Source organism: Pseudooceanicola sediminis (genome assembly GCF_003575965.1).
Classification (GTDB): Bacteria; Pseudomonadota; Alphaproteobacteria; order Rhodobacterales; family Rhodobacteraceae; genus Pseudooceanicola; species Pseudooceanicola sediminis.
In genome coordinates this window covers 1-57,305 of the sequence record NZ_QWJJ01000014.1, presented here as the reverse complement: position 1 = coordinate 57,305, position 57,305 = coordinate 1, and the positions used below count along the sequence as shown (strand labels likewise).

Below are 57,305 nucleotides of genomic sequence, written 5' to 3'. Positions count from 1 at the left end.
GGATCGCGACGATGTGGCAGGGCTCGATCGAGTTCAAGACACCGATGCTCTGGGCCTTCGGCTTCCTGTTCCTGTTCACCGTGGGCGGCGTCACCGGCCTCGTGCTCAGCCAGGCCCCCGTCGACCGCGCCTATCACGACACCTACTACGTCGTGGCACACTTCCACTACGTGATGTCGCTGGGGGCGGTGTTCGCCATCTTCGCCGGTATCTACTTCTACTTCGGCAAGATGACCGGACGGCAATACCCCGAATGGGCAGGCAAGCTGCACTTCTGGGCCATGTTCATCGGCGCCAACCTGACCTTCTTCCCGCAGCACTTCCTCGGGCGTCAGGGCATGCCGCGCCGTTACATCGACTATCCCGAAGGCTTCGCCGTCTGGAACTTCTGGTCGTCGATGGGCGCCTTCCTGTCCTTCGCGTCCTTCGTGTTCTTCTTCGGCGTGATGTTCTATTCGCTGTTCCGCGGTGCCAGGATCACCGAAAACAACTACTGGAACGAATACGCCGACACGCTGGAATGGACCCTGCCGTGCCCGCCGCCCGAACATACGTTCGAGCAGCTGCCCAAGCGCGAAGACTGGGACAAGAGCCACGCGCACTGATCGGTGCCACAACATGACCAGGGGGCGCCGCAAGGCGCCCCCTTCGCGTTTCAACGCCCCTCATTCCCCCGGCGCGCGATACGGTCCCGCGGGCTGGCGCAACCACCCGGACCGCCCGCCTGCCCCGGCCATCTCGGCCTGCAAACGGTACGATAACGGAGCCGCCCTTGCCCTATCACTGGCAGGATGATCACCACCAACTCGACCTGACGCCGCACAGGTCGCTGCCGCCCGGCGGGTTCGCCGTGGTGATCGGCCTGTTCTTCATCCTGGCGATGGTGCCTTTGTTCACCATGCTCGGCTCGCCGGTGCTCTGGGGCCTGCTGCCCTTTGCGCTGATCGCCCTCGCCGCGCTGTGGTGGGCGCTGCGCCGGTCCTATCGCGATGGCATGATCCTCGAACGCCTCAGCATCACCGGCGACGATTGCACGCTGCTGCGTGACGGTCCGCGCAACCAGCATCATGAATGGCGATGCAACCGCTACTGGGTACGGCTCCAAGTGCATGAAACAGGTGGCCGTGTGCCGCACTACATCACCCTGTCCGGCAATGGACGAGAGGTCGAGATCGGTGCCTTTCTCTCCGAAGACGAACGCAAGGCGCTCTATCCCGAACTGCGCGCCGTCCTGTCCCGCCCGATCTGAGCCATCTCGATCTAAATCGTGTCGATCTAAATCTTGTCGTGGGACGCGACTGCGGGCGGGGCGATATCGGCGACGCAGACAAGCGCCGTACATCCGCCTGCCCTATCCCCGTCTGCCCTATCCCCGTCTGCCCCATTGCAAACCGCGACACCGCGAAGCCCGGTGTCGCAAACCGTATCCCCCCGCCGCGTCCTCCGTTCGCACGCTCCGCGCCTGCGTGCCCGCCCCCCGTCCGTCACACCCCAAGGCAACCCAAGGCAACCCCCATGGCCGCGCGACTTGGGCATCGCCCACGCCCGCCTCATTGGCCGCTGAAACAAGGCCCCGAAGGATCAAGTGCAAGCGCGCGGCGTTCGCAAATCGTCGCGTTCCAGATGCAGTCACCAAAGGGCGCAAGGCCACCTGCAAGCGGCCATTCCCGACCACCATCACCAGCCCCGCCAGGAACCCCGACGCGGCCACCGAAACGGCGCGCCGTACCGTTCCCGCTCACAGGCATGTCTCACGGGCATATCGCTCGCGACCGGCTCACCCCGCAGCATGGCAAGGCGCAAACATTTGCAACCCTCGCGCTGCGCCTGTCAGCCCGCCGCAAGACTGATGATCGAGGCCGGTTTCGGATCACCCTGCCCGTTCCGTGTCAATCCGCCTCGTCCGGCAGATTCTTGAGCGAGGTCGATGCCATCTCTTCCAACTCAGCCTCGCTCATGCTGTCGTACATGTCCTTTGATGCACCCTGCAAATCACCGACTTTGGTCTCGCCCCGTTTGGCGGAAAGAGCCGCCCCGGCGGCCCGCTGCTGTGCCTTGGATCGCGCTTTCATCTGCATGTCTCCTGTCTCTGTCCATCAGTCCCGCCGTGGGGGCCAAGCCACGTCCGACAGCCACATAGTCAAGTCTCACACCCCTGGCCCGTCTGCTCTGGCCCGTCTGGTCTGAACCGTCTGCTCTGGCAGATGTGGTCTGGCCCGTCTGGTCTGGTCTGGCCGAATGTTCCGCTGCGGGAATGTAGCAAGGTGAAAACTTGTCAGCCCGGGCACGGGTTCCCATTCACAGGGTCCAATTCCGAACCTCTCCGCCGAGAGCCGCAAAGCCTTTTGCATCCCGGCCGCTTCGCCCCCGCCGGTGGCGGCGCACGGCCCCCGTCGACACCGAATCACCCGGCATCCTCCCCCCACCTTCGGCCCACGCCCCCCGCCTCGGCATCCTTGCCTTTCCGCGACGCACCCGCGCGCCGCTCCTCCCTGCGCCAGCCCCAACCGCGACGCCGCGCCGCGTCAGACGAAGACGCAGACAGAACCGACCGAGTTTCCACCGCCCGGATACCGCCCAGATACCGACGCAGGCACCGACGTTCCGTTTCGGGCAGTTTGGCCCCCCTCGCCCTGCGCCGCTCCCGGCAGGCCGCAGGACGAAAAAAAGCCCCCGCCGATCTCCCGGCAGGGGCCCTTTGAAACTGTCGCTACGCCTAAGCTTATGTAGTCAGGCGTTTTTTCACCATCGGCCCAACGGCGCCAAAGTCCATCTGGCCGGTGTATTTCGCCTTCAGATGGCCAATGACCTTGCCCATGTCCCGGATCGAATTCGCCTCGGTGGTGGCAATGGCTTCCTCGATCGCCGCATCCACTTCCTTGTCGCGCAGCTGCCGCGGCAGGAACTCTTCGATCACCTTGATTTCTTCCAGTTCCTGCTCCGCCAGGTCGATGCGCCCACCTTCTTCGTAGGCGCGGGCGCTTTCCTGTCTTTGCTTGGTCATTTTCCCCAAGATAGCAAGCACTTCGGCCTCGCAGACGCCTTCGTCCTTGCCGTCGCCGCGGACGGCAATATCGCGGTCCTTGATGGCTGCATTGATCAGCCGCAGGGTGCAGAGCCGTTCCTTGGCGCGATCTTTCATCGCGGCCTTCATGGCTGTGTTGACCTGGTCTCTCAGTTGCATCTCACGTCTACCCCGGAGTTGGTTGCAAGTGCCGACATATAGCGAAACGCACAGCCATCGACAAGCGTTCCACCGCGCATTCGCCGCGGCGCGGAACGGTTTTGAGCCCACCTGTTAAGGTTTCGCCGCGTCAACGCCCCTGTGGGGCCTGAAACCTGCCGCGATGCAGCAACCGCATTCGCACCTCGTTGGGCGACTCTCTCCTCGTCGCTCGCTTGCGAGTGTCCCGCACAACGAAGCCAAAGCCCGGCACACGCCTCTCCGCCCCTTGACCCGCCTGCCCTGCCCTTCTAGGTATGCTCCGATTTGCCATTCCCAGAAGAGTTGTTGCCATGCCCCTTATCCAAGGACAGAAACCGACTGCCTGCCTCGCGCTTGCCGATGGGACGATCTTCTACGGCAAGGGGTTTGGCGCCACCGGCGTGACCGAGGCTGAACTCTGCTTCAACACGGCGATGACCGGCTACCAGGAGATCATGACTGATCCATCCTATGCCGGACAGATTATCACCTTTACCTTCCCCCATATCGGCAACGTCGGCGTGAATACCGAAGACGATGAAACCGCCAATCCTGTCGCGGCGGGGATGGTGGTCAAATGGGACCCGACCGAAGCGTCGAACTATCGTGCTGCCGGGGAGCTGGGTGATTGGCTGGCCGCGCGTGGGCGCATTGCGATTGGCGGTATCGATACCCGCAGGCTGACACGCGCGATCCGCGCCCGGGGGGCGCCGCATGCCGCACTGGCACATGATCCCGATGGCAACTTTGATGTCGAGGCCCTGGTCGCCCGTGCCCGCGGCTTTGCCGGGCTCGAAGGCATGGACCTTGCCCGTGATGTCACCTGCGCCCAAAGCTATCGCTGGGATGAAATGCGGTGGGCCTGGCCCGACGGATTTACCCGCCAGACCGAGGCCCGCCACAAGGTGGTCGCCATCGACTATGGCGCAAAGCGCAACATCCTGCGTTGTCTGGCCTCGGCCGGGTGCGACGTTACGGTTTTGCCTGCAAGCGCGACGGCCGAAGAGGTGCTGGCCCACAATCCCGACGGATTGTTCCTGTCGAATGGCCCTGGCGACCCTGCGGCAACCGGAAAGTATGCCGTGCCGATGATTCAGCAGGTCATGAAAGCCTCTGACATGCCGGTTTTCGGTATCTGCCTGGGGCACCAGATCCTGGCGCTGGCGCTTGGGGCGCAGACCGTCAAGATGAACCACGGGCACCATGGGGCAAACCATCCGGTCAAGGACCTGGAAACGGGCAAGGTCGAGATCACGTCGATGAACCACGGCTTTGCGGTCGATAGCCAGTCGCTGCCCAGCGGTGTCAAGGAAACGCATGTTTCGCTTTTCGATGGTTCCAACTGTGGCATACGCATGGCGGACCGGCCGGTCTTTTCGGTCCAGTACCACCCCGAGGCCAGCCCCGGCCCGCAAGACAGCTTTTATCTGTTTGAACGCTTTGCCGCCTCGATGGACAAGGTTGCAAGCGACGCCTGAAGGGATGTCGGATCGTGAATTCAGGGGGCCCATTCCGGCCCCCTTTTTCATGCGCAACCGCAATTCACCCCCCTGTCGGTGTCTGGCGAACCAGTCAAAATGGATGATCGTGCGCCGCACCATCGTGCATCGCCCGCGGTGCAGCGGCGCAAGGGCGCCCTTGGATCGTCAGTGAGCCAGGGCAATCACCACAAAATACACCTATGCGCTGAATCCGCCTTCCAAAATGCACCCATTAACCCTGTGGAAAGGATTTGCTAACGCCCGATTAACCTTCGCTTGCGAAACAGTTCTGCAGCAGGAGGAAAGGGGCTTACATTCATGGTGTCGAACCTGCGCAAGCTGGACACGCAGCCATCGACACATGCCGGCCCGCTCCGTTCGGGGGGGCTGGATCCGGTGCAGGCCGGCATGTTTCAAGAACGCGCCACGGAATTCCTGCTTGCGACCGATCGCATGTTGGACCGTCCCGACAACGCCGATCGCCTTCGCCGTGCCTGGGCCGAGGGAGAGGTCAGTGAACGACATCTTCTCGACCTGCTGAGCCTGAGCCTGGGGTTCAGCCGGGTGGATTTCACGACAGACGCGCCCGACAAGCACCTTCTCGATCTATTCGACCCCAGCTTTTGCCTGAAGCATCAACTTGTCCCATGGAAGTTAAGCCAAGGTTGCCTGATCGTTGCCTGCGCGCGGCCGGAACACTTTTCGGCCCTGCTCGACACGCTGGAACGCAACCTGGCAGAACCGCTGCTGATCGATGCGCGCCCCGTCGTCGCCACCCACGGTGAAATCCAGACCTACCTGGCAGAGGCGCATCACGACGCCCTTGTTGCAAAGATGTCGAACCGCGTTCCAACTGGCGAAAGTTGCCGCACCTGGTCGCGCGCTTCGCACCGCGTGCAGATATCCTTTGCAATCATCATCTGCGTTCTGGCGGCGCTGGCATTCTATCCCAAGGTGATATTTCTGGCCGGGGTAACCTGGGCCACCCTGACGCTGGCGCTTGCCATGCTGATGAAAGGCGGCGCGACGCTGACCCATCTGCTGAAAGCGACGGCGCCGGAGCAGGTGCCGAAAGATAGCAGGAAGCGCCTGCCCGAAATCTCTGTCCTGGTGCCATTGTACAAGGAGAGACGCATCGCCGAGCTGCTGATCAAGCGGTTGGAGAAGTTGAACTATCCCCGTGATCGACTGGATGTCATCCTGGCGCTGGAGGAACATGACCACGTGACCCGTGGCGCGATTTCAACGTTGGACCTGCCGCGCTGGATGCGCGTGGTCACGGTGCCAGATGGCGTGCCGCGCACAAAACCACGCGCCATGAACTATGCCTTGGATTTTTGCCGGGGCGAGATCATCGGGATCTATGATGCCGAAGACGCCCCCGAGCCTGATCAGTTGCTGAAGGTGGCCGAGCGTTTCGCTGCCTCGCCCCGCCGCGTCGCCTGCCTTCAGGGCGCGCTGGATTACTACAATGCCGATCAGAACTGGATCGCGCGTTGCTTTACGGTTGAATACAACAGCTGGTTCCGGCTGGTCCTGCCCGGGATGTCGCAGATGGGGCTGGCGGTCCCGCTGGGCGGCACCACCGTTTTCGTGCGCCGCGACGTGCTGGAGGAGCTGGGTGGCTGGGACGCCCACAATGTCACCGAGGATGCCGATCTGGGGTTTCGCCTGGCGCGCCATGGCTACGATACGCAAATCCTGTCCTCGACCACATCGGAAGAGGCGAATTGCCACGCGCGCCCCTGGGTCACGCAGCGGTCGCGCTGGCTAAAGGGTTACGTGGTGACGTACCTTGTTCATCTGCGAAATCCACGCCTTGTGCTGCGCCAGCTGGGACCATGGCGTTTCATCGGGTTTCATGCGCATTTCATCACGGCAGTATCGCAATTCATGTTGGCGCCGCTGCTGTGGTCGTTCTGGCTGATCCTGCTGGGTCTGCCGCATCCGCTGCGCGAAATCATCCCGCCGCCGCTGTTGACCACCTGTGCCATCCTGTTCTTTACCGCCGAAATCCAGAACATCACGCTGGGCCTTGTCGCCACGCGCAAGGCGGGGCACCGGCACCTGTGGAAATGGGTGCCGACGCTGCACCTGTATTATCCCCTGGGATGTCTTGCCGCTTATATGGCGCTGTACGAGCTGATCTTTTGCCCATTCCACTGGCACAAGACACAACATGGCCATTCGATCTCGTCCGCCGGCGAAACCGCCGATACTCAGGGACCAGAAGCCTAGATGTGATCTTCGTCGCGGGCTGCGTCGAGCTTGAGCCGGGTGATGAACGCCTTGGAAATATGGGTGCGCAGGGCGTCGCCTGCCTTTGCCTCGTCCCGCGTGGCGATGGCCCGGACGATGGCATCATGTTCGGCGAGGGCATCTTCGTCACGCCCTTCGGCGGCCAGGGAGGTTGTTGCCAGCAAGGCCATGGAACGGTGTACGAGGTCGAGTTGCTGAACAAGAAAGCGGTTGTGCGACGCCAGGTGAATCTGGTGGTGAAAACGCCGGTTTGCGCGGCTCAGCGCCTGCGGATCCCCCAGATGCTTGCGATCATCTGCGATCATGTCCTGAAGCACGCGCACCTCTTCGGGATTGGCGTGACGCGCGGCAAGGCGCGCAGCCAGGGCTTCAAGCTCGGCCCGCACGATGTAGAGTTCTGCGAGCTGATTGTGATCCAGCGATGCCACGATCAGGGAGCGGCCATCACGGGTCAGCAGCGCCTGGGTTTCAAGCCGTTGCAATGCCTCGCGAATTGGGGTGCGCGAAACGCCAAACCGTTCTGCCAGTTCGCTTTCGACCAGACGGTCGCCAGGGCGGTAGACGCCCACGTCGATCGCTTCGAGAATGAGCGAATATGCATCCCCTTGCGCAGGTTTGATCGCCATGCCGAGCGGCTCCTTTGAAATTCGGCTCACAGTAGTCCTGCCGGGCGGCGCATGGCAAGCAATCGGTCAGCGCGATGGCTTGCGCAGCGCCCCGCGCGGCGCTAGCGTCCGGCCATGCCAAACGCCTCATTCAGCCATGTGACCACTTGGGTCTTCGACCTCGACAATACGCTTTATCACCCCTCGGCGCGCCTGTTCGATCAGATCAAGGTTCGAATGCGCGACTGGGTCATGGATTTGCTGAAGGTCGATGCGGAAGAGGCCGACCGGCTGCGCGGGCATTATTGGCGCACCCATGGCACGACATTGTCGGGGTTGATGCGCGAACATGGGATCGACCCCCTGCCGTTTCAGCAACATGTCCATGACATCGACCTGACGCATCTGCAGGCCGATCCCCTTTTGGCCAGCCACATTCGCGCCCTGCCCGGGCGCAAGATCATCTTCACCAACGGATCGGCCCCCTATGCCGAACGCGTCAGTGCGGCGCGTGGTCTGGAAGGTCTGTTCGATGCCATCTATGGCGTTGAACATGCGGGCTTTCTGCCAAAGCCTGAGCGTGCGGCCTTTGATGCCGTTTTTGCCGCTGACGGGTTCGACCCGACCCGTGCCGCGATGTTCGAGGACGATCCGCGCAATCTGGCCGAGCCATTTGCAATGGGGCTGCGCTGCGTTCATGTCGCCGAGGCGCCCTTCGCCGCCGAGCATATCCATTTCCATACAGATGACCTGTCGGGGTTTCTGGGCAAACTGCTGTGACGGGCGCGGCGCTTTGGCGCTTTTCCCTCGGTCGGCTGCGCTCTAGATAGCTGAGCAGGAGGTTCGCCATGGACAAGCGTTTCGATATTGTGATCTCGGGCGGTGGAGTTGCAGGGCTGACCGCGGCTTGCGCCTTTGGCGTGGCAGGGTTTTCGGTGCTGTGCCTCGACCCCGCCGCGCCCGTGGTGGCGCGGGAGGCCGAGGGCGCGGATTTGCGCACGACAGCTTTTCTGCAACCGGCGCGGAACCTGCTGGAGGATATCGGGCTTTGGGATGCCCTGGGGCCGCACGCAGCGCCATTGAACATCATGCGGATCGTGGATGCGGGCGGACCGGCCCCCGAGGCGCGCGTGATCCGCGATTTCAATTCGGCCGAGATTTCCGATCATCCGTTCGGATGGAACCTGCCGAACTGGCTGCTGCGCCGCGAGATGGTCGCGCGCATCGAAGCGCTGGACACGGTTGAATTTCGACCGGGCACAGCCAGCAAGAGCCTGTTCACCCGCGAGACCGAGGCCTTTGTCGGATTGTCCGACGGAACGCGCGTGCGTGCCCGCCTGGTGATCGCCGCCGATGGCCGCCTGTCCCCGATGCGCGAGGCGGCAGGCATCGGCGTCACCACCCGCCGTTACGGCCAGAAAGCCCTCGCCTTTGCGGTGACCCATCCGGTGCCGCATGAGAACGTGTCGACCGAGATCCATCGCAGTGGCGGTCCCTTCACGCTGGTACCGCTGCCTGATCTGGACGGGCGGCCGTCATCGGCCGTGGTCTGGATGGAGGACGGGCCGCGCGTTCAGGAGCTGGCGGCCTTGGACGTGGCCGCGTTCGAGGCCGAGATGCTGCGGCGCAGTTGCGGCATCCTCGGGCCGCTGAGGCTGGAGACGCGCAGGTCGGTCTGGCCGATCATCACCCAGGTGGCGGAGCGGATGAGCGGGCAACGCCTGGCCCTCATGGCCGAGGCTGCGCATGTCCTGCCGCCGATCGGTGCGCAGGGTCTGAACATGTCGCTGGGGGATTTGCGGTGTCTGCGCGATCTGGCCATCGCCGCCCCCGAGCAGCTGGGCGACGCGCAGATGATGGACGCCTATCACGACGGTCGTCACCGCGACGTGCAGATCCGCGCCGCCGGTATCGACGCGCTGAACAGGGCGTCACAGATATCGGCGCAGCCCCTGCGGGATCTGCGGGCGGCAGGACTGAATGCGCTGTATTCGGCCGCACCGGTGCGCAAGGTATTGATGCAGATGGGTTTGGGCGTGAGGTAGTACTGTTTGGGGGCGTCTGAAGAGGGGCGCTGCCCCCGGTGCTGCGCACCTCCCCCGGGATATTTCCAACAGGGAAACGGAATTGGCGGTGCAGCGATCAGCCGAGCGGACCCGAGAGGCGTTCCTCCGAGAGCAGCACGTTGGCATCGACATTGCCGATCCCCGGCAGGGTCATGATGCGACGCCGCAGGACGCGTTCGAAATCGGGAATGTCGCGGGCGGTGACGCGCAAACGGTAATCATAGGCGCCGAGGATGTGTTCGACGGTCTGGACCTCGGGGATTGCCGAGACGGCGCGTTCGAAATCCTCGAGACTGAGGCGGCCCTTGGCGGCGAGCTTGACGCCGAGAAAGACGGTGACGCCGAAGCCGAGGCGTGCGAGATCGAGGTCGACCCGTCTGCCCCGGAGGGCGCCGGCGTCCTCCAGCCGTCGAATGCGGCGCCAGGTGGCCGGTTGCGACAGGCCCAGCTTGCGCCCCATCGCGCCGGAGCTTTGCGTCGCGTCTTCGGACAGGGCCCGCAGGATCTGACGGTCGATATCATCGAGGTCGATCATAGGGGCACGGATTCGTCATGCTTGATCCGTGCGATGTGCATCAGCGCATCGAGATCGGTGATGTGGGGCAAAGGCAGGATGCGCGTGCGATAGATCTGCTGGTAGTGGGTCATGTCGCGGGCGACCAGCCCAAGACGCGCATCCACCTGTCCAAGGAACGTCTGTATTTCAAGGACTTCCGGGATCTTCCTGGCCTCTGCCGCGAAATCCTCGAACGCGCGGGGCTGCGTCTTGTCGAGAGTCACGCGCAGGGAGACTTCGACCTCGTATCCAAGGGCGCGCCAGTCGATCACTGCCCGGGTGCCGCGAATGATGCCCTGCGCCTGCATCCGTTCGATGCGGCGCCAGCAGGTGGCCTGCGTCAGGCCGGCACGTTCGGCCAGTTGCGCGGCGGAGGCGGTGGGATCTGCCTGGAATTGCCGCAGGATACGTCTGTCGGTGTCATCAAGCATTGATCTTACCTATAATCCAATTTTTGCGAATTGATTTTTTCATAAATGTCGAATTCATGCAGATATTGCAACGCATTTTCCGGGACGGTGCGTATTCTGCCCCCATAACCTGGAAGGAAAAGACGATGCGTGTTTATTATGATCGCGATTGCGACATCAACCTGATCAAGGACATGAAAGTGGCCATCCTGGGCTATGGCTCGCAAGGTCATGCCCATGCGCTGAACCTGCGGGATTCCGGCGCGAAGAACCTGGTCGTCGCGCTGCGCGAAGGCTCAGCCTCGGCGAAGAAGGCCGAAGCCGAGGGCCTGACCGTGATGGGGATCGCAGAGGCGGCGGCCTGGTGTGACCTGATCATGTTTACCATGCCCGATGAACTTCAGGCGGAAACCTACAAGAAATATGTTCATGACAACCTGAAGGACGGTGCGGCGATCGCATTTGCCCATGGTCTGAACGTGCATTTCGGTCTGATCGAGCCGAAACCCGGTGTCGATGTCATCATGATGGCGCCGAAGGGCCCCGGCCATACCGTGCGGGGCGAGTACACCAAGGGCGGCGGCGTGCCCTGCCTGGTGGCGGTCGATAACGATGCCTCGGGTCGTGCGCTGGAAATCGGTCTGAGCTATTGCTCGGCCATCGGTGGCGGCCGGTCGGGCATCATCGAGACCAACTTCCGCGAAGAATGCGAAACCGATCTGTTCGGCGAGCAGGCGGTGCTGTGCGGTGGCCTGGTCGAGCTGATCCGCATGGGGTTCGAAACCCTGGTCGAAGCGGGCTATGCGCCTGAAATGGCTTACTTTGAGTGCCTGCACGAAGTGAAGCTGATCGTCGATCTGATCTATGAAGGCGGCATCGCCAACATGAACTATTCGATCAGCAACACCGCCGAATACGGCGAGTATGTTTCGGGTCCGCGCATCCTGCCCTATGACGAGACCAAGGCGAAGATGAAGGCGGTTCTGCGCGACATCCAGACCGGCAAGTTCGTGCGTGATTTCATGCAGGAAAACGCGGCAGGTCAGCCCTTCTTCAAGGGCACGCGTCGTCTGAACGACGAGCATCAGATCGAGCAGGTCGGTGAAAAGCTGCGCGGCATGATGCCGTGGATTTCCGCCGGCAAGATGGTCGACAAAGCCAAGAACTGATCGCGTTCGAGAGCGATTACGTTTGCGAAGGCCCTGCCGGTTGGCGGGGCCTTTTTTGCATGCGTCGGTATTTCCGAGGGTCATGCGGGGCAAGTGATTGATATTGCTGATTTCGCACGTCGGTATCTGAACGGTATCCGAGCGGTAACTGAACGGTTTCTGAAAGCGGTTGGGCGAGGCTGACCGAACCGGGGCAGACGGGCGCCGTGCCTCTGCTCCAATCGCTGTCTCTGTCCCTGCCACTGTCTCTGCCACTGTCTCTGCCGCTGCCACTGTCTCTGCCGCTGCCACCGTCCCTGCCCCTGCCCCTGTCTCTGTCCCCGCCGCTGTCTCTGTCCCCGCCACTGTCTCTGTCCCCGCCACTGTCCCTGTCTCTGCGGATGCCCGGCGCCTGTGGCCGAGCGGGCTGGGTATTTCCGGCCAGATGAGCGAGCCGGGGCGGGTTCGGGCGGCGAGGCGGGAAACGGCGGCGGAACGGGCTTGCGCAGCCGGGCGGCTTTGGGTAATCCCGCGGGCTTCTTGGAGCGCAGGAGACACGCATGTCGGACCGGATTCTGGCCATCGACTTTGGCACATCGAACTCGGCGGCGGCCGTTCTGATGGAGGGCGCGCTGCGGCGGCTGCCGATCGAAGTGGGGTCTGAAACCCTGCCGACGGCCGTCTTCTTTGACGCCGACACCGGGGCGATGCGGATCGGGGAGGCGGCGGCGGCGGCGCTGATCGAGGGCGAGGACGGGCGCTATATGCGGGCGCTGAAATCGGTGCTGGGCACCGCGCTGTTTCATGAAAAGCGTCTGATCGGCGGCAAGCGGCGCACCCTGGCCGAGATTGTCACCGCCTTTATCGTGGCGGTGAAGCAACGTGCCGAGGCACAGCTGGGTGGCGAGGTGTGCCGTGTCCTGTCGGGGCGGCCAGTGCATTTTCATTCCTCCGATCCGGAGCGGGATGCCCAGGCCGAGGCGGATCTGCGGGGCTGTTACGAGGCCGCCGGGTTCACCGAGGTGGGGTTCATGTTCGAACCGGAGGCGGCGGCGCGGGCTTCGTTGGGACGGGAGCGGCGCGGAGAGCTGGGGCTGATTGTCGATATTGGTGGCGGGACGTCGGATTTTACGGTGTTTCGCGCCGAGGCGGATCGGCTGGAGGTGTTGGCGAGCCATGGCATACGCCTAGGGGGGACGGATTTCGACCGCGAGGTGTCCCTGCTGCACGCGATGCCCTTGCTGGGGCATGGCGGGCAGCTGAAGCGGGAGATGGGCGCGGGGGTGCTGCCAATGCCGGTGTCGATCTTTGTCGATCTGGCGACATGGGCGAAGATCCCGTTCCTGTATGCGCCGGACGTGCGCCGGTCGGTGGCGCAGATGCAGCGCAGCGCGGTGGAGCCACGCCCGCTGGCGCGGCTGGCCAGCGTGCTGGAGGATGAGCTGGGGCATGAGCTGGCCTTTGCCGTGGAGCGTGGCAAGATTGCGGCCAACGGGCGCGGCGCCGGTATCGCGGCGATCAACATGACGATGATCGAGCGCGCGTTGAGCGCCGAGATCAGTCCGGCGTCGCTGGCGCTGGCGCTGTCCAAGCCGCGCGAGATGCTGGCGCAGGCGGCGCGCGAAACGCTGGACATGGCCGGGGTGCAGGCGGAGCAGATCACCGCGGTGATCCTGGTGGGCGGGTCGAGCCTGATGACCATGGTGGGCGAGGTTGCGCGCGATCTGTGCCCGGATGCGCGGATCGAGATGTCCGACGCCTTTACCGCCGTGGTGGATGGGCTGGCCCTGGCCACTGGCGACGCGGCGCGACGCTGAGCCGACCGGCCCACGGCGCCGGGGCGGCTGGCCGGGGTTTTGGAGGCCGCGGTTTTGGAAGTCGGGTGGTGGGTAGCGGTGGGTAGCGGCGGCGAGCTGGGGGCCTGGCGACTGGGAGCAGGCGCTAGGGTGCCGGTTGGACCCATGCGCCGGCCTGTACCGCCTGCCACAGGCGCAGGGCCTGGGCGGTTTCGGCCACGTCGTGGACCCGCAGCATCTGGACCCCCTGGGCAATACCGGCCAGCGCCACGGCGATGGAGCCGGCAGCGCGATCGGTGGGCGTTTCTGTCTGCCCTACGGTGCCGATGAAGCGCTTGCGCGACACCCCCAACAGCAGCGGGCAGCCAAGCCCATGGAACAGCGACAGCCGGTTCAGGATTTCAAGGTTGTGATCAACGGTCTTGGCAAAGCCGATGCCCGGGTCGGCCAGGATGCGGGCCCGCGGGATGCCCAGGGCCTCGACCGCGGCGATCCGCGTTTCGAGTTCGTCGTAGGTGTCGAGCAGCGCATTGTCGTAGGAGGGCGCCAGGTGCATGTCGCCGGGCGTGCCGCGCATGTGCATCACGCAGACCGGCAGGGCGGTGGCGGCGGCGACCTCGGCCAGGGCGGGATCATGGGTAAAGCCCGAGACGTCATTGATGAGGGTCGCGCCCGCACGGTAGGCCGCCCGCCCGACATCGGCCTTGCGCGTGTCGATCGAGATGCGGGCGCCGATGTCGTGCAGTGCCTGGATGACGGGGGCCGTGCGACGGATTTCCTCTTCCGGGTCGATGTAGGCGGCGCCCGGGCGGGTGCTTTCGCCGCCGACGTCGATCATGTCGGCGCCTGCTGCCAGCATGGCGCGGGCATGGGCGATCGCCGCATCAAGGTCATCGTGCCTGCCGCCGTCGGAGAAGCTGTCGGGCGTGGTGTTGAGGATGCCCATGATGGTGGGGCGCTCCATCGACAGGCCGGCAAGGGCGGGGCGCGGTCGGCACAGGCGACGCGACCAGTCTTCGGGCAGATCCTCGACCCCGGTGACCTTGATCCCGCTACGGGTGATCATCTCGATCTGGTTGAACCAGAGCGGGCCACCACACAGGGGCAAAGCGCCTTCGGGCCGGGCAAGGCCGCCCTGTACCAGCGGGCGATAGTAGATCTGTGTCATGGGCGACTTTCGGAGCGGTTTCTGAGGTGTTTACGGCCAGTAAACTTACCAAAAGATTGAACGGGCCGCCATGACGTGCGCGGGACCCCATTAAAAGGCACCTCGGGCCCGTTGAAGGGCGCCGGGTCTGAGGGCGCCGGGGCTGTGACCTCAGGGCAGGATCAACTGCGGATCCTCGTGGCTGACGCGGGTGACGACGGGATTGAGCGCGGCGGCGGGGGTGCTGCGCGCCTCGGTCGGCTGCGGTGGCGTGTCGAGGGCGGTTTCGCCGATCATCAGCACATGGGTGGATTTCATCACCCCCGCGAACCAGAGTGCCAGTGCCGCGCCGTCACCGATGCTGTCGGGGCGGTCGCCCACGGCGTCCAGCACGATCTTGGACGGCGCCCAGAGGCTGATCTGGCCCTGCTTCATCGACCAGTCGAGTTCGGTGCGCGTGTTGACCACGACGCAGCGCCGATCCTTGCCCGCCAGCACCCAGGCGGCCTGTTCGATGGCCAGCAGGTCGATGCGGCGCTGCACCAGTGCCGAGGTCGAGGTGGGGCGTGGCGTGCTGCCTGGTCCGCAGCACAGGATCACCGGCAAAGCGGCCGCCTGAAGCTGGTCCAGCCAGCCGCGCAGAAGGTCGGACCGGGTGGCAGCATCGGACAGGAAGACGATCAGCGGATCGGGGCCCTTGTGGGTGACCGCCTCTTCCGGGACCAGCTGGGCGTCGTCATGAGAGCGCACGATTTCGACGCCGAGCGCACCGGGGCCGCGGTCGAGCTTTTCGATGCGCACGAAGACACGCAGGGCCTTTGGTTCGGTGAGGATCAGCGCCGCGATGTGATCGGCAAGCGTTTCGAGCAGGTTGAGACGCTCGGCCGCCAGTGCCGCTTCGATCGCTTCGGTCAGGGTGTCGTAGGACAGGATGCGGTCGACATCGTCGGCCAGGGTGGCATGGGCATGGCGGACCTCGACCACGATGTTGAAACGCAGGCGCTGCATGATCCCGCGCTCGGCCTGAAACGCCCCGATCTCGACCTCGGCCAGGTGGTCACGTAGGGAAATGCGATCAGCCGGGGCATCGCCGGACAGCGCCTTTGAGCGCGCCAGCGGGTGATCGAAAGCCTGTGTGATATGGTCGCTCATCTGGTTTCCCCCCCAAGGTGAGCCTGCTGCAGTTCGCCCCGGCCGGCCGTTGTGGCGGAGGCTGGGCGCAGGCCGCGCGCCTTAATGTCAGAAGACTGGCAGAAAGGCAAAGTCCTGTCGGGGCAAAAAGCGGCGCATGACCGCGCAGAGGCGAAGCAGCGCCCGGAGGCTTGCGCGCGGTCCAGGTTGCGCCCCTGCCCGCATGCCCCCCCGGTGCATCGTGCGGCAGCCCCGTCAGCGACGAGAGTGCGATGAGGTTGCGACGAGGTTGCGGGCCGTCGGTGTGAAGCGCGGATAGTGAGGCGCCCCGATCCTGTTGCCTTCGGCCCTGTCTGCCGGGGACCGGGTCGCGGGACCCTTACCCTGTGGCGAGGCGATGCAGGACGCCGCGTCGCAGACTGCGCTATGGCGCGCAGAGGTCGAAGCACGAAAAGGGACGAAGAGCGGCCTGTGCGGGATCTGGCGAGGTGCCGGCGCGGATCCGGTCAGCCGTCGGATGCGGCCCCGGGGCGCGGGACGGGCGCGTCACGAAATCAGTTCTGCGCCGTGCGCGTCGGCATCTTGTAGAACTGGTGCACGCCGATGGCCGCAGTCTGTTCGAATTTCTTCGCCCAGCGGGGTTTGACGTGCAGCGTGTGATAGAATGTGGCGCCATCGGTCAGCGGGCGCGACGTGCCCTTGAGCGTGATCGCGGCAACCTTGGCGACGCGGGCATAGGCGAGCGGTTCACCGATGACTTCCTTGCGACCGTCGCAGGTGTAGGTGAACTGGCAGGCGTATTTGCGTCCTGTGCCCTGATGGATGACGCCGCAAACGCTGTTGGGGAAATCCGGGCTGTCGACACGGTTCAGGATGACCTCGGCCACCGCGAACTGACCTTTGACGCTTTCGCCGCGGGCCTCGAAGTAGAGCGCCTCGGCGAGGCATTGGAAGGATTCGTCACCCTTGCCGGCGGGCTGTTTCGACAGCCACTCGCGATTGTAGACCACGGCACCGGTCTTGGGGGTCTTGACCTTGGGGGTCGTCAGGAAGGCGGCAAGGCGGCTTTTGGGAACGGATTTCATCGCCTGCTGCTCGACCTTCATAGCGTCGGTCATCGTATTTTCGGCGATCGCAGGTGGGGCGATCGCGAGAAGTAAAATGAAAAAGGCAGCACTGAATTTCATGTTCCGGTCCCCTGACGCAGCGTCTGGTCGATCGCCGTCGGTCCGGGTTCCTAACGAAAAGTGATGGAACCGTCCACCCTGCGGCGACTCCGGCGGCAGCGGGTTGCCGCCAGAGCGCGGCCAAAGCATGCGGGAAATGGAATTAACCGACTGTAACTCAAGACGTTTTGAAGGCCCTTGGCGGCAAGGTCGGGCGGATGTTCAACTGGGCTGCGGCCAGTCTGGCCACCGGCACGCGGAAGGGCGAACAGGACACATAGTCGAACCCGGCAGCGCGGCAGAACGCGATTGATTCGGCATTGCCGCCGTGTTCGCCACAGATCGACAGCGTGAGGTCTGGGCGTGCCTCGCGGCCCCGTTGTGCCCCAATCATGAGCAGTTCCCCCACGCCTTCGGTGTCGAGCGTATGAAAAGGATCCTCTGGATAGACACCCTGCTTGACATATTCCGACATGAACTTGCCCGCGTCATCGCGCGACAGGCCATAGGTCATCTGCGTCAGGTCGTTCGTGCCGAAGGACAGGAAGGCGGCGAAGGGGGCGATTTCGCCTGCCCGCAGCGCAGCGCGCGGCGTTTCCACCATGACGCCGAGCCGATAGGTAAAGTCGCGTCCGGTTTCGGTGCGCACGGCGGCCGCGACGGCATCGACACGGGTTTTCACCAGCTCGACCTCTCGTTTCGCGGAAACCAGCGGGATCATGATTTCGGGCACGACGGGATCGCCATCCTGGCTGGCGGCAATCGTCGCCTCGAAGATGGCGCGGGCCTGCATGTCGTAAATCTCGGGGATGGTGATCCCAAGACGAACACCGCGCATCCCCAGCATGGGGTTGTATTCACTGAGAGATTCGACGCGACGCGTGACATCTGACAGGGGCAGCGACAGGGCCTCGGCCAGTTCGCGCAGACCGGCGCGGTCAGAGGGCAGGAATTCGTGCAGCGGCGGGTCGAACAGGCGTATGCAGACCGGCTGACCCTGCATGATGCGGAACAGCTCGATAAAGTCGGTGCGTTGCATCGGCAGCAGGCGGTCGATGGCGGTGCGCCGGTCGGCGGGCGCATCGGCAAAGATCATTTCGCGCATCACGGTCAGGCGGCCGGGGTCGAAGAACATGTGCTCGGTCCGGCAGAGGCCAATGCCCTGCGCATTGAATTTTCGCGCCACCAGCGCATCCGCCGGGGTATCGGCGTTGGCCCGGATGCCGATGTCGCAGAATTCCTCGGCCCAGGAGAGCATGGATTGAAAGGCATCGTCCTGCGCCGCCTCGTGTAGCGGTGCCTCGCCCGCAAGGATATCGCCATCGCTACCATCGATGGTGATCAGGTCGCCGCTGCGGAAGGTGCGCCCGTCGCGCGCCTTGATCACCTGGTTCTTCGTGTCGAATTGCAGCCCGGTGACGCCCACCACACAGGGCAGGCCGAGGCCACGCCCGATCACCGCCGCATGGCTGGTGATGCCGCCGCGTTCGGTGACCACGCCGACCGAGGCGTGCATGCCACGGATGTCTTCGGGACCGGTTTCGCGGCGCACCAGGATGCAGGCTTCGCCCCGCGCGGCGCTGGCCTGGGCGGCGGCGGCGGAAAACACGATCTTGCCCGTCGCAGCACCAGGGCTGGCGGCGATGCCCTTGCCGATCACGTCGCGCTTTGCCTCTGGGTCGATCTGGCGGTGCAACATTTCGCTGAGTGCGCGCGGGTCGACGCGGCAGATCGCCTCTTCCCGCGGGATCACGCCATCGTCGGCCAGCGCGACGGCAATGCGGACCGCGGCGCGTGAGGTGCGGCTGACGCGCAGGGCGTCGAGGATATGCAGCTGGCCGTCCTCGATGGTGAATTCCGCCTGCATCTCCTCGCGCAGGCGAAACCGCATGAGTTCGGTATATTCGACAAGTTTATCAAAGGCTTCAGGGGCAAGATCCTGAAGCGATTCGCCGCGTGCGTCACGCGCAAGGTAGAGCGATTGCTTGCCCCGTTGCAGCGCCTCGCGGCCCTGACTCTGGCTGAGGTAGCGGCCCGTCAGACGCGGTTTTCCGGTGCCCGAGGACACGCGCTGGATCACGCCCGAGCCGCATTCGCCCTGCCGCCCCAGCCCGAGCGCCATTTCCTGCACGACGAGGCCGAGGCCGGCATCGGCCGGTGCGCCCTTGGCCTGCCGCAGCAGGCGGGCTGTGGTGCCGCGCCAGGCGCGGGCCATGGACTTCAGCACGGCGGTGATCTGGACACGGGGGTCCTGGGGGAAATCCTCCTCCGTCTCCTCGCGGTAGGCGCGCAGGGATTGCGCCAGGGCATCCGGGCCGTGATCGGGAAGATCCGAGAACATGTCGGGGTCGAGGCGTTCGACATGCACGGCATAGGTGCGCACGAAACGGTTGTAGAGGCGCGTCGCGGCCTCCTCGCCCAGCTTTGCGGACAGCGCCGCATGCACGGTGTCGTTGATGCCGAGGTTCAGCACCGCGCTCGGCCCGCCCCAATCGGGATCTTCGGACGAGGGACGCACGCAGAGCAGCGGGTGCGCGCCGAACGGTTCGAGCAGTTGCGCCAGGTTGGGCATACGCCCCTCGGCGATGTCGTGCACCGATCTGAACGACAGGGCGACGGTGCGCGGCACCGGCAGGTTCAGCCGGACCAGACGTTGCAGACATTTCGCCCGCCCACCGTGCGTGTTCGTCGCAATCGGCGCGGTTTCCGTGATGAGCGTGATATCGGGGTCGTCTTGCTGCACTGCGGCACCTGTCATTATTGCCGCAGCATAGCGAGGTGCAGGAACAGGGCAAGGGAAAGTCGGGCGACCGGCCCCGCAGGCGCGACCGGCAGCGCGGCAAACCCGACCAATGGCGCGCCCCTTGCGAGGCGCGCCTGAGATCAGCCTTCGATCCGGGTCAGGTCAGCGACCTTGAGGACCGTTGTGCGGATGGTCGACAGCAGGTTCAGGCGGTTGCGGCGGACCACATCGTTGTCGGAGTTGACCTGCACCGCCGTGAAGAAGGCGTCGATGGGGCCACGCAGGGCGGCCATCGCGGCCATGGCGGCGGCGAAATCCTCGGCCTCCAGCGCGGCGGCGATCTTAGGTTCGGCGGCTTGCAGGGCGGTGAAGAGGGTCTTTTCCTCCTCGGCTTCCGCAAACTTGATGTCGGCCCCGAATTCGTAGGCGACCCCGTCCTTCTCCTCAGCCTGGGTGAGGATGTTGTTGGCGCGCTTGAAGCCCTGCACGAGGTTGACGCCATCATCGGTTTTCAGCGCGTCCGAGAGGGCGCGGGCACGTTTGACCAGCAGGGTGATGTCGTCGTTGCCGGGCATGGCGAGGCAGGCGTCGATGACATCGTGGCGGATGCCCTCGTCCTTCAGGTGGACCTTGAGCCGGTCGTGGAAGAAGGCGAGGAGGTCGGTGGCGACGTTCGGCAAGTGCTTTAATTCCTTGTCGCCGTCCGTAGAGAGTTGAGTTGAGCTGTTCCCGACGTCTGGTGTGTTTGTCTGGGCTTCCAAAACCATGTTGTCGAGCTCGATCATTAGCTCTTCAATAGTTGCAATATCCGTTTGCATGATCTTCGCATAAGTCTGATCAGCGGCAGCTAGCTCTTGCTCGAATTTTGCCTGAGCGATGAGATGTTGTGCCGCAAGGATGCTGCGCAATGCGCGTCCAATCAAATGGACCAGCCCACCACGCACATCATTCGCCAGCAGCAACCGGATAACCCCCAAAGCCGCACGGCGCAGCGCGAAGGGGTCCTTGCTGCCTGTCGGCTTCTCGTCGATCGCCCAGAAGCCGGTCAGCGTATCCAGCTTGTCGGCCAGCGCTACTGTCGCAGAGACTGGCGCAGTGGGCACGTCGTCGGTCGGACCGAGGGGCGAGTAATGTTCCTGACAGGCGGCGGCGACCTCGGCGGGCAGGCCTGCGGCTTCGGCGTAGTAGCGGCCCATCAGGCCCTGCAATTCGGGGAACTCATAGACCATCTCGGAAGAGAGGTCGGCCTTGGCGACGCGGGCGGCTTTTTCGGCCAGATCCGGGTCGGCCCCAAGCGCCGGGGCGATTTCGCGGGCAAGTGCTGCGATCCGCTCGATCCGCTCGGCCTGGCTGCCCAGCTTGTTGTGGAAGGTGACGTTGGAGAGGGCGGCGGTCCATGCCTCCATCCCGTCATGCTTGGCGACGCGCAGGTCGTTTTCCCAGAAGAATTTCGCGTCCGACAGGCGGGCGGCCAGCACCTTTTGGTTGCCGGCGAGGATCGTCACGCCCTGGTCGCGGGTTTCGCGGTTGGCGACGGTGATGAAGCGTTCGATGCGGCCGGTCTTTGGGTTCCTGACGGAAAAGAACTTCTGGTGTTCCTTCATCGAGGTTTGCAGCACCTCGGGCGGCAGGCCGAGGAAGTCTGCCCCGATCTCGCCCATCAGGACCACGGGCCATTCGACCAAGCCTGCGACCTCTGCCAGCAGGCCGCGATCCTCGACCACCTCCAAGCCATTGGCGAAGGCCTGGTTGGTGGCGTCCTGCCAGATGTGGTCGGCGCGTTCCGTGGCATCAAGGATGACGAAACGGCGTTTCAGCTCAGACACATAGGCATCGAAGGACGACACGGCAAAGCGGCCCGGCGCCATGAAGCGGTGGCCCTCGGTCGTATTGGTGGTCTTGATGCCGTCGATATCGAGGGGCACGACCTCGGCCCCCGCCTCATCCGTCAGGATGCAGAGGATCGAGTGCAACGGGCGCACCCAACGCAGGGAGCCGGTGCCCCACCGCATCGACTTGGGCCAGGGAAAATTGCGGATGGTGGTGTCGAGGACCTCGGCCACGATCTCAGCCGCCGGGCGGCCCGGTTTCTCGATCACGGCGAAGAAGACGGCGCCTTTCTTGTCGTCGCCTTCCTGAAGCTGGTCGCGGGTCACGCCTGCGCCGCGCAAAAAGCCCTCGATCGCCTTTTCCGGCGCGTCGGTGCGCGGGCCCTTGCGTTCTTCGCGCAGGGTCGGGCTTTCGGCCAGCAGGCCCGACAGCGCCAGCGTCAGGCGGCGGGGCGTGTGAAAGGCGGCGGCACCGGCGTAGGTCAGGCCAGCCTCGACCAGGCCATCGGTGATACGCTTCTTCAGATCCTCGGCTGCGCGCGCCTGCATGCGCGCGGGAATTTCCTCGGAGAAAAGTTCGATCAGAAGATCCGGCATGGTGTTCCTTCCCGGCTGTGGCCAAATGGCCTGGGCCATACGACTGGCAAACGCCTGTCACGTGGCACGCTGGATAGCGAAGCCCCGCCCCGTGGTCCAGACGGGGCGGGGCGAATTTTCCGGGATATTTGAGGCAGCGCCGTTTCGCAGCGTGCGGAACGGCGCGCCAGGCGGCCCTCAGGTGGTGCGTGGGTCGGCCGAGGCGGCGGCACGCTCGGCGGCCTTGCGGGCGGTCTTGGCGTTGATGCGTGTTGCCAGACTTTGTGTGCCCGGTTTCACCCGGCGCGGCACGAAGCGGTAGATCGCCTCGATCCAGCAGAACAGCCCGAAGGCGACGAGGCCGAGACCGAGCAGCGCCAGAAGGATCTGACCGTAGGGTTGGCTGCGCACGGTTTCAAAGGCCTTGCCGATGGCGCCGGCCTGTTCGGGGTTGGCGGTCAGCCCGGCAAAGATCAGGAAGCCGCCGATCATCAGGATAACGATGCCATGTGCGACAAGCCCTGCCTTTATCATCGGCTCAAGCTTTTCGACGACGGGGCTGGCGCGCAGGTCGCTGCGGTATTTCTCGGACCAGGCCTTGTAGAAATAATAGATGCCTGCGGCGCAGGTGATGGCACCAATGGCGATGACGATCTGCGGCCCGTAGGGTTTGGTGATCAGCCAGGAGGTAAGGCTTTGCGCCTTGTCGCCACCTTGCCCGCCCGAGCTGCCGCCGAGGCCCAGGGCGACGCGGGCCGCCGTCAGGCCAAGGCCGGCGTGCAGCAGGCCGGTGACGATCTGGCCCGCGCGTGCGATCAGCCCCTTGGCGCCACTGCCCTCTTCCTCAAGATCCATGTAGCCGTCGATGACGCGCCAGACGGCAAAGGCCATCAGGCCGACCGCAAGCGCCCAGAGCATCGCGAGACCCCAGGGTTCGCCGCGCAGGGCGGCAAAGGCATCGCTGGTGCCCTTGGCCTGCGCGCCGGAACGCGCGGCGAGGCAGGCCAGCGTCCCCAGGATCAGGTAGGTGACGCCACGCGCGGCGTAGCCTGCGCGCATGGCCGGGACAACCCATGCGGGGGCCTGGTCCGTGGTGGAGTGGGATGTGCTGGATGACATGAATTGCGACCTCTCTGCTTGCAGACACAGCGCAGGGGAACGCGAAAAGTTCCGCTTTGCCTTGGGTCGGGTTGCCGCCGCGCCGGTTTTCCGGTGGGCGGCACGGCGCCGCCAGGGTGGCGCACGACATGACCGGGCGCGGAATGCGCGCGGATCGGCAGGTCGGCGGCCGGGGCTATGTCTGGTGCGTGACGGACGGGCGCTTTGGGGGCCTTGGGGGGCCTGGCGGTCTGGGATTACTGGCGCGCTATGCCGTCAGGCGGGGTCGGGCAGCCCTCGGGCGCGGGCCGGCCATCGAACACCACTTCTCCGCAGTGGTTGATCTGGTGCCAGACATAGCCACGGCCATCGCCGAACAGCGCCACGACCCGGTCGACGCCATAGTGGACGTTTTCGATCGACAGGAAGGCCTGTGCCGCGCCGCTTTCCAGCGCATCGCCGATTTCGTCCGCATCGTAGCAGGCGAACCAGCCGGGCCCTTCGATCGGGCGGGCGCTCGGGTAGGGTTGATAGGCCTGCGACAGGCTGACCGACGAGGCCTGTGTGGTGAAACAGCCGCGATAGCGGATGGGCGAGGAGGTCGCGTCGATGGCCTGAAACTCGGCGTAGGGGATCGCCTCTGGCGCGCCGGTATCGATCCGGGTCAACACGACATCGTCGCTGCCGGTGGCCGCGACCTCTTCGTAATAGGCATAGACCTGGAGGTAGTAGATCGCGCCGCCGACCAGCAGCGCGCTGAGCAGGGTAAAGATGACGAGGATTTTGCCCATTGGATCAGGCCCTTCGTTGTCTGCGTCGCCCGCCTGGGCGCCCATTTGGCCATGCGACCGATGCCGGGGCCCCGGCATTGGAACCGCTTGCCGTGGCCCCGGCAGGCCGGGCGATCAGGCGGCGGTTTCGGGGGTCCAGCCGCCCGCTTGGGTCTGCACGAAGGCATCGGCGCAGGCTTTCGCCAGTGTCCGCACCCGGCCGATATAGGCCTGACGTTCCGTGACCGAGATCACGCCGCGCGCATCCAGCAGGTTGAACAGGTGGCTGGCCTTGATGCACTGATCATAGGCCGGTTGCGCCATCACGATGCGCTTGCCGGTCTTGGGGTCGTCGACAGGCTGCGACAGGATCGCGGCGCATTCCGCCTCGGCATCCTCGAAATGCTTCAGCAGCACATCAGTGTTGGCGATGTCGAAATTCCAGCGGGAGTATTCCTGTTCGTTTTGCAGGAACACGTCGCCATAGGACAGCGCGATTGGGGACTGCGGATCGTTATAGGGCATGTCCATGACGTGATCGATGCCGAGGACGTACATGGCCAGGCGTTCCAGCCCATAGGTCAGTTCGCCCGAGACGGGGTGGCAATCGTGGCCGCCGACCTGTTGGAAATAGGTGAACTGCGACACCTCCATGCCGTCGCACCAGACCTCCCATCCCAGCCCCCATGCGCCGAGGGTGGGGCTCTCCCAGTCATCCTCGACAAAGCGGATGTCGTGCATTTCCATGTCGATGCCGATGGCGGCGAGCGAGCCGAGATAAAGCGCCTGAAGGTCGGGCGGCGAGGGTTTGATCAGCACCTGGTACTGGTAGTAATGCTGAAGGCGGTTGGGGTTTTCGCCGTAACGCCCATCTGTTGGGCGGCGCGAGGGTTGCACATAGGCCGCAGCCCAGTGGCGGGTGCCGAGCGAGCGCAGCGTCGTCGCGGGGTGAAAGGTGCCCGCGCCGACCTCCATGTCGTAGGGCTGCATCACGGCGCAGCCCTTGTCGGCCCAATAGGCCTGCAACCTCAGGATAATCTCCTGAAAGCTTTTCGGTTTCGCGATACCGGCGTCGGCTTTTTGTGGTTCGGACATGGTGGCCCCTTTCGCGACTGAAGTCGGACGTCAGGCGCCTAAGTACGGGCGCCCCGGCACGGGGTCAATGTGGCGTTGCGGCATTTGAGGCGCATTTATAGGGTGCACACGCGCGGTAATTTGCTAAACCGGCAAGAACTCCGGCGCGCGGCGCCGGTACAAGAGACGTTGAGACGGTTGGGCAAGAGGCATTTCCACATGATCCGTATCCTAGTTGCGCTGGTATGCGCATTGAGCTTTGGCGTGCAGGGTGCATTCGCCCAGGGCGCCCCGACCAACCCGGTCTACGTGCAAATCGAGGCGCAGCCGTCCCTGGAGGAAGCCCAGCAGAGCATCCGCATCTACACCGGATCGTTGCAGGACGTGAACGGGTTCAGCCTTGGCAACGGCTATTACGCCATCGCGCTTGGACCCTATGCGCCGGATCAGGCCAATCAGGTGCTGAACGTGCTCCGCAGCGAGGGGCGCATCCCGCAGGACAGCTATATCGCGCGGCCCGAGTGGTTTGCGGGGCAGTTCTGGCCTGTCGGCGGCACCCGGCCCACCCAGGCACCCGACAGTGCAGCCCCACAGGACGGTCAGTCCGACGTCGCGGCGGCCCCCGAAATAGCCCCTGATGCAGCACCCGAGGCTGCACCCGAAACCGCACCCGACATGGGCGGCCTGCCCGACGAAAGCCCCGCCGAGGCCCGCCGCAGCGAAGCCCAGCTGAGCCGTGAGCAGCGCGACCAGTTGCAGATCGCGCTGGAATGGGCCGGGTATTACAACGGTGCAATCGACGGCGCCTTCGGGCCCGGCACGCGCAATTCGATGGGCGCCTGGCAGCGCGACAACGGTTATGACATCAGCGGCATCCTGACGACGGCGCAGCGCGCCGATCTTCTGGAACAGTACAATGCCGTCCTCAGCGATCTTGGCCTGCGCGACGTGCGGGATGAAAAGGCCGGGATCGCCATGCAGATGCCCACCGACCTGGTGGCCTTTGACAGGTACGAGGCGCCATTCGCCTTTTACGAACCCACCGGCAGCACCCAGGCGCGCGTCATCCTGATTTCCGAACCCGGCACCCAGGACACGCTGGGCGGCCTGTACCAGATCATGCAGACCCTGGCCGTGGTGCCGCAGGACGGGCCACGTAGCCGCCGGGGCAACAGCTTTACGATCCAGGGCAGCAACAGCCAATTCACCTCCTATACCGAGGCGAGCCTCGAAGGCGGGCAGATCAAGGGCTTTACGCTGGTCTGGCCCCTGGGCGACGAGGCGCGCCGCGAACGGATGCTGGCCGAGATGCGCGCCAGCTTTACCCGGTTGGCGGGCGTCTTGCCACGTGACGCCGGTGTCGACGACAGCCAGGCCGTCGATCTGCTGTCGGGGTTGAAGATCCGCAAGCCCCGCCTGTCGCGCAGCGGTGTCTTTGTCACCGACGATGGTGTGGTGCTGACCGTGGCCGAGGCCGTGCAAAGCTGTGGCCGCGTCACGCTGGCCAATGGGTATGACGCCGAGGTCGTCGGCGTGAACGACACCACCGGGCTGGCCGTGCTCAGGCCGAAAACACCGCTGACACCGATCGGGGTCGCCGCGTTTTCGACGCGTGTGCCGCAGATCAGCGCCGAGGTGGCCGTCGCGGGGTTTTCCTACGAAGGCGTGCTGGGTGCCCCCAGCCTGACCTATGGCACGCTGGCCGACGTTCGCGGGCTGAACGGCGCCGAACACATTGACCGGCTGGACATCAACACCCTGCCCGGCGATGCGGGCGGCGCGGTATTCGACGAGACCGGCGCTGTGATCGGCATCCTGCGCCCGGCCACCGAGCAGGGTCGTCAGCTGCCCGAAGGCGTCGGCTTTTCCGTCGATGCGGCCAGTGTGATGGACCTGTTGCGCACCGCGGGCCTGAAGGCCCTGACCAGCACAGAGACCGGCCAGATGGCACCAGAAACCCTGGCCCGAAAGGCCAACGGCATGACGGTGCTGGTAAACTGCTGGGATTGAAGTTGCCCCGGCACCTTGCGCCGGCACCTTGCCCCGGTCGCACGGCCAGGCGTCATAAGCATGTAAAAAGGCCATTCCGCGCGAGCAGAATGGCCTTTTTCCTTCGTCTTGCAGTCTGACCTGCGGCGTGTCGGGGGCTGTTACCAGGCGTTGTACCCGAGGTATTTTCCAGACATCTCGATCTTGACCCGATCGCCCTTTTCATGCGGCACGCGGATCACGTGCAGATCGAAGTCGATGGCCGACATGATGCCATCACCGAACTTTTCATGGATCAGCGCCTTGATGGTGGGGCCGTAGACGCCGACGATTTCATACAGGCGATAGATGCAGGGGTCCGTGGGCACCGCCTGCGCCCAGACCTTCGTCGGGCTTTCCTGAAGCACCGACGCCGCCTCTTGCGGTAGCCCGAGGGCCTTGACCATCGCGCCGGCCTTGTCGGCGGGCATGGCGTTCATGCCCATCGCGCAGGAATGCGTCCAGACGGGTGACATGCCGATGGTTTCGGCAATGCCTTCCCACGTCAGGCCTGCCTGACGCTTGGCAGACAGGATCATCGCGGTGACGTCTTCCCTGGTCATCATGTCCATGAGATTTTTCCTTTTCATCGGGGTTGGGGTTCATCGGGGTCAGGGGGTGGTGACTGTTGTCAGCAAGATCAGGCACAAAAGCGCCAGAAGTGCCGACAACCCCTGCCAGAACCGCAGGGGGTGTCGTTGCGCCAACGGCACCGGATGGCGGCGGCCATAGGCGGCACCGGGACTGCGCAGCGCCGCGTCGAATTCGGACAGCGCATCGAACCGGCGAGACGCATCGGGGTGACAGGCGCGCCTCAGCGCCTCATCCAGCCAGTCGGGCACGCCATTGTCGTCGTCACGTGCCGAGCGATAGCCGAGGCGGGCGACATCGCGCCGCGTCCGAACCTTGGACACCTGCGTGCCGTACGGCAGACGGTGGGTCAGCATCTCATAAGCAATAACGCCCAGAGAGAAGAGATCGGCGCGCCAGCCCACGGGATCGCCGCTGAAATACTCCGGCGCGGCATATTGCAAGGTGCCGAGGATCGGGGCGTCGCCGGGGACCGGCGCGGCCTCTTGCACGCCCGCGACACGGGCCGCGCCAAGGTCGATGATCTTTACCGTTCCAGCGCGGTCAATCATGATGTTTTCAGGGCGCAGATCCTGGTGCAGCATGTCGCTGCGGTGAAAGGTGCGCAGGCCACGTATGGCCTGCCCGACGATGTCGCGCACCTGATCAAGGCTGGGGTGGGGGTGGTCCGTCATCCACTGGCGCAGGGTCACACCCTCGACAAACTCGGTCACGACATAGAGGGCACTGCGCCGGGCCGGGGGCGTGGCCGCCCGCAGCACATGTGCCGAAGTGATGCGCCGGGCAATCCATTCCTCCATCAGGAACTGGCGCATGTAGGTCGACTCCTCGCGGATCTCGGCCGCCGGAATCTTCAGCGCGACCCGGGCGCCGGCAGGATCGGTCGCCAGAAAGATGGTCGAGCGGTGATTGGCGTGGATCTGGCGCAACAGCGTGTACCCGTCGAGCGTGTTGCCGGCACGCAGCCCCTGCGGCACTGGCAGGCTCGTCTCAAACAGGGTGCCCGTCGGCAGGGCGTCGATACGCGCAATCTGGATCGTCAGGTTGTCGGTACTGCCACGCGCCAGCGCCTCCTTTGCGATCAGGCGGGCGGCTAGGGTCAGGTCGGGCACCTCGCGCAGGGTGCGGGCGACAAAGCGCGCCTCCATGTGGTCATGCACGCCATCGGTGGTCAGCAGGTAGATGTCGCCCCGTGCCAATGGCAGGCGGGTATAGTCGACCTCGACCTCGGCGCGCAGGCCGATGGCGCGATCGAGGTAACTCTCGGTCGAGGAATGGGTCAGGCGGTGGTCGGCTGTCAGCGGTTCCAGACTTTCGCCCGACAGGCGCCAGACGCGGCTGTCCCCGACATGCAGGACATGTGCTTCGGCGCCTTTGAGGATCAGCACGGCGAGGGTGCAGACCTGACCGCGATCATGGTCGAGGCCGGGAATGCGGGCGTTTTCGGCATATAGCCAGGCGTTGGTCGCTGCGATGACGCGGGTTGCGGCGGTGCGCACGCTCCAGGCGTCGGAGGTGCAGTAGTAATCGTCGAGCAGGCTGCGCACGCTGGTCCGGGCCGCAAGGTGGCTGACCTCAGACGAAGAGATGCCATCGGCCAGCGCCAGCGTCACGCCCTTGAGCGCGAGGGCCTGGCCGTCAGGCACCATTGCGCCGTGGAAATCCTGGTTGGACGGTTTCAGGCCAGCGGCAGAATACTGGCCGATGGAGACCGAAAGCTGTTCCGGCACTGGTGCGTCCTTTGGCATGGTCACGGGCAAATGGGTCACGGGCACATTGGTCACGGGCAAAAGCGAGAGGCCCGACTGGATGCCGGGCCTCTCCTCAGCACTATTCCGCAGGCATCTTGACGACAGCCGAGGGCTGCGGCCGCGACGGCGAAGTCTTGTAGTGGGTGGAGTAGATCATGCCGCCGACAAAGGTCAGCCCACCGACAAGGTTGCCGATCACTGTCGGGATTTCGTTATACAGGAAATAGTCGGCCCAGGTGAACTGGCCGCCCATCATGATGCCGCTGGGAAACAGGAACATGTTGACGATGGAGTGTTCGAACCCGAGGTAGAAGAACACCAGGATCGGCATCCACATCGCCATGATCTTGCCCGAGACCGAGGTCGACATCATCGCCGCGACAACGCCTGTCGACACCATCCAGTTGCACATGACGGCGCGCACGAACAGGGTCAGCATGCCCCCTGCCCCGGCGGCGGCATAGCCCAGGGTGCGCCCCTCACCGATATGACCGATCTTGACGCCGATCGCATTGGGTTCTTCGGTAAAGCCCATCGTCACGATGATCGTCATGAAGACAGCGGTGGTCATCGCGCCCGCGAAGTTGCCGACAAAGACCAGCCCCCAGTTGCGCAGCATCCCCTTCATGTCGCAGCCGGGGCGTTTGGCGATCAGCGCCAGCGGGACCAGGGTAAAGACCCCGGTCAGCAGGTCAAACCCCATCAGGTAGAGCATGCAGAAGCCGACGGGAAACAGCAACGCGCCGATCAGCGGGTTGCCGGTGTTCACGGTGACAGTGATCGCGAAGGCGGCAGCAAGGGCCAGGATCGCGCCCGCCATATAGGCGCGGATCAGGGTGTCCTTTGTGGACATGAAGATCTTGGCTTCGCCGGCTTCGACCATCTTGGCCGCAAACTCGGCCGGGGTGACATATGCCATTTCAGTTCCTTTCTGTGGGTCAGGGGTTGAGGTCTGTTCTGGATTCAGTGGGTGAGGAATGGGGCGGAAACGTGGGTGCGGGGGCGGAGTGAGGAGGGCCGAACTGTCGGCGGCCCGAGAGGCGCGTGAGATGATCTGTGCGCCTGCATCCGGGACCTGTTCCAAGAGCGCGGCGCGCACCGGGTCCGGTCCGGCGTCACGCAGGTTTCTATCCGGGAACATGGTGAAAGACGGCCATGCACCCACGAAGCCACCAAGGGTGGATCGAAGTCGCAGCGCCGTTGCTGCAGGCCCTCATCGGGGCACCTGATGGAAATTGCCGCGCCATTGCGGCGGTTCCTGTACGGCACCTTTCGGTGTCGTCATTCACGTATGTTGCCGGGACCGCCCCCGGCGACAACAAAGATGTATCACGAATCCGTCAGCCGCTGCGAAATAAGGGAAAATTGCCGATATTTGCAGCAAACTCTGACGGTCCGCCTTTCAGAGTTCCCCCTGGCTGACGGCGGCCCGGTGTCTGGACAGGGCACCCTGCACCTTGGAATACCGCACCAGCAAGATCGCGGGGCTGGCCATCTGGTGACGTTCCAGCGCCTGCGCCAGTCCGGACAAGTGCGTGCTCAGGCGACGTTCGCGCCTGGTGGAGGCCGAGCAGACGACTTCGACCGTGCAGTCGCCGGGCACACCTGCATTCAGCAGGTTCGCCTCGACATGGGCGGCGCGATCCACCGCCATGTAAAAGGCCATGGCAGTGCCCGGTCGCGCCAGCGGCGTCCAGTCTGGCTCAGCATCGCCGGGGCGGCAGGTGCCGGTGGTGATCACAAAGGTGTCTGTTTCGCCACGCTCGGTCAGCGGGCGCGTCATCGCGGCGGCGGCGGCAGAGGCGGCTGTGATGCCGGGCACGATCTCGATCTCGATTCCGGCGGCACGGGCGGCGGCGATCTCCTCGCCGGCGCGGCCAAAGATCGAGGGGTCGCCGGATTTCAGGCGCACGACGCGCAGACCCTTGCCGGCCTCGGCCACGATCAGGCGGTCGATCCGATCCTGTGGCCAGGCGTGGGCGCCGACCTCCTTTCCGACATAGATGCGGTCGGCGTCGCGGCGCGCCAGTTCCAGCACCTCTGGGTCGACAAGGCGGTCGTAGAAGATAACATCGGCCTCTTGCAGGCGACGCACGGCACGCAACGTCAACAGGTCGCGGGCACCGGGGCCAGCGCCCACGAGGGAAATACGACCCTTGTTTTCAGGGGCCGCGCCCGTCGCAATCGCCGCCTTCAACATATCCGCAGCGGCGTGTTCGTCGCCCTTTCGATGCTTGTCGAAGGCATCACCGGTAAAGGCCCATTCCCAGAAGGCGCGCCGCGAGGCGGGTGCGATGCGTTCCGCCACGGCGTCGCGCAGACGCCCGGCAAGGGCCGCGAAGGTGCCCAGGCGCGGGTCCAGCATCACCTCGATGTCGGTCTTGATCGAGCGGCCAAGCACCGGTGCCATCCCTTCGGTGCCGATGGCCACGACCACCGGATCACGGTCGACGATAGAGGGGGTGAAGGCATCGCAATGTTCGGGCCGATCGACCACGTTGACGACGGCGCCGGCAGCGCGGGCAAGCGCGGCAAAGGCAAGATCCGCCGTCTCGTCCCCTGTCGCGATGAAGCACAACGCGCAATTGTCGAAGGTGTCAGGCGCAGCCTGGGTCAGGTGAGTGGCGCGACCAGAGGCAACGAGACCGGCAAGCTCAGGGTCGAGCTGATCCGCGACGATGACGATGCTGGCCTCGGTCTTGAGCACAAGGCGGGTCTTGCGCGCCGCTTCGGTACCGCCGCCACAGATCACGACGCGCCGTCCGCTCATGCGCAGAAACATCGGAAAGTTTTTCATTGCGTGCTCCGTATTCGGAAAGTCGGAAACAGAAAAAGCCACTGACACACCCCGCATTTTCTACGGAGGGTCGAGCGGCCTTGCTCACGAATTCCCAATCATCGGGAGAGGATAGGCAGGCGTCGTTGTCTGCGCATCTGCTTTCGTTAAGAGCCAAGTCGCTGATTCAGGCAAGCTAAAGTTTATCAGAGAGCGCCGCAAAAGACCAAATTCCCGTCTTGCGGCGCGTTCTCCAGCAGCTCTAGCGCCTTATCCGCGCCAGAATTGCACCGTCAGCATGGCATAGACGACCATCAGTTCCAGCCGCCCGATCAGCATCGCGGCACACAACAGCCACTTCGCGGTATCGTTCAGCGGCGCGAAATTGCCCGCCGGGCCGATGGTGTCACCCAGCCCCGGCCCGATGTTGGCCAGCGCGGTCGCCGCGCCGCTCAGGGCGGTGACGAAATCCAGGCCTGTCATCGCCAGCGCCACGGAAAAGACACCCAGCGTCACGGTGAAGAAGACAAAGAACGACATGACCGAACCAAGCACCTCTTCGCTCAGCGGGCGGCCTTCGTAGCGGGGCGAAAACACCCCGTGCGGAGAGTGGATGCGCTTGATCTGCACCCGGATCGAGGCAAACAGGATCTGGTAGCGGAATATCTTGACCGAGCAGGCAGTGGATCCGGCGCAACCGCCGATCAGGCCGATGAAGAAGAACAGCGTGATCAGGAACGGCCCCCAGGTCATGTAATCGACAGAGGCAAACCCGGTGCCCGAAATAATCGAGACGATGTTGAACAGGCTTTCGCGCAGCGCCTGTTCCCAGTGGTGGGGAAAAATATGCAACAGCGCGATGGTACTGATCGCCACCAGCGTGCCGATGGTCATCAAGAACCCACGCACCTGCACATCGCGCCATACCGCGACGGTGTTGCCGTTCAGCAGCTGCACGTAACGCACGAAGGGCAGCGCGGCGAGGATCATGAAGACCGAGGCGGCATATTCCATCCCCCCCGAGAACGCCCCGAAGCTGGCATCGCGGGTCGAAAAACCGCCCGTGGAGGTGGTGGTCAGCGCATGCACGGCGGCGTCGAAAGGCGCCATTCCCAGCATCAGGTATGTCAGCAGGCAGGCGATGGTCAGGCCGACATAGATCACGGCGATCTGGGCGGCAATGGCGCGGGCCCGCGGCAGGATCTTACCCATCGTCTCGAACGCCTCGGAGCGGAACACCTGCATCCCCCCCACGCGCAATTCGGGCAGGAACACCATGGCCACGACAATGATCCCGATCCCGCCGAGCCATTGCAGGATGCCCCGCCACAGCAGCAGCCCGCGCGGCATGTCGTCCAGTCCCGTAAACACGGTCGAGCCGGTGGTGGTGACGCCCGACATCGCCTCGAAAAACGCATCGACAAAGCTGGCGTCGGTTTCCCCCAGCAGGAACGGCAGCGCGCCGAAGATCGGCAAGGTCGTCCAGACGCCGGTGGTCAGCAGGAAGGTCTGTTGCAGCGTGAGGCCTTCGCGATTGCCGTTGTGACAGGCAAGGGCCGTCAGGCCCCCTGCGCCAAGGGTGATGACCGCGCTTTCGGCAAAGACGTTCCAGTGGCCGCGGTTGTCCAGGATATCGACCGCCAGCGGTACGAGCATGGTCAATCCCAGCACCGCCACCAGCAACCCGATGACATAGCCGATCGGGCGGATATCGATCATCATCGCGCGGCGTTGCGCGGGGTCGGACAGCGCATCGGTCGACGTCTCGAAGGCCTGCGGCACTTGCCTGATCTGGAGCTTTGGCTTGTGCACGTCAGGCGGGGACCGCCAGCCCGCCGATCTGTTCGATCAGTGCCAGGACCTGATCGAGGCCCTCGCCGGTCTTGAGATTGGTAAAGACAAATGGACGGCTGCCGCGTTGCGCGGCAGCATCGCGCGCCATCACCGAAAGATCGGCCCCCACGTAGGGCGCGAGGTCGGTCTTGTTGATCACCAGGATGTCGGACTTCGTAATCGCCGGACCGCCCTTGCGCGGGATTTCTTCACCGGCCGCGACGTCGATCACGTAGATCGCCATATCCACCAGTTCGGGCGAGAAGGTCGCGGAGAGGTTGTCGCCGCCCGATTCCACCAGAATCAGATCGAGGTCGGGAAAATCGCGGTTCAGCTCGGCAATGGCGGCAAGGTTGATCGAGGCATCCTCGCGGATGGCGGTATGCGGACAGCCGCCGGTTTCGACGCCCCGGATGCGGTCCGAAGTCAACGCCTGCATCCGCACGAGCGCCTCGGCATCTTCCTGGGTGTAGATATCATTGGTGACGACGCCGACCGAAAGATGGTCGCGCAGCGCGCGGCACAGGGCGGCAGTCAGCGTGGTCTTGCCGGCGCCGACAGGACCGCCGAGGCCGATGCGCAGAGGGCCATGGGGGGAATTCATTTTCGTGTCCTCCGGTATCATGAACGGAAAAGCCGGGTGGTGAGAGCTTCCTGGCGCATCGCTGCAATGTCGGACAGTAGCGCAGAGCTGCCAAGGGAGTCGAGGTCACCCGGCAAGGCTTCGTGCGCCAGTGCTTCGCACAAGGGCTGAAGGGCGAGCTGGATGCGCTGGCCATCGGTCTGCCCGAGCGGCACCAGGCGGATGGCCGCAGAGGCGAGGTTGGCGACGAAGGCCTGAAGGAACAGCCGCAGCGTCAGTTCCAGGGGCAGATCCATCAGGTGCGCCGCGCGCCCCAGGGCAACCGGATACGGCATGGCGGGCAGATCGATATCATGCACATCGGCCGTGGTCGCCGCAAAGGCGGCGCCCTGTTGCACTGTTTCAAGGCGGCGTGACGCGGAGGGCGCAAGCGCGGCGGCAAGATCGGCGATGCCGGGCAGCGCGCCGGGTGTTGCGTGGAATGCGGCGGCAAGCAGGATAGCATCGTTGCGCCCTGCCCCGTGACCAAGGACATCGCTGATCCAGTCGCGGGCGCTGGTGGCGCCCGTGATCCAGCCATCGGCCACAGCGCCTTCGATCCCGTGAGAATAGGCATAGGCGCCAACGGGATAGGCTGGCGACAACCAGCGATGCAGCGTCAACGCCGGGTCAGTGATCATGGGAATGATCGTGATCATGCGGGTGGGCATGGGTGTGGTCGTGGGAATGATCGTGGTCGTGATGGTGGCCCGATCCGGGGGCATGACTGTGTGGCGCCCCGTCGTGCAGGGTATGACCATGGTCATGCGCCTGCGTGCGGCCATGCCCATACGCCCCGCCTTCGGGAATGAACGGGGCAATCAGGGGGTCAAGCCGGGCACCGAGATGCGCCAACATCGCCGCGATCACCTTGTCCTGGCGGATCAACAGGTGGTCCGGCATGATCTGGCAGGGGGTATGACGATTGCCGACGTGCCAGGCAAGGCGGGCAAGGTCGGCGCCAGTGACGCGCAACAGTGGCTCTGCCGCGGCGCGAACCCCGACAAGGCGGCCATCTTCGAGCTGAAGTGCGTCGCCATCGTTGAGAGAAATCGTCTGGGCCAGATCGGCCAGAAGGCGGTCACCGCCATCCGTGGTCAGGCCCTTGCGCCGGATAAAGCGCTGTTCGTAGTCAAGTGTCACATGATCCGCAATCGCAGCGGATTCAGGCAGTTCGCTGGCGCGCAGGGCGGTGAGGGCGCGGATCATGCCGCAGCCCTCAGCCCATCACCAACGCGGGTCGTGTGCAGGGTCGCCCCCGCCATCAAGCCTGAGCTTAGACGTAGAACAGATCGCGGAAGACGTAGGCCGGGATTTCGTCGCGCTTGATGCCCAGCTTGGCAAGCTCGGCGTCGGATTTGGCTTGCAGGCGCGCGATCACTTCGGACCGGCTGCGACGTTCCATGTAGGCGACGAGGCCGACGGAAACTGCGCTGAAGAAGTTGGAAAGTTTGCCGGAAAAGCCGGTGGACGTGGTGGAGATGTTGCTGGTGACGGAAGCCATGATGTACCTCATTGAGCGTTGGTGTTGGTGTCGTTCCTTGCTCAACGAAATAGGTCAGCCCTTGCGCCATTACCACGCTCAATCCCTCAATACCGCCATGCGTTTGCTGCAACGCAGCAGACGCCGGAATAAACGCTTTTGCAACAATATCATGGTCCGCACGGAGGTCGTGCGGGCCCTGCCCCTGTGCCATCCCCAGCCCCCTAGCGGCCAGGTCGCGCCGCCAGTTCATCCGCGTATCCGATCCGGTCCGATTGAAAGATGACATTCATTTCCCCTTCGATATCAGTGGCATAGAGCACGGAAATTTCCAGCTCGGGCAGGTAGTACATGATCGCATGGCTGATCGGGCCATCATCCCCGTCGACCCGCACATCGGCGGGAATCGCGGCATATGTGCAGGCCCCTATAGCCAGCGCAGTCGGATCGGCAAACGCATAGCTATGGCGTGCCGTGCTGGTTTCACCATTGGCGCTGCGCCTGACGGTGGCGGACCAATCCACGCCAGGTGCCGGTTTTGGCAGCTCTGCCAACCCGCCCGGATAGGTGTAGGAATCGGTATTCAGCGGCCCGTCGTAAAGGTCGAGCGAGGTCAGGATATAAAGACCATGCGCATCGGTTTCCTGATATGTGACACGGCCGTCCTCAACCGCGAAGAAGCTGACAATGCCCGGGGCCGCGCCATAGTAGATGTCGACGTATCCCGGCGCGGCACCCGAGGTATGCAACGCAATTCCCCGCGACAGATCGCCGGCGACAGGGCATGACGCCTGCGCGGCACCGGCGGACAAGGCGAGTACCGAACTGGTCAGGAAAACCTGTATCATGTTGCTTCAGAACAAGAAGTAGCGCTGTGCCATCGGCAGCTCGGTCGCAGGTTCGCAGGTCAGCAGCTCTCCGTCGGCGCGCACTTCGTAGGTTTCCGGGTTCACTTCGATCTGGGGCAGCGCGTCGTTCAGGATCAGGTCACGCTTGGAAATGTTGCGGGTGTTGAGGACTGCGACCGTCTGCTTGGCCAGACCGTAGCGTTCGCCCACCCCTTCGGCCTGCGCGGCGGCGGAGACGAACACCACGGCGGAATTCTCGACAGCGCGGCCGTAGGCGCCGAACATCGGGCGGGTATAGACCGGCTGCGGCGTCGGGATCGAGGCGTTCGGGTCGCCCATCTGCGCGGCAACGATCGAGCCGCCGATCAGGATCATCTCGGGTTTCACGCCGAAGAAGGCGGGGTTCCACAGCACGAGGTCAGCGCGCTTGCCTTCGGCGATGGAGCCGATCTGATGGCTGAGGCCATGGGCAATCGCCGGGTTGATGGTGTATTTCGCGATATAGCGGCGGACGCGGAAGTTGTCGTTATCGCCAGTTTCCTCGGGCAGGCGACCACGCTGTTTCTTCATCTTGTCAGCGGTTTGCCAGGTGCGGATCAGCACCTCGCCCACGCGGCCCATGGCCTGGCTGTCGGAGGCGATGATGGAAAAGGCACCCATGTCGTGCAGGATATCCTCGGCCGCGATGGTTTCGCGGCGGATGCGGCTTTCGGCAAAGGCGACATCTTCGGGGATGGATTTGTCGAGGTGGTGACAGACCATGAGCATATCCAGATGCTCGTCGATGGTGTTGCGGGTGAAGGGACGCGTCGGGTTGGTCGAGGACGGCAGGACATGTTCCTCGCCGCAGATCTTGATGATGTCGGGGGCGTGGCCACCGCCTGCACCCTCGGTATGAAAGGCGTGAATTGTCCGTCCTTTCATGGCCTTGACGGTATTTTCAACGAAACCGCTCTCGTTCAGCGTATCGGTGTGGATCATCACCTGCACGTCGTAGTCATCGGCCACCGACAGGCAGCAGTCGATGGCACCGGGGGTGGTGCCCCAGTCTTCGTGCAGCTTGAGCGAGCAGGCCCCGGCGCGGATCTGTTCCTCAAGCGCGGCGGGCAGGCTGGCGTTGCCCTTGCCCGCAAAAGCGAGGTTCATCGGAAAGGCATCGGCGGCCTGCAACATGCGTTCCATGTGCCAGGGGCCGGGCGTGACCGTGGTGGCAAGGGTGCCGTGCGCGGGGCCTGTGCCGCCGCCCAGCATGGTGGTCAGACCGGAGTGCAGGGCATCTTCGATCTGCTGCGGGCAGATGAAGTGGATATGGCTGTCAAACCCACCTGCGGTCAAGATTTTCCCCTCGCCTGCAATGACTTCGGTGCCGGGACCGACGATGATGTCGACACCCGGCTGGGTGTCTGGATTGCCGCCCTTGCCGATCTTGTGGATGCGACCGTCGCGCAGGCCGACGTCGGCCTTGTAGATGCCGGAATGGTCGACGATCAGGGCATTGGTGATCACGGTATCGACGGCGCCCTCGTCGCGGGTTTTCTGCGACTGCCCCATGCCATCGCGGATCACCTTGCCGCCGCCGAACTTGACCTCTTCGCCGTACCGGGGCCCATTGCCGCCGCCGCCCAGGGCGGCGCGTTCGGCGGTCAGGTCACGCTCGACCTCGATGATGAGGTCGGTATCGGCAAGGCGCAGGCGGTCGCCGGTGGTGGGGCCGAACATCGCGGCGTAATCGGCGCGGGAGATCTGGGTGGGCATTCAAGGCTCCTGAGAAGTCGTCGGGTGGCGTGAATTGTCACGTCGGTATCGAGTTCGGTGTCGTGTCGGTATGACGTCGGTGCGATAGCGGCACGGGAAATCGGCGGCGCGTGCGCCCATCATTCCTTTGGGTCGGTGTCTTTTGGCGGCTGGGCCGCGGGCGACGAGGCGCTGGCGGCAGGTGTATCTTGATCGACGGGCGGCTTGGCGGACCGAGGCGTCTTGGCGACCGGCTTGGTGGCGGGTGCGCGCCCGGGTTTGGCTGTCGCCGCAGGCTTGCCAGCCGTAGCCGACGGAGTGGCGGCACGGGCGGTGGGTGTGGCGCGGCCGCGCACCGCCGCCTTTCGCGCCCCGGGTTTGCGCGTGGCCGGTTTGCGGGTTGCGGTCTTCAGAGGTACGGCGGCACGGGCGGCAGGTTTCGCCGCGCTGGATTTGGTCGGCTCGGTTTTGGTCGGTTCGGCTTTGGTCGGTTGGGTGGGCGAATTCGCGTGCGCAGTGCTGTCCTGCTCTGGCGTGGCCACCACGAAGGGCCCCCCGAGAAAGGCCCGCAGGAAGCGGAACTGCCATTCAGCCAGACGCGCGGTGCCAAGCATCATGCCCTGCAACAGGCTGGCCTGGCGGATCATGATCTGTGTCGGGTCCATCATCGTCGTCCTCTTGCAAAGACATAGGCCGGGAGGGGCGTCAGAGCGCGCCCATCACCTGCTGGTTGAAACCGTAGATATGGCGATCCCCGGCAATCGGGATCAGGTTCACTTCGCGGCGCTGGCCCGGCTCAAACCGCACGGCGGTGCCGGCGGCGATGTCCAGGCGCATCCCGCGCGCCGCCTCGCGGTCGAAATCCAGGGCAAAGTTGGCCTCGGCAAAATGGTAGTGGCTGCCGACCTGCACCGGACGGTCGCCGGTATTGGCGACCATCACGGTGATCTGCTCGGCCCCCTCGTTCAGGGTCAGGGTGCCGGGCGCGGGAAACAGCTCTCCCGGGATCATGGGCGGCGCTCCCACGGCTGGCGGGGGCGCTGTTGGGCGCGCACAGGTAGCAGCGCCGCTTGCGGGTGCAGGCCGAGAAGGGCCAGCAGTGTTTCGATAAATCTCATCAGAGTGCGCCTCGCTAACAGGGGGACTTAACGGATCGGGTTGTGAACGGTGACGAGTTTCGTGCCGTCGGGAAAGGTCGCCTCGACCTGCACTTCGTGAATCATCTCGGGCACGCCGGACATGCATTGTTCGACGGTGATGACGCGGGCACCCGCCTCCATCATTTCGGCCACGGTGCGGCCATCGCGCGCACCCTCGACCACGGCGTCGGTGATCAGGGCGATCGCCTCGGGGTAGTTCAGCTTGACGCCGCGCGACAGCCGCTTGCGCGCGACCTCGGCGGCCATGGAGATCAGCAGCTTGTCTTTTTCTCTGGGGGTCAGTTGCATGTCAGAGCGTCCAGGTCCTTGGGATATCTTGGCCGGAAAGCCGCGTGATGGCGGGAATGAGACGCTTGCGCAGCTCGAACCCGTCGGGGGCGGCAATCCGGGCGAACAGAAGATCGGGATGGATCAGGCTGGCCCCGCCAAGCGGGCCGAGCAGATCACGGATGACGGGCAGTTGCGCCTCGGCCTCGGGCGCGGCAAAGATCAGCGCGGCGACGGCCCGGTTTCCCGCCGCCACGGCGGGGCGGGCGAGCTGTGCATCGACGTCACCCGAAAAGCGGATGTTGTCGGCAAAGACCAGGCGACCGTCACGGCGGATACGCCAGTGGTCGGTCAGCGTGCCGGAGCGGACATATTCGCCCATGGCCAGGCGGCCCGAAATCAGCGGCTCGACGGCCAGAAAGCGGGCGCCGGGGGCGAGGTCGACATCAAAGCGGCGCACGACGCGGGCGGCATCGAACAGGATGGTTTCCTGGGGCAGCCAATCAAGACGCGCGCCGCTGCCGACCTTGAGGTGGATATCGAGGCGGCCCGTTTCGGCGGGTTGGGCGCGGTAGAGGCGTTCGGCCGCCTGCGAGGTCAGCACAAGCGCGGCGTCCGGCAGGGCCTCGGCCGCGATGCGGTACTGGTCGCCGCCGGTCACGCCACCGGATGTGTTGAGGAAGACCGCGTTCAGCGCGCCATGGCGCGAGGCGGGAAACAGCGCCTTGAGCGAGCCGGATTGGTGCAGGTCACCGATGCGCGCACCGGGACGGGCCGACAGGCGAAGTTCGCCTCGGGCACGCGGCTGGCGCATCGCGAGCGGGCGCAGGTCTTTCGCGTCGGCATTGATGGTGGCGTTCCTCCGTCAGCGGCTAAGGTATCAAGCCTGCGCCGGAGTGTAAGCGCAATTCAAAAGCGGCGCCAGAACCCGCTGTGAAATGCGCCGCGCTGCACGAAAAATGGGCGCCCCGACAAGAGGGCGCCCATGGTCGTCCAGATCGTTGAGCGGGCCGTGTCAGCCAGCGTGATGCAGCGTCGCAAAGAAGTGCGGATCGAGGCTGGACGCGCGGAAGGTATCGCCCTGCGTCAGCACCGAAACGGCATCATGGCTGTGCAGGCTTTCCTGGTGGCTGGCCGCGACGCGGAAATCCCCGATACGCGGATCATCCTGCAATTGTTCGCAAAACAGCCGCGCCGCGTCTTCGACAAAGATCGGGTTGGCGGCGTTCAGCTCGGCAAAGGCCTGTTCATCCTCGCGTTTGACCATCACCTGCGTTTCGGTCGGAACGGCGGCGCGGGCCTTGTCGATCAGGTCTTCGAACCACAGGCAGTCCTCGTTCGGCACCGACTGCACCGCGATGCGTGCAACGGAGCGTTGCGAATGCGGCGTCGCCAGCTGGTTGCGGGTGCGGCGCGCGTGTTCGGACAGTTCCAGCGAACAGGGGCAGGTCGACGAATAGACATAGTCGAGGTGAATGTAGCGATTGCGCACGCCACCTTCGTCGACCAGTTCCAATGCGATGTCGTAATACTGGTAGCCTTGCAGCCCCGAGCGCAGCGACAGGATCTTAACCGGGTAGGAAAAGCGCATCATGATCCGTGCATCGAGGCTTTCGAGGTCGGACATGTAATCTTCCAGCGCCGCTTCGATGACGCTGAACGAGAAGCATTTTTCCGAATGGGCATAAAAGCTGCGCATGATGCGCGACATGTTGATGCCCTTCTTGTCGGCCTCGAGGCTGACGGAGCCGGTAACGGAGGTTTCCAGCGTCAGTTCGCCGCCATCACGGGTGTGAAAGCGGATCGGCAGCCGGAAGTTGGAGATGCCGACGTGCTGGATCTGCGCACGGGCCCCGCGGATCAGGCTGGCGGGACCGTTCTGCAGGTCGGGCAGCGTCGCACGATAGGCCTCGTCCGAGACGAAACCGGTCGGGTAGACATGCGACATGACGGGATAATCCGCCTGCCCTGGAAGCAGCCGCGCGACAGCGGGATCAAGCGCGTTGATCTCTTCGTCGCTGGCCTTGGCGGCCCAGTCGCGCAGGGTATCCAGCGCGTCACGGGCCTCTTGAGTTTCCGGTTTCAGATCGCTCGGGTGGATATTCATGCCGCCCCCCTTCTTCGTTTCATGCCCAAAAGAGCGCGGTTAAACGCACACGCCCTTGCAGTCGACGCCCGTCAATATAGGCGCCCCTAACACAACATTTCAATCGTAAGGTGACTACGCGGTACTCTGGTTGACGGATCATTAAATACCGAAACAATTTCGGCACACTGTTGCATCTCGGCGGATCAGGCCTTTTCCAGAGCCGCCAGCACGTCGGCCACGATATCGTCGGTATCCTCGATCCCCATGGAAATCCGCACCAGGCCCGGCGTGATGCCCAGTTCGGCCCGCTGTTCGTCGGTCAGGCTGGAATGGGTCGTGGTTTCGGGATGGGTGTAGATGGACTTGGAATCGCCCAGGTTGTTGGACAGCACGCCAACGGTAATCGCGTTGAGGAAGCGGAACGCCGCGTCCTTGCCGCCTGCCAGGTCGATGGCCACGACCGTACCGCCCTGCCCGTCTGTCTGACGCTGCACCAGATCGTATTGCGCGTGGTTGGGATGGCCGGGGTAGATCACGCGCGCCAGCTTGTCATGGCCCTGCAACGCCTCGGTCAGCGCCCTGGCATTCGCGCTCTGGGCGTTGACGCGCAGTTCGATCGTCTCCATCCCCTTGAGCATCAGCCAGGCGTTGAACGGCGACAGCGCGCCGCCGGAATGCTTGAGATAGGGCATCAGGGTTTCGCGGATGTAGTCGCGCGTTCCCAGGATGATCCCGCCAAGCGCACGGCCCTGGCCGTCGATGTGTTTCGTGGCGGAATAGACGATGACATCGGCACCGAGTTCGACCGCCTTGGAATAGACCGGCGTGGCAAAGACGTTGTCGACGATGACCAGCGCGCCGTGGGCGTGGGCGATGTCCGCGACGCCCTTGATGTCGATCACCTCAAGCGTCGGATTCGACGTGGATTCAAAGAACACGGCCACGGTGTCATCGCGCACGGCGGCGCGCCACGCGTCCAGATCGGTGCCATCGACCAGCGTGATTTCGACGCCGTAGCGCCCCAGCACCTTTTCCAGGATATAGAGACAGGAGCCGAACAGCGCCTTGGCGGCCACGACATGATCGCCGGCCTTGCAGACGGACATCAGCGCAGCGTTGACCGCCGCCATGCCGGAAGCGGTGGCAAAGGCGTCTTCGGTGCCCTCTAACATCGCCATACGCTCTTCGAACATGGCGACTGTTGGATTGCCGTAACGGGCATAGATGAACTCGTCCGGGCCGGTTTCCTTGAAACGGGCCTGCGCCTGTTCGGCTGTGTCGTAGACAAAGCCCTGCGTCAGAAAGATCGCCTCGGATACTTCGTTGTACTGGCTGCGGCGAATGCCCCCATGAACCAGTTTCGTGCGCGGTTTCCAGTCGTTGCTCATCTCAATCCCTCCGGCCGCCCGTCGTGCCGGGACCGGCCCATAAAAAAACCCCAGACGCGGTCAAGCGAAAGGGGCTTCCTATCCTCGACCTCTTTAGCGGGATGTTTAACGTGGCCCGCAATCCGGTAACAAAGCGCCACGGGGATGGAATTACTCCGCGCGATAATTCGGGTCAACCTGTTTTCCCCCGCGCCCCAAACGGCGCCCGGCCCGGGGCGCACCCGCGCGGCGGGGCGCAGGGGGCGCGGTGGCGCGGGTTTGCAAACAGATACCGCATCGGATGGCGCACGTGATGGCGCGTCGTCACGGTGGTGTCACGCGCCCTTCACCGCTGTTTTGCAAGGCTTTGCCATTATGCAGAGGCATCGGGTAGCGGGCATGACAGAAATGGCCTTGATCAGGATGAACGCTTGGGGCGCGGCGGCGCGCGATCACGACACGGGCGCATCGCCGGCCGAGGCCCTTGCGCCCGTATTGAAACGGGACGCGCCCATCATCGTCATGGTGCACGGATTCCGCTATGCCCCGGGACGGCCCGCCCATTGCCCGCACGCCCACATCTTTCGCGCCCCGGATGACACCGCGCAGGCAACGCCAAGCTGGCCCGCGGCGCTTGGCATCCATGGCGGTCAGGGGGGTGCATCGGGGCTGGCGTTCGGCTGGCAGGCGCGCGGGTCGATCTGGCAGGCCCACGCGGGGGCCGAGGTCGCAGGCGTCGCCCTGGCGCGGGTGTTGCGCGCCATCCAGCGACGCGATCCCGGGCGCGAGGTCCATGCGATCGGCCATTCGCTGGGCGCGCGGGTGATCCTGACCGCGATGCGCCATCTGCCGGTCGGGGCGCTGTCGCGCGTGATCCTGCTGGCTGCCGCCGACCATGCCAGCACCGCGCGCACCGCACTGGACAGTCGCGCCGGGCGGCAGGCTCGGCTGCTGCATGTCACCAGCGGAGAAAACGGGGCCTATGACCTGGCGCTGCACAACCTCATTCCGCGACGCCATGCCGGGGATGCCATTCTGGGCCGTGTCGATCTGCCGGGGCTTGCCACCCTGCGGCTGGACGATCCGGCGCATCTGAGCGGGCTGGCCGCGATCGGCCATCCCGTGGCCGCACCCGAGCGGCGAATCTGCCACTGGTCAACCTATCTGCGCCCGGGTGCCTTCGCGCTCTATGCCGCGCTGCTGGGACCGCGCGGCGCGACGCTTCACGCCGAAGTGAGCCGCCTGACCCAGCCGAAAGCCGCCCCTGCCCGCGCTGCGGCGTGGTCCCTCCCCTTGCCTTGGGGGGCCAATGCGTCATGATGCGCCTCAGTTAGAGGAGTATGCGTCATGGCGACACAGACGAAACCGATCGACCTTTATTACTGGCCCACGCCGAACGGCTGGAAAATCTCCATCGCGCTGGAGGAGATGGGCCTGCCCTACACGGTTCACACCGTCAACATCGGCAAGGGCGAACAGTTCGAGCCGGAGTTCCTGAAGATTTCCCCCAACAACCGGATGCCTGCGATCGTCGACCCCGAGGGGCCGGATGGCGCGCCGATCTCGGTCTTTGAGTCCGGGGCGATCCTGCAATACCTCGCGCGCAAGACCGGCACGTTCTGCGGCCCGACGCAGCGCGACCGGATCGCGGTGGACGAATGGCTGATGTGGCAGATGGGCGGGCTGGGTCCGATGGCGGGTCAGGCACACCACTTCCTGAAATACGCCCCCGAGATGGATCCGCCGCAGGATCTGCCCTATGCCAAGGACCGTTACCGCAACGAGGTCGGGCGCCTGCACCGCGTGCTGGACACACAGCTGAGCCGCAACGAATACGTGGCGGGCGATTTCTTTTCCATCGCGGACATGGCGATCTGGCCCTGGGCCTGCCTGTGGGAAGGTCAGCAACAGGACATCTCCGACAAGCCCAACCTGAAGCGGTGGCTGGATCTGGTGGCCGCGCGTCCCGCCGTGCAAAAGGGCAAGGACCTGAAATCCGAGCTTCGCGCCGGCCAGACCAAGGAATCCCAGAAAGTGCTGTTCGGCCAGAAAGGCTGACGTTCGCGGCACATCGGGAGTGATCAGGGGCGGCACGGGCCGCCCCTTTTTCGTGTGCGACCCTCAGGGTTTCATCAGCACCGACGCCTTGGGATAATCCGAGGCAAAGCCGTTGGGCAGCGGGGCGACAAAGACATTTTCGGTGCGGGTACGGGTGATTTTCCACGCCCCGTCGGCCTGCCGCGCAAAGGCATTGTTGAGGCGCGACGAGCGCAGCAGCCCGGTGCCGTCGGAATAGAGCCAGGGCTGCATGTGCACCCACTGCCCCTCGGCGGTGTCTCCGGTGACGTGGATCTGCTCGGACGTCAGGTAGTGACAGTTCAGCACCAGCGCCGGATCTTGCTTGTCCCCCCAGAATTTCTGGAAATGCGCGCGGATCGCGGCGGCACCTTCCAGCTTGCCGAACTGGTTGGTGTAATACTCTCCGACACCTTCCCAGGTCGCATCCTCGGCATAGAGCGCCATGATGAGGTCGATGCGTTCGGCGTCATCCGCCACCCCGTATTCGGGCATCGGCGTGTCGCAGAGGAACATGTAGCGCGCCTGAATGCGGCGAATTTCGGCCTCGGCCTCCAGCACCTCGATCCGGGTCGTCAGAGCGGCGATTTCTTGTCGGGAGACAAGCTGTTGGTCGGGCATGAATGGTCCTTTCCTGATCCTGCGCCAGCTTAGGGACGGCCCCGCGCAAGGGTCAAGCGGTAATATTCACGTAAATCGAAGAAGGCCGGAAATCTGTCATGCTCCGACGGGTCAGATGCGCGAAATCTCGGCAAAGACCTTTTCCATCGTTGCGTTGAGCGCGGCAAGCTCCTCCGCCGAGACATTGACGAAACTGGCGGCGAGGATCTTGTTCGCCTCGGCCAGGGCACGGTCGCGCAACGCGTCCCCCCGGGCGGTCAGGCATACCTCGGTGACGCGGCCATCGGTCGGGCGGACGCGTGTGCGCACCAGATCATCGGCGATCATGCGCTGGACGACCTTTGTGGTGGTATTCAGCCGCAGGGTGGAGAATGCCGAAATCTCGGAAACCGAGAGATATTCCTCCTCATAGAGCGAGATCAGCACGCGCCAGCGCGCCACGTCCAGCCCGAGCGGTTTCAGCTTGCGTTCCAGAACCTGCACATAACGGGCGTTGACGCGCGAAATCCAGTAGAATGGCCAGTTGCGCTTCATGTGCGTCTGGATGTGGATGGCGGAACGGGCCTCGCCCACCTGCGGATCGTCGGTGCCGGTCTTGTCGGCCTCTGCGGCCTCGGACTTTCCAGCCTCGGGTTGGGCGGAGTCGGTGAGGCCGGATTCGGTGAGGGCGGATTCGGGCAGGCTGGATTCGGGCTGAACTGTCATTTCATCACCGTATTGCGGCACGATGCGCGCCTGTTTTCGGGCCATACCCGTCGACGGTTCTGTCCGTCAGATCAAGGGACAAGCAGGGAAAAGACGCCAATCAGCGACAGGTGCGCAGCAGCCTGTGTCACGGGCGCTACAACGGCGCAGACAACTGCCCGGATCAGGGCAATCGCGCAGGAACAGAGCACCGACCGGCCCCGGACGTAAAAAGGGGGCGGTCGGTAACCACCCCCCTATTTTGCATGTCTCGGACTCGGCTGCGTCAGTTCGCCGGGCCATCCGTATCGCCATCCTCGATGGCATAGGCGTTCAGAACCTTGCTCTGCGTCATGAAGAAGACAAAGATCGCCGCCGTCAGGCCGAAGGTCTTGAAATAGACCCAGATATCCGTGCTCTGAGTGCGCCAGATCACCTCGTTCAGAACGGCAAGACCGAAGAAGAAGGCACAAAGGCGGCGCGTGATGATCATCCAGCCCTCATGTTTCAGGGGCATCACGTCGCCCATTACCGATTGCAGCCAGCTTTCACCGCGCAGCAGGCCCAGCCCCAACGCGCCGCCGAAGATCAGGTAGATCAGCGTCGGTTTCATCTTGAAGAAGCGGTCATCGTTCAGCCAGACCGACAGGCCCCCGAACACGGTGATCAGCACCGCGGTGACGATCTGCATCTTCGACAGCTTGCCTGTCAGTTTCCACAGGATTGCGGTGCAGATCAGGATCAGCGGGATGAACCCGGCCGTGGCCAGGATGAAGCCGTCATAGTCGCGCCCGTTCAAGGCAAAGGTCTGATCCTTCAGCTTGATATAGGCGATGAAGAACAGGATCACCGGCCCGATTTCCAGCCCGAGCTTGAGCATCGGATGGATCTTGCGGGGCTCTTTCGGGGTCTTTGTGGTGTCGGCCTTGGTCTGCTGGGGCACGTGGCTCTCCTGTGTCATCCGCCCATCTCTACTATCACGGCGCCCAGCGCGATCAATGTCATCAGGGCAATTCGGCGCGGTCCCACCGTTTCTTTCAGCACAAGCCAGCCGATCAGCGCGGCAAAGACGGTCGAGGTTTCGCGCAGCACCGCCGCCTCGCCCACCTTGTCGAGGCGCGTGGCCAGCATGACCGACCCGAAGGAGCCATAGGCAACCAGCGCGCCGAGGAAGCCGTTGCGAAACAGGTCGCGGCCATTCGGGCGCAGCGGCAACCTGTGCCAGCGCCAGACCATCAGCGCGGGGAAATCCAGATTGGTGATCAGAAAGAACCAGGCCAGGAAGGTGAACGGATTGGGCAGGGTGCGGATCGCGAGAGCGTCGTACGTGGTATAGAGTGCCACCAGCGCCCCGGTCCCGACGGCAAAGGCCAGCGCGGACACCAGGGTTTCGCGGGCCACGACGATGTGGCGCAGATTGTACAGGGCCAGGCCAAAGATGCCTGCCAGCAGCGTTGCCACCCCGGCCAATTGAACCGGCGTGAAGGCTTCGCCGAAGATCAGCCATGCGCCGAGGACGGTGAACGCCGGGCCGGTGCCCCGCACCACCGGATAGACCACCGTATAGGCGCCACGCGTATAGGCCATGGCCATGCCGACCTTGTAGGCGAAATGGATCGGTATCGCCCCCAGCAGCAACAGCCATTCGCTGCCCTGTGGCGCAGGCACGAGGAAGATCACGACGGGGATCGCCATCGCCACCATGAACACGTCCATGATGCCCCGGCTGGTCCAGGGATCGAGCCGCCCCTTCTGCAAAGAGCCGAACAGCGCATGCAACACGGCGGCGGAGAGGGCCAGGAACATGGCTGCCTGGTGGCCGGCAGCGGTGCCCTCGATCGAGGTGATCCAGGCGCTCATGCGGTGCGCCGGGCCGGGGGAAACGTCGCGATGTCCGAAGCAGGGGTCATGGTCATTTATCCAGTGGGTCGGGGCGGTGCGGCCCGGCAGGCGAGGTCAGCCGGGGCATGGGCCGAATTGCCATCCTCGCGTCGGCATTCCGGCGCGGCGCGGGGCAGACTTGGGGGGAAAGGGGGGCAAACTTGCCGTTTCAGGCGTCGGCACCGGTCAGGGCGCGCGCGAAATCCGACGGATCGAAGGGCGACAGGTCGTCGATCTGTTCGCCCACGCCGATGGCATGGATCGGCAAGCCGAACTTGTCGGCCAGCGCGACGAGGACGCCGCCCTTGGCGGTGCCGTCGAGCTTGGTCATCACAAGGCCCGACACATCGGCCAGCTTGCGAAAGGTTTCGACCTGGCTGAGCGCGTTCTGGCCCGTGGTCGCATCCAGCACCAGCAGGGTATTGTGCGGCGCCGAGGGATCCTTCTTGCGGATCACGCGCACGATCTTGGCCAGCTCCTCCATCAGGTCGGCGCGATTTTGCAGACGCCCCGCCGTGTCGATCATCAGCAGATCGGCGCCTTCGGCCTCGGCGCGGGTCATGGCGTCGAAGACAAGGCTGGCAGGATCGGTGCCCGCCCCGGCCTTGAGCACGGGCACACCGGCGCGCTGGCCCCAGACCTCGAGCTGTTCGACGGCGGCGGCGCGAAAGGTATCGCCGGCCGCAATGATCACCGATTTGCCCGCTGCGCGGAACTGCGAGGCGAGCTTGCCAATGGTCGTGGTCTTGCCCGATCCGTTGACGCCGACGACCAGGACCACCTGCGGTTTCCTGGGGTAGATCGGCATCGGGCGGGCCACCGGCTCCATGATGCGGGTTACCTCGGTCGCCAGCAGCGACTTTATTTCATGGGTCGAGAGACGTTGACCAAGGCGGCCTTCGGCCATGTTCGCCGTGACGCGCAGCGCCGTGTCGACGCCCATGTCGGATGCGATCAGCAGCTCTTCGAGCTGTTCGAGCATGTCATCGTCCAGCGCCCGACGCACCACGGGTTTGGCCGCCTGCCCGCGCCCGCCGAAAAAGCGCGACATCAGGCCCCCGCTGCGCGGCGCGGTCGTGGCAGCCGCTGCGGTGCCTGCTGCCTGCGACACGGTGTTCGGGGGCAATTCGGGCGGCGTGCCGGTGGGCATTTCGGTCGGCGCAGGCTGTGGCACCTCGGGCGCAGGGGTCGGGATCATGTCCGGCGCCGGCGCGGGAATTTCGTCAGGGCCAGGCGTGGGCAGGGTCGGACCAGGCAGATCGGGCGCGGGACGCCCGGGCGGAACCTCGGGCCTGGGCAGGTCGGGTTCAGGTTCGGGTGTCGGCGTCGGGATCGGCTCCGGCTCCGGTTCGGGGGTTTCGTCGGGTGCCGGCCCCGGCAGATCCGGCGCGGGCGTTGGCGGCGTTTCCTGCGGAACGTCGGGCGCGGGGCGCTCAGGTCGCGGAGTTTCAGGCCGCGGGGTTTCGGGCTGTGGCGTTTCGGGCTGCGGCGTTTCGCGGTGAGGGGCGTCAGGCGCGTCGCTGTCTGCGGTGCCGCCTTCTTCCACGATGGCATCCAGCCCTTCCTCCAGTCTGGAGGAGGATTTGAACAGCCTGTCCTTGAGTTTCGAGAAAAGCGCCATCTTTCTTTGCCCCGTTCATGCCCATTTCAATGCCTGTGGCAGAGGTAGTGCCAAAGCCCCGGCGATGGAAGAGCCGGACACGCGATAAGCAGTGTCCGCGCGGACAATGAACGCGATGCGCCGGAGGTTCTGCGCGGCCTATTGCCGTGAGACCCCTCTCAAAGGGCGGAAAAGCGCGGCGAATGCCCCGGGACCAGCGCACAAAGGCAAGAGCCCCCCTGCCAAGCCGTAATAGCCTGTAAAACCCTGCCGTGCTAGCCTGCGCCCAGCCGGGTCAAACGCCCCGGCGCTGACCGGGACACCGCGATATGACTGGTTTCGCAATTGCCACGCTCGGCCCAGTGCCCCTGCTGCTGCTGGGCATGGGATTTGGTGCGCCCTGGGGCTGGCTGGCGCTGACCGCAATGGCGGTGCTGGTGCCAGTGCTGGACCGTCTGCTGCCCGAAGCCGAGGGCGACACGGCCGCGAAAGACGGATTGGGTACCGGGCTGAGCCTGTGCCTGGGCGCGGTTCACCTGGGGTTGATGGCGCTGGCGCTGCTTTGGCTGTGCGGCCCCGGTGGTACACAGGGCTGGGCCGTGGTCCCGGCCGCCGTCGCGCTGGCATTGTGGTTTGGCCAGGTCGCCCACCCCGATGCACATGAGCTGATCCACCGCCCCGGGCGACGGTCGCGCCGCCTTGGCCGTCTGATCTATGCGACGCTGTTGTTCGGCCATCACGCCAGCGCCCATCCAAAGGTGCATCACCGCTGGGTCGCGTCGCCAAACGATCCGAACACAGCCAGACTGGGGGAAAGCCTGTGGCATTTCCTGCCGCGCGCCTGGGCCGGGTCGTGGCGTGCGGGGGCGCGCGCCGAAACCCGCGATCTGCGGCGCGCCCAGCCGCCCCGATCCCCGTGGCGGCACCCCTATGTGGGCGACCTGGTCGTCGCGATTGCCCTGTGCGCGCTGGCCTGGGGATCGGGCGGGTTGCAAGGCCTGTTGGTCTACCTCGGCATTTGTGCCCTCGTGCAGGTGCAGATCCTGCAGGCCGATTACGTTCAGCACTATGGCCTGTTGCGCGAACCCCGCGGCAACGGCAAATGCGAACCGGTCGGCCCGCACCACGCCTGGAACACCCCCCATGCCGCCAGTTCGGCCATGATGCTGAACGCACCGCGCCATTCAGATCATCACATGCACCCCGGTCGCAACTATCCCGCCCTGCGGATCACCCCACGCCAGATGCCGATCCTGCCCCATGGCCTTCCCGTGATGGCGACGCTCGCGCTGTTTCCGCGCCGCTGGCGCCGGATGATGGACCACCGCGCAACCCGGTGGCGCGACTGAGCGTATTTCAGGCAAGGCCCCGCCAGTCGGGTAGGTCTGCCCGCTTTTCATATTCCATGGCGACACGGCTTCTGACAGGATGCAGCCATGCGCATCCTCACATCGCTTGTCCCGCTTGCCCTGTCCGCCCTGATCGCCGCGCCCGCACTGGCGCAGCAATTGATGAGCGCGCAGGATTTCGACACCTATTCGAAGGGCAAGACCTTCTATTACGGGTCAAGCGGCCAGCCCTACGGGGTCGAGGAATACTTTGGCAACCGCCGTGTGCGCTGGTCCTTCCTGGACGGTCAGTGCCAGGATGGCCATTGGTACGAAGACCAGGGAAATATCTGTTTCGTCTACGAAAACTCGCCTGATCCGCAATGCTGGCGCTTTTTCCGCAGCCCTGACGGCATGACAGCCCAGTTCAAGGGTGAAAACGGAACAACGACAGAGCTTTACCAGATGAAGGACGCGCCCGAGGCCATGCAGTGCCCCGGCCCCGAAGTCGGCGTCTGACACCGCCGCGGCTGCATCTTCCGTCTCATTGCCGGATCAGAACAGGGACCCCTGCTCAGGCGGAGGTGTCTTTTTCCGCGACTGGGTCGTTTGTGCGGCAGTTTTTTGTGTACCAGCTTTTTGCTCGGTGGGCCCTGGTTCCGGCCCCACGTCCGGATGCCCTGCGCCATCGGTCATGACCTCCAGCCGGCCATCGGCAAACTGGATCTCCAACCGGGCGGCCTCAGCTGCTGCCGAGACCCGCGGCACGACATGGCCCGCGGCATCGCGCACCACGGCATAGCCGCGCTCCAGCGTCGCCTCGTATCCGACGGACAGGCGCAGACGGTCCAGTGCCCCCAGTCTGTCGCGACGCTGGCGCAGCCCGCTTTCGGCCACTTGACCGAACTTGCGCAGTTCCCGCCGAAAATCGCCGCGCTGGCGCGCCAGTTCGCGGGCAATCGGCCCCGCGCTCAACCGGTCGGTGCGCCGGCCCAGGGCTTCGCCCTTGCTGGCGACCACACGCTGCAATGCCGGGGCCAACCGCCCCGACAGCGCCTCGAACCGCCGCCGATCCTCCTGCACACGCCGCGTCAGGACACCGGGCCTCAGCGATCCTACCTGCTCACTCAGCCTGACCCGGCTGCGCTGCGCCAGGCCGGTCAGGGCGCGCGGCAGACGTTCGCCCCACAGGTCCATGCTCTGACGGGCGCGTTCGGTCAGGGTCTGCGGGCGTGGCAGGGCCCGCCCGAGGTCGCGCAGACGCTGGCCGCGCAATTGCACCGCCTGCGTCTCGGCGCGCAAGAGGCGCCCGCCCTGCTCGCTGGTCCAGACCAGCAACTCCGCCCGCACCGGCACTGCCAGCTCTGCCGCTGCGCTCGGCGTCGGCGCCCGCCTGTCGCTGACGAAATCGATCAGCGTGGTATCCGTCTCGTGCCCCACGGCCGAGATAAGGGGAATGGCACTCGCCGCCGCCGCCCGCGCCACGCTCTCCTCGTTGAACCCCCAGAGATCCTCGATCGACCCGCCCCCCCGCGCCACGATCAGCAGATCGGGCCGCGGCAGCGTACCACCAGGTTGCAGGCGGTTGAACCCCTCGATGGCTCGCGTCACCTCGGGCGCGCAGGCCTTGCCCTGCACCGCGACGGGCCAGATCAGCACCTTGCGCGGAAACCTGTCCCGCAAGCGATGCAGAATATCCCGGATCACCGCCCCGGAGGGCGACGTGACGACGCCGATTACCTCGGGCAGAAACGGCAGGGCCCGCTTGCGTTCGGAGGCGAACAGACCCTCGGCGGCCAGCATCGCCTTGCGCTTTTCCAGCATCGCCATCAGCGCGCCCATGCCCGCCGGCTTCAGATCCTCGATCACCAGCTGGTATTTCGACTGCCCAGGAAACGTCGTCACCCGTCCCGTCGCGATCACCTCCAGCCCCTCTTCGGGCCGGGTTTCCAGCCGACTGGCGACGCCTTTCCAGATCACCCCGGATATCACCGAACGGTCATCCTTCAGATCCATGTACACGTGCCCCGACCGTGGAAAGCTCACGCGCCCGATCTCGCCGCGGATCCGCACGTGGCCGAACTCGCCCTCGATCACCCGCTTGATAGCACCGGACAGTTCGGACACCGAAAATTCCGGCGCATTGCCCGGCGCATCTCCCGGTCCCTCATCCTCGAACAGATCCATGGCCCACCTCATCCGTTTTCCCCAGCATACCCATTCCGTCCCCGGCCTGCACCCCCGGCTCGCTCATCTGGCCAAAAATACCCCGGGGGAACGCCAGAGGCGTCGGGGGCAGCGCCCCCCTTTCCCGGTCTCCCCGCTTGCCCACACCCCGCCACCCCGCTAAACCCGCGCAAAAGCGTCACGGAGTAGCGATGAACATCCTCATTCTGGGCGGCGGTGGCCGCGAACATGCCCTGGCCTGGGCGGTCATGCAGAACCCCAAATGCGATCGCCTGATCGTGGCGCCGGGCAACGCAGGCATTGCCGCCATCGCGGAATGCGCCGATCTCGACGTGCTCGACGGGGCCGCCGTCGTCGCCTTTGCCGAGGCTCAGACCATCGACTTCGTCATCATCGGCCCCGAGGCACCGCTGGCGGCAGGCGTCGCGGACGCGCTGCGCGGCGCGGGCATCCTGACGTTCGGTCCCAGCCTGGCCGCCGCTCAGCTCGAGGCATCAAAGGGCTTTACCAAGGCGATCTGCGATGCCGCCGGCGCGCCTACCGCCGCCTACGCCCGCTTCGACGCCGCCGAACCGGCCCGCGCCTACATCCGCGAACAGGGCGCCCCCATCGTCATCAAGGCCGATGGCCTTGCGGCGGGCAAGGGCGTCATCGTGGCGATGGACATCGACACCGCCCTCGCCGCGATCGACGACATGTTCGGCGGCGAATTCGGCGCGGCCGGCGCCGAGGTGGTGATCGAGGAATTCATGGAGGGCGAGGAAGCGTCCTATTTCATTCTCTGTGATGGTCTCGATGCCCTTCCCATCGGAACCGCACAGGATCACAAGCGCGCCTTCGATGGCGACCAAGGCCCCAATACCGGCGGCATGGGCGCCTATTCCCCCGCGCCAGTGCTGACCGATGCCATCGCCGAGCGCGCCATGCGCGAGATCATCCACCCGACGCTGGCCGAAATGGTCCGGCGCGGCACGCCGTATCAGGGCGTGCTCTACGCGGGCTTCATGATCAAGGATGGTCAGGCCCGCCTCGTCGAATACAACTGCCGCTTCGGTGATCCCGAAACCCAGGTGCTGATGATGCGCCTGGGCGGCCAGGCCCTCGACCTGCTGCACGCTGCGGCCGAGGGACGGCTGGCCGGGGCCCGCGTCAACTGGGCCGACGATCACGCGATGACCGTGGTCATGGCCGCGCGGGGCTATCCCGGCAGCTATGACAAGGGCACGGAGATCCGCGGCCTGTCGGCCCTGCCCGAAACCAGCAGCCAGATGTGCTTTCATGCCGGAACAATCGCCGATCAGGGCCGTATCCTGGCCAATGGCGGGCGGGTGCTGAACCTGACGGCACGCGGTGCCAACCTGCAGGAGGCGCGCGACCGCGCCTATGCCATGGCCACCGACATCGACTGGCCCGAAGGATTCCTGCGCAACGATATCGGCTGGCGCATCCTGCCCTGACACACCGCACGCCCCGACGCCCGGAGCACGTCGCAGCCTTGCGGAAATGGCCCCCTGGAACGGTTGCGCCCGTTCCCGGCCGGTTCCCCATGGCATCGCTGGCATTTGCGCGCCTGTGCGGCGACCCACCCCCGGCAACCTGGTGCGGCGCACGCCGTCAATATCGTGCGGCGCACGCGGTCAGTATCCTGCGGCGCACGCGGTCAATATCCTGCGGCGCACGCGGTCAATATGGTGCGGCGCACCCAGGGGGAGGGAAGAATCTCTGCACAAGCAGGACCCCACGACACACTCTTTGCGGGAAATCCCCTCCGGGAAGTCGCGTAATACAAGATTCCTTGCACGGAAATGGCTTTCGCGTAACGCTCTGCGGTATGACTTATGCCCTGCCACCCGAAGAAATGACCTATTCCGTCCGCCCGGCGCTCTGGCGTCGCGGGCAGCACTGGTGCCTGCGCGGGTCCCGGCTGACGGGTGATCAGGTGGTGTTCGACCTCGCGTCGGTGTGCGATGTCGCGCTGATCCAGATGCACTTTGGCGGGATCAGGTCGATCTGCCTCATGCTCTCGGACGGTCAGGCCACCGCGCACATCCGCTTCACCACCTCGCGTGCCCCCTCCGTCGCAGGCAGCACGGGCGATAGCGAACAGCAGGCCTACCTCGCGCTGATTTCAGAGATCGGCACGCGCCTGTCCATCGCCCAGCCCGACCTGACCTACCGGATGGACATTGGGCGTCGTGCACGCTGGCTGCGCTTTCTGCTGGGTCTGGTGGTCCTGTTGGTTGGCATCTGCCTGACAGGTGTCGCGTTCCTGGCCTACGTCGACCACTGGGGCAGTCTGCTGGCATCGCTGCCGTTTCTTGTCGGGGTCAAGCTGCTCGGCGGGGTGCTGATGTATCGCTACTGGCCGACCCGCCGTGTCGAAGCATTTGCCATCGCGACCCTGCCCTACATCCTGTGGACCATGGGCGGGCCGCGCCCCGACGGAATCCCGCACGCGCCCTCTACCCCGACGGAATCCCCCTGACATACATCCAGGGCAAAGGGCCGTCGCTTCGCCGCGCGGGCGGATCGCAGGCGGATCGCATGCAGCGGGCGCGCCTTGTCACCAGCCGTGTCATCAACAGTGCCGGGCGGCCTCCAGGCTGTCCGGTCCGCGATAGGGTCCAAGACGCTCGCGCGTGATCGCGCCTGTGCCAAGCAGCGTCAGTGCCAGTACATCGCTCCAGCCCCCATCAGCCAGGATCATGCGCGGCGCAACACCGGGACACAGCGCAATGCCCCCCGCAATGGTCCGCCAGCCGATCTGGTGATTGCTGACGTCCGGCGCCTGCGCCACCTCCTGCAAGGTGGCATCCCGATACCGCCAGATGCGCAATATGCGGGCCAGGTGCGGACGATCGACATAGGCGATCTCGACGGCACCGTCACCATCGAGGTCCGCCGCGCCAACGGGCGCCAACCAGCGGAACGCCTGCCCGATATGGGGCGTCGCGGTGATGCGCCCGGCGGCCCCCCAGACCGCAAGGCGGGCGCCTCGGGTCAGGCTGCTTTCGACGACGATGACCTCTGGCGCGCCGTCGGCGTCCAGATCCACCAGGCGCGGCTCGGTATCCTCGAACACCAGCGATTGCGGCAGGGTATAGCGAAGGCTGCGCCCATCGGACAAACGTAGCATCAGCGCGCCATGTTCGATCTTGTCGCCCAGCACGCCATGCGGATACCGCGCGGTCGGCGCGTCAAAATCCGCGGCGACGATGACCGCGGTTCGCGCCGGGGCGTCTTGCGCCGGCAGGGCCATGGGCCACACGCCCACAGCCAGCGCCGCCAGCCACGGGCGCACCGACGGCCGCGCGCGGCG

The 57,305-nt window shown here is 64.8% G+C and carries 52 protein-coding genes and 1 riboswitch (1 of these 53 running past the window's edge); of the genes, 15 read left to right on the top strand and 37 right to left on the bottom strand.

The window, feature by feature from the left end; translation table 11 throughout:
* Both ctaD and DL237_RS15345 read left to right on the top strand, forming a co-directional pair.
* Nucleotides 1–605, top strand: partial view of a cytochrome c oxidase subunit I gene (gene ctaD, locus DL237_RS15350; protein ID WP_119399967.1) — the 3' end only. It extends 1,066 nt beyond the left edge of the window; the window shows 605 of its 1,671 coding nt (coding positions 1,067–1,671); its start codon lies beyond the left edge, outside the window; it ends in the stop codon at nt 603–605.
* A gap of 167 nt (nt 606–772) precedes the next feature.
* Nucleotides 773–1,249, top strand: coding sequence for a DUF2244 domain-containing protein (locus DL237_RS15345; protein WP_119399966.1), 477 nt, complete (start codon nt 773–775; stop codon nt 1,247–1,249).
* 640 nt (nt 1,250–1,889) lie between these two features.
* Here the strand turns inward: DL237_RS15345 and DL237_RS15340 are convergent.
* The gene (locus tag DL237_RS15340; protein WP_119400053.1) at nt 1,890–2,072 is read right to left on the bottom strand and encodes a DUF3008 family protein; all 183 of its coding nucleotides are present in this window, start codon (nt 2,070–2,072) and stop codon (nt 1,890–1,892) included.
* A gap of 650 nt (nt 2,073–2,722) precedes the next feature.
* Nucleotides 2,723–3,184: a GatB/YqeY domain-containing protein gene (locus DL237_RS15335; RefSeq protein WP_119399965.1), complete on the bottom strand. Its 462-nt coding sequence runs from the start codon at nt 3,182–3,184 to the stop codon at nt 2,723–2,725.
* Between the two features lie 332 nt (nt 3,185–3,516).
* On the opposite strand from DL237_RS15335, the gene carA reads away from it, so the two are divergent.
* A complete protein-coding gene (gene carA, locus DL237_RS15330; RefSeq protein ID WP_119399964.1) occupies nt 3,517–4,683 on the top strand; it encodes a glutamine-hydrolyzing carbamoyl-phosphate synthase small subunit in 1,167 nt (388 codons plus the stop codon).
* Between the two features lie 321 nt (nt 4,684–5,004).
* Nucleotides 5,005–6,924 (top strand): glycosyltransferase family 2 protein, encoded by a 1,920-nt coding sequence (locus DL237_RS15325; RefSeq protein WP_119399963.1) that lies wholly within the window; start codon nt 5,005–5,007, stop codon nt 6,922–6,924.
* Here the strand turns inward: DL237_RS15325 and DL237_RS15320 are convergent.
* Nucleotides 6,921–7,571, bottom strand: coding sequence for a GntR family transcriptional regulator (locus DL237_RS15320; RefSeq protein WP_119399962.1), 651 nt, complete (start codon nt 7,569–7,571; stop codon nt 6,921–6,923). The genes DL237_RS15325 and DL237_RS15320 overlap by 4 nt on opposite strands.
* A gap of 114 nt (nt 7,572–7,685) precedes the next feature.
* Here DL237_RS15320 and DL237_RS15315 point away from each other — a divergent pair, with 114 nt between their 5' ends.
* Both DL237_RS15315 and DL237_RS15310 read left to right on the top strand, forming a co-directional pair.
* Complete coding sequence (locus DL237_RS15315) at nt 7,686–8,330, top strand: pyrimidine 5'-nucleotidase (protein WP_119399961.1); 645 nt, start codon at nt 7,686–7,688, stop codon at nt 8,328–8,330.
* A 68-nt stretch (nt 8,331–8,398) separates the two neighbouring features.
* Nucleotides 8,399–9,595: a UbiH/UbiF family hydroxylase gene (locus DL237_RS15310; protein ID WP_119399960.1), complete on the top strand. Its 1,197-nt coding sequence runs from the start codon at nt 8,399–8,401 to the stop codon at nt 9,593–9,595.
* A 97-nt stretch (nt 9,596–9,692) separates the two neighbouring features.
* Here the strand turns inward: DL237_RS15310 and DL237_RS15305 are convergent, their stop codons facing one another.
* A complete protein-coding gene (locus DL237_RS15305; RefSeq protein ID WP_119399959.1) occupies nt 9,693–10,151 on the bottom strand; it encodes an Lrp/AsnC family transcriptional regulator in 459 nt (152 codons plus the stop codon).
* The gene (locus tag DL237_RS15300) at nt 10,148–10,603 is read right to left on the bottom strand and encodes an Lrp/AsnC family transcriptional regulator (protein ID WP_119399958.1); all 456 of its coding nucleotides are present in this window, start codon (nt 10,601–10,603) and stop codon (nt 10,148–10,150) included. The genes DL237_RS15305 and DL237_RS15300 overlap by 4 nt, the downstream gene beginning before the upstream one ends.
* A 125-nt stretch (nt 10,604–10,728) precedes the next feature.
* On the opposite strand from DL237_RS15300, the gene ilvC reads away from it, so the two are divergent.
* Nucleotides 10,729–11,751 (top strand): ketol-acid reductoisomerase, encoded by a 1,023-nt coding sequence (ilvC, locus tag DL237_RS15295; protein WP_119399957.1) that lies wholly within the window; start codon nt 10,729–10,731, stop codon nt 11,749–11,751.
* Between the two features lie 539 nt (nt 11,752–12,290).
* Nucleotides 12,291–13,547, top strand: a complete 1,257-nt coding sequence (locus DL237_RS15285) for an Hsp70 family protein (protein WP_119399955.1) — start codon at nt 12,291–12,293, stop codon at nt 13,545–13,547.
* Nucleotides 13,548–13,671: 124 nt separating this feature from the next.
* Here the strand turns inward: DL237_RS15285 and folP are convergent, their stop codons facing one another.
* The 8 genes from folP to DL237_RS15245 all read right to left on the bottom strand — a co-directional run bounded on the left by folP (nt 13,672) and on the right by DL237_RS15245 (nt 25,081).
* The gene (folP, locus tag DL237_RS15280; RefSeq protein ID WP_119399954.1) at nt 13,672–14,694 is read right to left on the bottom strand and encodes a dihydropteroate synthase; all 1,023 of its coding nucleotides are present in this window, start codon (nt 14,692–14,694) and stop codon (nt 13,672–13,674) included.
* A gap of 150 nt (nt 14,695–14,844) precedes the next feature.
* Nucleotides 14,845–15,825: a dihydroneopterin aldolase gene (locus DL237_RS15275; RefSeq protein WP_119399953.1), complete on the bottom strand. Its 981-nt coding sequence runs from the start codon at nt 15,823–15,825 to the stop codon at nt 14,845–14,847.
* Between the two features lie 533 nt (nt 15,826–16,358).
* Complete coding sequence (locus tag DL237_RS15270; RefSeq protein WP_119399952.1) at nt 16,359–16,991, bottom strand: cell wall hydrolase; 633 nt, start codon at nt 16,989–16,991, stop codon at nt 16,359–16,361.
* Nucleotides 16,992–17,148: 157 nt separating this feature from the next.
* Entirely contained in the window at nt 17,149–19,728 is a 2,580-nt protein-coding gene (locus DL237_RS15265; protein ID WP_119399951.1) for a putative PEP-binding protein, read from the bottom strand.
* 125 nt (nt 19,729–19,853) lie between these two features.
* On the bottom strand, nt 19,854–22,139 hold the full coding sequence (gene glyS, locus DL237_RS15260; protein ID WP_119399950.1) for a glycine--tRNA ligase subunit beta: 2,286 nt from the start codon (nt 22,137–22,139) through the stop codon (nt 19,854–19,856).
* 177 nt (nt 22,140–22,316) lie between these two features.
* Nucleotides 22,317–23,237, bottom strand: a complete 921-nt coding sequence (locus DL237_RS15255; RefSeq protein WP_119399949.1) for a DUF1206 domain-containing protein — start codon at nt 23,235–23,237, stop codon at nt 22,317–22,319.
* 236 nt (nt 23,238–23,473) lie between these two features.
* On the bottom strand, nt 23,474–24,007 hold the full coding sequence (locus DL237_RS15250; protein ID WP_119400052.1) for a DUF6446 family protein: 534 nt from the start codon (nt 24,005–24,007) through the stop codon (nt 23,474–23,476).
* A 114-nt stretch (nt 24,008–24,121) separates the two neighbouring features.
* A complete protein-coding gene (locus DL237_RS15245; RefSeq protein ID WP_119399948.1) occupies nt 24,122–25,081 on the bottom strand; it encodes a glycine--tRNA ligase subunit alpha in 960 nt (319 codons plus the stop codon).
* 198 nt (nt 25,082–25,279) lie between these two features.
* Here DL237_RS15245 and DL237_RS15240 point away from each other — a divergent pair, with 198 nt between their 5' ends.
* The gene (locus DL237_RS15240) at nt 25,280–27,070 is read left to right on the top strand and encodes a serine protease (protein WP_119399947.1); all 1,791 of its coding nucleotides are present in this window, start codon (nt 25,280–25,282) and stop codon (nt 27,068–27,070) included.
* A 140-nt stretch (nt 27,071–27,210) separates the two neighbouring features.
* Here the strand turns inward: DL237_RS15240 and cynS are convergent, their stop codons facing one another.
* The 17 genes from cynS to metZ all read right to left on the bottom strand — a co-directional run bounded on the left by cynS (nt 27,211) and on the right by metZ (nt 43,630).
* On the bottom strand, nt 27,211–27,660 hold the full coding sequence (gene cynS, locus DL237_RS15235; protein WP_199672110.1) for a cyanase: 450 nt from the start codon (nt 27,658–27,660) through the stop codon (nt 27,211–27,213).
* Nucleotides 27,661–27,699: 39 nt separating this feature from the next.
* Nucleotides 27,700–29,409: a bifunctional protein-serine/threonine kinase/phosphatase gene (locus DL237_RS15230; protein ID WP_233545018.1), complete on the bottom strand. Its 1,710-nt coding sequence runs from the start codon at nt 29,407–29,409 to the stop codon at nt 27,700–27,702.
* Between the two features lie 100 nt (nt 29,410–29,509).
* Nucleotides 29,510–30,349, bottom strand: coding sequence for a formate/nitrite transporter family protein (locus tag DL237_RS15225; protein WP_119399946.1), 840 nt, complete (start codon nt 30,347–30,349; stop codon nt 29,510–29,512).
* Between the two features lie 483 nt (nt 30,350–30,832).
* Nucleotides 30,833–32,227 carry a siroheme synthase CysG gene (gene cysG / locus DL237_RS15220; protein WP_119399945.1) on the bottom strand — a complete coding sequence of 465 codons (1,395 nt, stop codon included), beginning with the start codon at nt 32,225–32,227 and terminating at the stop codon, nt 30,833–30,835.
* Nucleotides 32,228–32,476: 249 nt separating this feature from the next.
* Nucleotides 32,477–33,925, bottom strand: coding sequence for a TrkH family potassium uptake protein (locus DL237_RS15215; RefSeq protein ID WP_119400049.1), 1,449 nt, complete (start codon nt 33,923–33,925; stop codon nt 32,477–32,479).
* A gap of 94 nt (nt 33,926–34,019) precedes the next feature.
* Nucleotides 34,020–34,643 carry an urease accessory protein UreG gene (gene ureG, locus DL237_RS15210; RefSeq protein WP_119400048.1) on the bottom strand — a complete coding sequence of 208 codons (624 nt, stop codon included), beginning with the start codon at nt 34,641–34,643 and terminating at the stop codon, nt 34,020–34,022.
* 17 nt (nt 34,644–34,660) lie between these two features.
* Nucleotides 34,661–35,299, bottom strand: coding sequence for an urease accessory protein UreF (locus DL237_RS15205; RefSeq protein ID WP_199672112.1), 639 nt, complete (start codon nt 35,297–35,299; stop codon nt 34,661–34,663).
* On the bottom strand, nt 35,292–35,870 hold the full coding sequence (locus DL237_RS15200; RefSeq protein ID WP_119399943.1) for an urease accessory protein UreE: 579 nt from the start codon (nt 35,868–35,870) through the stop codon (nt 35,292–35,294). Before DL237_RS15200 ends, DL237_RS15205 begins: the two co-directional genes overlap by 8 nt.
* 67 nt (nt 35,871–35,937) lie before the next feature.
* Complete coding sequence (locus DL237_RS15195; RefSeq protein WP_119399942.1) at nt 35,938–36,165, bottom strand: hypothetical protein; 228 nt, start codon at nt 36,163–36,165, stop codon at nt 35,938–35,940.
* Nucleotides 36,166–36,368: 203 nt separating this feature from the next.
* The gene (locus DL237_RS15190; protein WP_119399941.1) at nt 36,369–36,992 is read right to left on the bottom strand and encodes a hypothetical protein; all 624 of its coding nucleotides are present in this window, start codon (nt 36,990–36,992) and stop codon (nt 36,369–36,371) included.
* Between the two features lie 6 nt (nt 36,993–36,998).
* Nucleotides 36,999–38,747: an urease subunit alpha gene (gene ureC, locus DL237_RS15185; protein ID WP_119399940.1), complete on the bottom strand. Its 1,749-nt coding sequence runs from the start codon at nt 38,745–38,747 to the stop codon at nt 36,999–37,001.
* A gap of 119 nt (nt 38,748–38,866) precedes the next feature.
* Nucleotides 38,867–39,394, bottom strand: coding sequence for a hypothetical protein (locus tag DL237_RS15180; RefSeq protein ID WP_119399939.1), 528 nt, complete (start codon nt 39,392–39,394; stop codon nt 38,867–38,869).
* A gap of 37 nt (nt 39,395–39,431) precedes the next feature.
* Nucleotides 39,432–39,737, bottom strand: coding sequence for an urease subunit beta (locus DL237_RS15175; protein WP_119399938.1), 306 nt, complete (start codon nt 39,735–39,737; stop codon nt 39,432–39,434).
* A 134-nt stretch (nt 39,738–39,871) separates the two neighbouring features.
* Entirely contained in the window at nt 39,872–40,174 is a 303-nt protein-coding gene (locus DL237_RS15170) for an urease subunit gamma (protein WP_119399937.1), read from the bottom strand.
* A gap of 1 nt (nt 40,175) precedes the next feature.
* Nucleotides 40,176–40,967 (bottom strand): urease accessory protein UreD, encoded by a 792-nt coding sequence (locus tag DL237_RS15165; RefSeq protein WP_119399936.1) that lies wholly within the window; start codon nt 40,965–40,967, stop codon nt 40,176–40,178.
* Nucleotides 40,968–41,168: 201 nt separating this feature from the next.
* The gene (folE2, locus tag DL237_RS15160) at nt 41,169–42,260 is read right to left on the bottom strand and encodes a GTP cyclohydrolase FolE2 (protein WP_119399935.1); all 1,092 of its coding nucleotides are present in this window, start codon (nt 42,258–42,260) and stop codon (nt 41,169–41,171) included.
* Nucleotides 42,261–42,445: 185 nt separating this feature from the next.
* A complete protein-coding gene (metZ, locus tag DL237_RS15155) occupies nt 42,446–43,630 on the bottom strand; it encodes an O-succinylhomoserine sulfhydrylase (protein ID WP_119399934.1) in 1,185 nt (394 codons plus the stop codon).
* Between the two features lie 72 nt (nt 43,631–43,702).
* Nucleotides 43,703–43,780: riboswitch (SAM riboswitch) on the bottom strand.
* Between the two features lie 228 nt (nt 43,781–44,008).
* On the opposite strand from metZ, the gene DL237_RS15150 reads away from it, so the two are divergent.
* Together DL237_RS15150 and DL237_RS15145 are read left to right on the top strand one after the other, a co-directional pair.
* Nucleotides 44,009–44,929 carry an alpha/beta hydrolase gene (locus tag DL237_RS15150; protein WP_158585656.1) on the top strand — a complete coding sequence of 307 codons (921 nt, stop codon included), beginning with the start codon at nt 44,009–44,011 and terminating at the stop codon, nt 44,927–44,929.
* 27 nt (nt 44,930–44,956) lie between these two features.
* Complete coding sequence (locus tag DL237_RS15145; protein ID WP_119399932.1) at nt 44,957–45,667, top strand: glutathione S-transferase N-terminal domain-containing protein; 711 nt, start codon at nt 44,957–44,959, stop codon at nt 45,665–45,667.
* A gap of 63 nt (nt 45,668–45,730) precedes the next feature.
* Here the strand turns inward: DL237_RS15145 and DL237_RS15140 are convergent, their stop codons facing one another.
* From DL237_RS15140 to ftsY, 5 genes are all read right to left on the bottom strand, one after another.
* Nucleotides 45,731–46,306, bottom strand: coding sequence for a nuclear transport factor 2 family protein (locus DL237_RS15140; RefSeq protein ID WP_119399931.1), 576 nt, complete (start codon nt 46,304–46,306; stop codon nt 45,731–45,733).
* 111 nt (nt 46,307–46,417) lie between these two features.
* Nucleotides 46,418–47,056 carry a MarR family winged helix-turn-helix transcriptional regulator gene (locus DL237_RS15135; RefSeq protein ID WP_233545017.1) on the bottom strand — a complete coding sequence of 213 codons (639 nt, stop codon included), beginning with the start codon at nt 47,054–47,056 and terminating at the stop codon, nt 46,418–46,420.
* Between the two features lie 220 nt (nt 47,057–47,276).
* Nucleotides 47,277–47,870 (bottom strand): inner membrane-spanning protein YciB, encoded by a 594-nt coding sequence (locus DL237_RS15130; RefSeq protein WP_233545020.1) that lies wholly within the window; start codon nt 47,868–47,870, stop codon nt 47,277–47,279.
* A gap of 77 nt (nt 47,871–47,947) precedes the next feature.
* Nucleotides 47,948–48,850 (bottom strand): DMT family transporter, encoded by a 903-nt coding sequence (locus DL237_RS15125; RefSeq protein ID WP_119399929.1) that lies wholly within the window; start codon nt 48,848–48,850, stop codon nt 47,948–47,950.
* A gap of 190 nt (nt 48,851–49,040) precedes the next feature.
* Complete coding sequence (ftsY, locus tag DL237_RS15120; RefSeq protein WP_119399928.1) at nt 49,041–50,492, bottom strand: signal recognition particle-docking protein FtsY; 1,452 nt, start codon at nt 50,490–50,492, stop codon at nt 49,041–49,043.
* A 308-nt stretch (nt 50,493–50,800) separates the two neighbouring features.
* Between ftsY and DL237_RS15115 the strand changes: the two genes are divergently transcribed.
* A complete protein-coding gene (locus tag DL237_RS15115; protein WP_119399927.1) occupies nt 50,801–51,820 on the top strand; it encodes an alkane 1-monooxygenase in 1,020 nt (339 codons plus the stop codon).
* Nucleotides 51,821–51,907: 87 nt separating this feature from the next.
* Nucleotides 51,908–52,318 (top strand): hypothetical protein, encoded by a 411-nt coding sequence (locus DL237_RS15110; protein WP_119399926.1) that lies wholly within the window; start codon nt 51,908–51,910, stop codon nt 52,316–52,318.
* A 36-nt stretch (nt 52,319–52,354) separates the two neighbouring features.
* On the opposite strand, the gene xseA is transcribed toward DL237_RS15110, so the two are convergent.
* Nucleotides 52,355–53,986: an exodeoxyribonuclease VII large subunit gene (gene xseA, locus DL237_RS15105; protein ID WP_119399925.1), complete on the bottom strand. Its 1,632-nt coding sequence runs from the start codon at nt 53,984–53,986 to the stop codon at nt 52,355–52,357.
* 191 nt (nt 53,987–54,177) lie between these two features.
* Here xseA and purD point away from each other — a divergent pair, with 191 nt between their 5' ends.
* Both purD and DL237_RS15095 read left to right on the top strand, forming a co-directional pair.
* Nucleotides 54,178–55,443 carry a phosphoribosylamine--glycine ligase gene (gene purD / locus DL237_RS15100; RefSeq protein ID WP_119399924.1) on the top strand — a complete coding sequence of 422 codons (1,266 nt, stop codon included), beginning with the start codon at nt 54,178–54,180 and terminating at the stop codon, nt 55,441–55,443.
* Nucleotides 55,444–55,817: 374 nt separating this feature from the next.
* Nucleotides 55,818–56,471 carry a hypothetical protein gene (locus tag DL237_RS15095; protein ID WP_119399923.1) on the top strand — a complete coding sequence of 218 codons (654 nt, stop codon included), beginning with the start codon at nt 55,818–55,820 and terminating at the stop codon, nt 56,469–56,471.
* Between the two features lie 93 nt (nt 56,472–56,564).
* Here DL237_RS15095 and DL237_RS15090 read toward each other — a convergent pair.
* On the bottom strand, nt 56,565–57,305 hold a 741-nt coding region (locus tag DL237_RS15090; RefSeq protein WP_407691917.1), incomplete at its 5' end, for an FG-GAP repeat domain-containing protein.

Coding starts and splice junctions, on each gene's coding strand:
- DL237_RS15340 (WP_119400053.1), bottom strand. CDS start 2,072: ATGAAAGCGCGATCCAAGGCACAGCAGCGGGCCGCCGGGGCGGCTCTT.
- DL237_RS15335 (WP_119399965.1), bottom strand. CDS start 3,184: ATGCAACTGAGAGACCAGGTCAACACAGCCATGAAGGCCGCGATGAAA.
- carA (WP_119399964.1), top strand. CDS start 3,517: ATGCCCCTTATCCAAGGACAGAAACCGACTGCCTGCCTCGCGCTTGCC.
- DL237_RS15325 (WP_119399963.1), top strand. CDS start 5,005: ATGGTGTCGAACCTGCGCAAGCTGGACACGCAGCCATCGACACATGCC.
- DL237_RS15320 (WP_119399962.1), bottom strand. CDS start 7,571: ATGGCGATCAAACCTGCGCAAGGGGATGCATATTCGCTCATTCTCGAA.
- DL237_RS15315 (WP_119399961.1), top strand. CDS start 7,686: ATGCCAAACGCCTCATTCAGCCATGTGACCACTTGGGTCTTCGACCTC.
- DL237_RS15310 (WP_119399960.1), top strand. CDS start 8,399: ATGGACAAGCGTTTCGATATTGTGATCTCGGGCGGTGGAGTTGCAGGG.
- DL237_RS15305 (WP_119399959.1), bottom strand. CDS start 10,151: ATGATCGACCTCGATGATATCGACCGTCAGATCCTGCGGGCCCTGTCC.
- DL237_RS15300 (WP_119399958.1), bottom strand. CDS start 10,603: ATGCTTGATGACACCGACAGACGTATCCTGCGGCAATTCCAGGCAGAT.
- ilvC (WP_119399957.1), top strand. CDS start 10,729: ATGCGTGTTTATTATGATCGCGATTGCGACATCAACCTGATCAAGGAC.
- DL237_RS15285 (WP_119399955.1), top strand. CDS start 12,291: ATGTCGGACCGGATTCTGGCCATCGACTTTGGCACATCGAACTCGGCG.
- folP (WP_119399954.1), bottom strand. CDS start 14,694: ATGACACAGATCTACTATCGCCCGCTGGTACAGGGCGGCCTTGCCCGG.
- DL237_RS15275 (WP_119399953.1), bottom strand. CDS start 15,825: ATGAGCGACCATATCACACAGGCTTTCGATCACCCGCTGGCGCGCTCA.
- DL237_RS15270 (WP_119399952.1), bottom strand. CDS start 16,991: ATGAAATTCAGTGCTGCCTTTTTCATTTTACTTCTCGCGATCGCCCCA.
- DL237_RS15265 (WP_119399951.1), bottom strand. CDS start 19,728: ATGACAGGTGCCGCAGTGCAGCAAGACGACCCCGATATCACGCTCATC.
- glyS (WP_119399950.1), bottom strand. CDS start 22,139: ATGCCGGATCTTCTGATCGAACTTTTCTCCGAGGAAATTCCCGCGCGC.
- DL237_RS15255 (WP_119399949.1), bottom strand. CDS start 23,237: ATGTCATCCAGCACATCCCACTCCACCACGGACCAGGCCCCCGCATGG.
- DL237_RS15250 (WP_119400052.1), bottom strand. CDS start 24,007: ATGGGCAAAATCCTCGTCATCTTTACCCTGCTCAGCGCGCTGCTGGTC.
- DL237_RS15245 (WP_119399948.1), bottom strand. CDS start 25,081: ATGTCCGAACCACAAAAAGCCGACGCCGGTATCGCGAAACCGAAAAGC.
- DL237_RS15240 (WP_119399947.1), top strand. CDS start 25,280: ATGATCCGTATCCTAGTTGCGCTGGTATGCGCATTGAGCTTTGGCGTG.
- cynS (WP_199672110.1), bottom strand. CDS start 27,660: ATGGACATGATGACCAGGGAAGACGTCACCGCGATGATCCTGTCTGCC.
- DL237_RS15225 (WP_119399946.1), bottom strand. CDS start 30,349: ATGGCATATGTCACCCCGGCCGAGTTTGCGGCCAAGATGGTCGAAGCC.
- cysG (WP_119399945.1), bottom strand. CDS start 32,227: ATGAAAAACTTTCCGATGTTTCTGCGCATGAGCGGACGGCGCGTCGTG.
- DL237_RS15215 (WP_119400049.1), bottom strand. CDS start 33,925: ATGATCGATATCCGCCCGATCGGCTATGTCATCGGGTTGCTGGTGGCG.
- ureG (WP_119400048.1), bottom strand. CDS start 34,643: ATGAATTCCCCCCATGGCCCTCTGCGCATCGGCCTCGGCGGTCCTGTC.
- DL237_RS15200 (WP_119399943.1), bottom strand. CDS start 35,870: ATGATCCGCGCCCTCACCGCCCTGCGCGCCAGCGAACTGCCTGAATCC.
- DL237_RS15195 (WP_119399942.1), bottom strand. CDS start 36,165: ATGGCTTCCGTCACCAGCAACATCTCCACCACGTCCACCGGCTTTTCC.
- DL237_RS15190 (WP_119399941.1), bottom strand. CDS start 36,992: ATGATACAGGTTTTCCTGACCAGTTCGGTACTCGCCTTGTCCGCCGGT.
- ureC (WP_119399940.1), bottom strand. CDS start 38,747: ATGCCCACCCAGATCTCCCGCGCCGATTACGCCGCGATGTTCGGCCCC.
- DL237_RS15180 (WP_119399939.1), bottom strand. CDS start 39,394: ATGATGGACCCGACACAGATCATGATCCGCCAGGCCAGCCTGTTGCAG.
- DL237_RS15175 (WP_119399938.1), bottom strand. CDS start 39,737: ATGATCCCGGGAGAGCTGTTTCCCGCGCCCGGCACCCTGACCCTGAAC.
- DL237_RS15170 (WP_119399937.1), bottom strand. CDS start 40,174: ATGCAACTGACCCCCAGAGAAAAAGACAAGCTGCTGATCTCCATGGCC.
- DL237_RS15165 (WP_119399936.1), bottom strand. CDS start 40,967: ATGCGCCAGCCGCGTGCCCGAGGCGAACTTCGCCTGTCGGCCCGTCCC.
- folE2 (WP_119399935.1), bottom strand. CDS start 42,260: ATGAATATCCACCCGAGCGATCTGAAACCGGAAACTCAAGAGGCCCGT.
- metZ (WP_119399934.1), bottom strand. CDS start 43,630: ATGAGCAACGACTGGAAACCGCGCACGAAACTGGTTCATGGGGGCATT.
- DL237_RS15150 (WP_158585656.1), top strand. CDS start 44,009: ATGACAGAAATGGCCTTGATCAGGATGAACGCTTGGGGCGCGGCGGCG.
- DL237_RS15145 (WP_119399932.1), top strand. CDS start 44,957: ATGGCGACACAGACGAAACCGATCGACCTTTATTACTGGCCCACGCCG.
- DL237_RS15140 (WP_119399931.1), bottom strand. CDS start 46,306: ATGCCCGACCAACAGCTTGTCTCCCGACAAGAAATCGCCGCTCTGACG.
- DL237_RS15135 (WP_233545017.1), bottom strand. CDS start 47,056: ATGGCCCGAAAACAGGCGCGCATCGTGCCGCAATACGGTGATGAAATG.
- DL237_RS15130 (WP_233545020.1), bottom strand. CDS start 47,870: ATGCTCAAGCTCGGGCTGGAAATCGGGCCGGTGATCCTGTTCTTCATC.
- DL237_RS15125 (WP_119399929.1), bottom strand. CDS start 48,850: ATGAGCGCCTGGATCACCTCGATCGAGGGCACCGCTGCCGGCCACCAG.
- ftsY (WP_119399928.1), bottom strand. CDS start 50,492: ATGGCGCTTTTCTCGAAACTCAAGGACAGGCTGTTCAAATCCTCCTCC.
- DL237_RS15115 (WP_119399927.1), top strand. CDS start 50,801: ATGACTGGTTTCGCAATTGCCACGCTCGGCCCAGTGCCCCTGCTGCTG.
- DL237_RS15110 (WP_119399926.1), top strand. CDS start 51,908: ATGCGCATCCTCACATCGCTTGTCCCGCTTGCCCTGTCCGCCCTGATC.
- xseA (WP_119399925.1), bottom strand. CDS start 53,986: ATGGATCTGTTCGAGGATGAGGGACCGGGAGATGCGCCGGGCAATGCG.
- purD (WP_119399924.1), top strand. CDS start 54,178: ATGAACATCCTCATTCTGGGCGGCGGTGGCCGCGAACATGCCCTGGCC.
- DL237_RS15095 (WP_119399923.1), top strand. CDS start 55,818: ATGACTTATGCCCTGCCACCCGAAGAAATGACCTATTCCGTCCGCCCG.